This window comes from Syntrophorhabdaceae bacterium (assembly GCA_036504895.1).
GTDB lineage: Bacteria > Desulfobacterota > Syntrophorhabdia > Syntrophorhabdales > Syntrophorhabdaceae > PNOM01.
Window position 1 is genome coordinate 1 of the sequence record DASXUJ010000121.1, and the last position, 57,671, is coordinate 57,671.

Genomic DNA, 57,671 nt, shown 5'->3' on the forward strand with positions numbered 1-57,671 from the left:
CCTCCTGGACCGGCACAAGGAGCGTGCCTATAGATTCGGCGTTAGCCCTATTTTCTTGTGGAAACCTGATCTTCACGGCGAACCTCTTGTCGCCGTCGAACAATTCCGTGGGTTGGCCGCCACGGACCGCCGTTTCTATGATCTCCTGAACATCGGAAATATTGATCCCGAATCTGGCCGTTGCCTTTCTGTCAAAATCGATGTGGAGATAGGGCTGCCCGGAAACCTGCTCCACCCTCAAGTCCATCGTCCCCTGTATGGAGGACATTATCCGGGCCATGTCTTCTGCGTTTTTCTTCAGAACGTCGAGGTCGTCGCCGTATATCTTTATGGCAAGCTGGGATTTAACCCCTGAAATCAGTTCGTCCACCCTGAGGGCAATAGGTTGAGTGAAATTGAAAGTCATCCCGGGCATGGACCCCTCAAGCCTTTCCCTCATTTTCGCGATAAGCCCGTCCTGTGTTTTTGCGGTCTTCCATTGAGAACGGGGTTTAAGCGTGATGATAGGGTCGGATATCTCGGGGCCCTGTGGATCGGTGGCAATGCCTCCCGCCCCTATTCTGGAGACCACGGAATCTACCTCGGGGAAGGAAAACAATACCTTCTGAAACCGTTTCTCTATCTCTACCGATTCCTCGAGAGAGACGCTGGGAAACCTTATGGGCTGGATCACGAGGGAGCCTTCCTGCATGGTGGGCATGAACTCCCTGCCTATGAACGGCAAAAGACAGAGACTCGCTGCAAGCAGACCACAGGAGATGGCCGTGACTTTCTTCCGGTTAAGGAGGGCCCACTCGAGTATGGGCCTGAACCTCCTCTTTATTGTAGCAAGGAACTTCGTGTCCTCCTCTTTGCCCGGTTTCAGTATGAAGAGAGAGAATACGGGTACAAATACGAATGAGACGATGAGGGAACTCACAAGAGCCATTACTACCGTGAGGGCCAGGGGAATGAACATCTTCCCCTCCACGTCGGTGAGGGAGAAGAGGGGCAGGAAGACGATGGTGATAATGAGTATCCCGAAGAAGACGGGACGCACTACTTCTTTCGATGCTTCCGCTACAATGTGTACGCGGGACTCCCCCTTCCTCTCCGAAAGCTGGCGGTAGACGTTTTCTACGATAACCACCGCGCCGTCAACGATCATGCCTATGGCTATGGCCAGTCCGCCCAAGGACATAAGGTTCGCGGTAAGGCCCCATTGCCTCATAAAGACGAAGGTGCAGAGCACGGTAAGAGGTAATGACAAGGTGACCACGAGGGCTGTCCTCACGCTACCCAGGAATATAAAGAGCACTATAACGACGAGAATGGAGCCTTCCGCCAGGGCTTTTGTAATGGTAGAGAGCACGCGTTTTACCAGTTCGGCCCGGTCGTAGTATGGTATGGCCCGGACACCATCGGGCAGTGTTTTATTTATCTCTTTGATCTTTTCTTTAACCTTTGCAACCACGTTCATGGAATTGCCGCCCTTCACGAGGAGAACGATTCCCGTCACTGCATCGTGCCCGTTCTTCACCGCCGCGCCGAGCGTGAGAGCTGGTCCGAGTTTCAACTCGGCAATATCCTTCACGAAAATGGGCGTGCCGCGGGAGGAGGCTACCACTATGTCGCCTATGTCTTCCAGATTTTTAAGAAGCCCCAGGCCCCTGATGATATACCTTTCGCCGCCCATATTCAGGTAGCTGCCGCTTGCATTTGCATTATTGCGCGCCACCGCTTCGAAGATCTGCCGAAGGGAGAGATTGTACTTGATAAGCTTTTCGGGGCTCACAATTACATGATATTCCTTGACGTCCCCGCCGTGGGAATTTACGTCAATCACTCCGGGCACGGTCTTGAGAATCTTCTTCACCACCCAGTCCTGGAGCGTCCTGAGCTCCATCGAACTCTTTCCTCCCCCTTCGAGGGTATACTGATACACTTCGCCGAGGCCAGTCGAGATGGGGCCGAAGGTCGGCTCCACGCCTTTGGGGAGCTTCTCCCTCACTTCGATCAGACGCTCCAAGACAAGTTGTCGGGCGAAATAGATATCGATCTTGTCTTCAAAGACGAGGGTGACCAGGGATAGGCCGTATTTCGATATAGATCTCGTTTCCTTCAACCCCGTGAGACCGCTCATCTGAAGCTCGATGGGGGCGGTCACAAACTTCTCGGTTTCGAGGGGCGACATGCCCGGTGATTGGGAGATGATCTGGACCTGGACATTGGTCACATCGGGAAAGGCGTCAATGGAGATCGTCTTATAGCAGAAAAGGCCCGCCACAACCAAAAAGACGACTCCGAGGAGCACCGGAAGCCTCTGTTTCAATACGAAGTCGACAATACCCTGCATGATGCCCCCTACTCGACCTTGAGCGATTGTTTCTTATACTCGGACTTGACGGGGAAAGTACCCTTTACGACGAGCACATCACCCTCGCGTAAGCCAGTTACGGCCTCTACTTTCTTACCCAGGGAGCGTCCCAGGACCACGTTCTTCCTCTTGAATAGACCCTCGCCGACCTTCACAAAAACATACCGGTCCGACCCATCTACGAGAATGGCCTCCTCGGGTATGGCGATCACCTCACTTGCTGCCGCGCCCGTCTCGGCGTCTATGGACACGGCGGCAAACATGCCGGGCTTCAGCGAGCCTTCAGAATTATCTATGGTCACCCGGGCCTTAACCGTTCGCGTCCGTTCCCCCACCACATCACCAATATACGAAATCTTGCCCCGGAACACCTTATGGGGAAAAGCATTCACCGAGACGTTGACTACGGCGCCCGCCTTGAGCTTTGCCATATCTATTTCATAGATATCCACGAGGACCCAGAGCGTCGAGATGTCCGCTACCACAAAAAGCGGCTTCTCGGGACTCACGACTTCCCCCTGTGTTACGGCCTTCTCTATGACGACTCCTCCGACGGACGAGACGATGGGGATGAGAGGTCGGTTACCTGCGTCACCGTTTTGCGTTGTTCGGAGCGCACCGACGTCAATACCGAGAAGCCTGAACCTTTCTTTTGCGAAGGTCAGGTCCGCTTCAGCCTCGCTCAGGTCCTGGCGGGCCTTCAGCATGTCCTTTTCGGGCGCAACCTTTTGCTCAAAAAGGGCCTCCTCCCGTTTGAGGTTCTTCCGGGCAAGCTCGTACCTCCCTTTGTTCTTTCTGTATTCGGCCCAGATCTGGTCGAGCTCTACTGTGTCAATGAAGGCGAGGGGTTGCCCGGCTTTCACCCGGTCCCCCTGGGACACGGTGGTCCGCATGATGCGCCCCGTGACCCTCGAGCTTACCCTGGATGTTTTGTCTGCATTCAACTCAATGGCAGCGGTTGCCATGAGCGGCGTGTTGTCCGGTTCCCTTAAGACCTTCGCCACTTCTATGCCTGATGCCCCGAGCTTCTCGGGTGGCAGAGAAACAACGTCGGGATCTTTTGCTTCCTGAGCCGTTCCCCTGTTTTTGGTGAGTTCCTCGCGGCCCGGCGAGCCTTTCCATGCAAGGACCGTTATCGCCAATACGGACCCCGTGAGAACGCCCGCAAGAATAAGACCGATCATTTTCTTGCGTCCGAACAAAAACTTCATCATCATATATCTCCTCCTGCGGCCCGCTCCATGGCATAGACCCAAGTCTGAGCCCGTAACACGGTGTCGAGGTAGGCGAACTGCATCTCCAGCGTATCTCTCTGCGCCCCTCGCACCTCGAAAAAACTGATCTTGCCTTCTTTGAAAGCAAAATTGAGAAGGTTCAGGGTTTCCATTGATTTGCCCATGATCTCCTTTTTAAAGACGGTCAGTTCGTTCAGAGAAGAGACAAGGTTGTTGTACGCATCTTCTATCTCGCGGTCGAGTCTGTTTTCGAGTCCCGAACGCCTTATCCTTGCCTGCCGGGCCCGCGTCTCAGCCCCTTTCTTCTCCGCCTGCTTTCTGTCAAAAAGGGGGATCGAGACGGACATGAGGACTCCCCGGTCGTACCTCTCTTCGTCTCTGACCTGAAATCCGCCGAAGGTCACATTGGGTATAGCCTCTCTTCCGACGAGATCAACTATCCGGTCCGACATCTCCACTTCTCGAGAGGAGGCCTTTAAGTCGGGCCGGACCGCCGCCGCCCGCTCCATAAGGAGACGCTTCTCGGGTAGCTGATACGTGTCGGGAGAGAGCGTGCCTTCAACGGAAAATCCGGGGTCGGGTTTCAGCCCCATCGCACCCTGGAGCGAAAGGAGCGCTTCCCTTACCTCCCTTTCCGCAGACACCAGGTCCCTCCTCGCTTTTCCCAGCTCAATTTCCGCAAGGTTCACTTCCAGTCCCGAGACACTACCTGCTCTGTATTTTATGTGGGTAAAGTTCATTAACTCTTCTTGGATGTTCACGACCTTCTTAGTCAACTCCTCTTTTGCCTTTAACGAAAGAGCCTTGGCAAAGCCCTCCCGCACCTCATAGATCAACAGTCTTTCTCTGTCCCTGATCTGATTGACCACCCTTGAGATATTTTTGTGGGCGATATCCACCCTGATCCCCCTCTGGCCCGCCACCTCAAACTCCTGAGAGAGGGTAACGCCATAGTTTGTATATTTTCCCGCCCCAACCTCCGAAGGCTTTTCCTTTTTCGAAAGGGTGCCGCCCACTATGGGGTTGGCGGGAAGGAGGATGCGGGCCTTCTGTAATTGCGCTTTCCCCACTTCCTCCTCATATCTCAGGGCCTGGAGCTCCGAATTGCTCTTGAGCGCCGTCCCGACTGCCTGGTCCAGGGTAAGGGCGTGGGCCATACCTGTACCAAGCATGGTAAACAACATAAATACAATTAAAAACATTGGTAGTGTGCCTCCTTGGCCTTTTTCCTGCGAAGGTCGGGAATAAGCCCATACTATTATTGTGTGGTCAGCCGCGCCTCTGGGCGTTCCGTAAGGCGTACCCGGTTCCGGAGAGGGCGAACAAAGGGATGAATGATTCATGGAGGGGGAGCGGGCGTTTATGGTTCCCCTCCTATTCCTGACTAATTCCCGCTCTCCGTGTAAGACATAGCCTTTCAATCAAAGAAATCGAAGAATGCCTTTCTTCTTTCACCATACCCGAGACAGACTCTCTGGTCCCGACAACAGTCTTTTTCCATACTTCGTGAAAGACTCTTCTCCTGTTCATTACGAGGCAACGATAAGACCGCCTCCATATTCCGTATGATGGCGCCGAGCGCTCCATTCTCGAGCCAGATACCGCCGCATACGGCGCACATGTCGAGGGACTCTCCGTATCTCACACGCTTCGTCAATTCACCGCCACAACCGGGACATACCAAGACAACACCTCCTGGATACGTTTGGACCCATATTCTACCATCCGGAAAATGTCCGGATTATTACAGGCAGATTACAATTGTGTAATCTTTGTAGTGATTGCATTAAACGGAGGGTACGGCGGGGTGCCTGCCAACCTTATGCTGCACCCGAACCGCACCTCACGGAGGTCCACGATGGATAACCCAATTCCGTGCCTTGAGGATTTCCCTAAGTGCCGTTCAGTCATGAAGAACTGATGTTATCTGTAATCACCCTCTTGTGTAATTCCCCCAAGGGCCCAGCTTCGCTCCCCGGTCCTTCTCGTAAAGGTCCAGTATTCGAGAAACTTCACGGGATCCGAGGGGCTGCCGGAGATGACCTGGTTGCTTGTCTCGTCCACCACGTAGTCAAGAAGACTTGCGAGGAATTTCACGGTAATATTCTCCACGCCCTGCTCCTGGACCGCATCGACGATCTCAACCTGCCGGACAGCGATATTTTCAAGGCGGTTGATCTGCTTATTTGTTTGATATCTGCTCACGTCTTCCTGAAAGGTATTGAGCATTTGAGGGGTAAACAGGTATCTCACGCTATCCAAATCCCTTTTTGTCCAAGCGCTCTGGATCTTGAAGAAAGAATCTTCGACCATTTCCTTGAACCTGTATTCATTGAACATGGGGTCTGAGCCGCTGATATAACGGAGTCCTGCGGAGACAGGGTCTTCCTGGTTCGGCTGAGGCACATAATAGGGTTCAGACGCAGGTTCGCTGCTGAAGCCGTAGGAGTTGGCATATGCTGTTCCTCCGACCCCTGCGGTCGTCATCATCTGCTTTCTTGCCCTGTAGCGTTTTACTACAAAATAGATGACGCCACCGATAATAACGAGAAGTATGAGTTCACCAAAACCGAATCCGCCGCCTCCGCCGCCACCAAATCCGGAACCGCCCCCGGCGAAACCGCGGCCGCTAAAAAGCATACTTCCGAGCATGCCGCCCACCAAACCGCCGCCGAGCCCTGAAAGGAAAGTCTTGCCCATGGAAGACTGTGATGCCGGTGGTTGGACGGGAGGTCTTTGAGGAGGGGCCTGTTGCGGGCGTGACTGGCCAGGGGCCGATCTCTGATAGGAGCCGCCGGAGCTGTATCCCTGACTCCCGGATGATCTTCCGCTCCCCGCTCGTGCGTGGGCGAGAGATTCCATTCCTAGGGAGAAAAGAAAAAGAAACCCTACAACAATGACCAACCCTTTAAGGGAATGGTGTAATGACTGTTTCATGAAAACCTCCAGAGGAAGCCATATTTATACAAATTGTCCGGTCACGTTCTTCTGCATGAACCTTTCTGTCCTTCGCAATGGTGTTCCTCTCCTGCCGTTCAAACAATCGCGGGACGCGTGGGAGGATCTTATTTCCGACATCCCTTCCGTCGGCTATCACTTCCGGAGGGCGTCGGGCCTGTGCTGTTCGGAGGTCCGGCCTGTTTACCATTCTACCTGATTAAAGGTTACGAAGTTATTACTGGAACATTACAGTTGTGTAATCGGATTGTTTTGGCCCTACGGTTGTGGGAATCTTAATGTGACAGTCGTACCCATGCCCGGTTCGCTTTGCACTATTACCGCACCTCCGTGGAGATCCATGATCGATTTTACGATAGAAAAGCCGAGTCCCGTGCCTTGAGGATGTTGAGCACGCGCCCGCCCCGTCCTGAAAAATCGATTGAATACCTGAGCGAGGTGTTCGGCTTCGATGCCCATTCCCGTGTCGACTATGTCCACCTGGATTGCTCCGTCATCGCCGGTTTGCACGGTTACCGTAATTTTACCTCCCGACGGCGTGTACTGAAACGCATTTGAGAGGATATTGCTTAAAGCATGTCGAAACAAGGTGGGGTCTACCTCCATTTCTGCATCCCCTGAGGCTGTGACCTCGATGCCCTTCTCTTCCGCAATAGGGTCAAAGAACTCCAGAAGGGCCTCTATCACCTCACCCACGTGTATTCGGGTTTGTCGCAGCATTGTATCTGGACTTTCCGCGTGGGCCAGGAAAAGGAGATTTTCTATCATGCGGGAAAGCCGACCATATTCCTCCAGGCTCGATTCAAGAACCTGGCGATACTCATCCGTCGTCCGGGCCTTAAACAGGGTGACCTCCGCCTCACCCCTGAGATTATTAATGGGCGTTCTCAACTCATGGGCAAGGTCGGCTGAAAATCGTGACAGGGCCGTAAAAGAATTCTCAAGTCTTTCAAGCATCCCGTCGAAGGCGTCTGCGAGGACGGCGATCTCGTCGGGCCATTCCCTCGATCCCATCCGGTGATGGAGCCGCCCGGGACCTATGCTTTTGAATGCCTTTCTCATGGCCTTCAGAGGACGCAGCCCTTCGTGTGCTATGGAAAATCCAATGAGAGTCGACAAAATCATTCCCGCGAAGAGGACGATGGCCACTTTTTCCCTGTAATCGGCGATAATCGCATCTTCGTGCGACACATCGAGCGCTATTTGGATAATCTTTTGTCCCCCGACCGGGGTGTTCAGATCGACCCGTGCGGCCACCAGCAGAAGAGGGCTTTTGTCGAGCCCGACTACCCTCACACCCTCTTCCGGGGGCACGTCGGAGGCGGAAGGGGGCGGGAAAGACGAACACATCACAACGCGGCTCATGCCTGGAGCCTCGACTGCCACCGTATTGTCCGTATCGATGATCCTCGCATAGTGCCTGATGTAGGTTAATGCGGAGGCCTGAGCACCTCTTTCCACTTCCTCTTTCCATATGTTTATGTTGTGGGGATGTTTTGCCATGAGCATGCGCAAGTTATGAACCTCCGCGGCGAGAAATCGGTTGTCCTCACTTGCCATGTCGGTTATCAGTATGCGATCGAGAAAAATGGCCGATGTTGCCAAAAGAGACAGCGTAGCCACGGCATAGAGAATCGTGAGCCTTCTCGTAATGGAGAGGGTTTTGAGCGAAGAAAGACTCGCTTTAGAGGTCAGCTTCTTCAGAACGTTCTTCAAGGACATAGCCCACACCCCGGACCGTATGGATCAGTTTTACTGGAAAGGGGTCGTCCGCCTTTCTTCGCAGCCTCAGGATAGCCACATCCACCACATTGGTATCGCTGTCGAAGTTGATGTCCCAGACCTGCTCTGATATGAAGGTCCTGGTTACCACTTCCCCGGCATGTCGGGCGAGAAGCCACAGGATAAGGAACTCCTTCGGCGAAAGATCCAGACGTTTCCCCGCTCGTGTCACTCTGTGTCTGACAGGGTCGATTTCCATGTCCGCAATGCGTACCGTATCCGACTGTCTGTCGGGACCCCGGCGAAGGATCGTGCGAATGCGGGCGAGCAATTCCGAGAAGGCAAAGGGTTTTACAAGATAGTCGTCTCCGCCCAGCTCAAGGCCATTGATCCGGTCCTGCAAGGAATCGCGCGCGGTCAGGAACAGCACGGGCGTCTGCTTCCCGCTCGCCCGAAGCTCGCGGATGACCGACCAGCCGTCCCGGCCGGGGAGCATGATATCGAGGATAACGATCGCGTAATCACCTGTCACGGCAAGATGGAGGCCATCTTCTCCGTTCTCGGCCACGTCGACCACGAATCCGTGTTCCGAGAGACCCTTCTTCAAGTACTGGCTGGTCTTCTTCTCATCTTCCACGATTAACGCGCGCATAATCCAATGAATCTCCTGTTTGGGGACCAATGTTACACGATAATAATCCCGGGCGCAACAACAATTATGAATTCGTAAACAAGCTGTTCAGTCGATTTTGCTGTTCCACGGCCCTTCCTTGAAGACTTTATTCTCGTGGAAAACCCTCTCGCACGATGCCCCTTTTCCATAAAAATGAGATCCTTGTCCACGGGTATGATTACAGAAATGTAATATTGCGGTAACCGTGAAGAAATCGTCGGTCCGTTATAATTAAACAGTGACGCACGAAATATTTGCCGGTTGGAAGCGCCCCAACCCATATGGGGTGAAAACATGGATTAACGTTTCAGAGACCTCAATCTTCAGGGGGGGTGTGGACAAGGGCAGCCCGGTAGGTCCTCTCACGGGCCAATAAAAGCCTGCCCCCCCTGAGCAAAATAGCGGGGATCAACGAAAAGCCCCATAAGCCAGGAGAGTCACGATGAAGACCAAAATGAACGAACTGCTGTGGACCTTGGAAGCCGGCACCGTTCTACCCGTTTCTACCGGATATGGCAGGAAGGGCGGCCGCACAAGGAAGGCCGAAGAGATGCAATCCCACATGAAACAACAAGGGAGGGAACTTGACGGCCCCAGGGAAAAGTGACCATTCCCGATTCACCTCGCGCCACGTTTCGTAACGAAAACGAAAGGTCCGGAAATAAGGGGTAAAGTCGGCAGGCAAAGGACGGCTGAAGGGCAATTGGTAAAGATGGAGGATTCATGTCCAAGATTGCATCAGACGCTTTGACAGGGGCACTAAAAGCCCAAATGAAGAAGATGGATATTGTGACGAACAACCTGGCAAATATGTCAACGCCGGGCTACAAGGCGATGAGAACGGTATTTCATGGTTTCCTGGCCGATCAAATGCCGCATGCCGGAGGAGACACGGATGAATCCCTTTCTGACTCTGCCGCAAACACCTTTATCGATTTCTCTCAGGCCCCTTTACTGGAGACAGGTGGAATGCTGAACGTAGCGATAGAAGGGCCGGGACTTTTTGTCGTGTCCACGCCCGGCGGCCCCATGTACACACGAAATGGACAATTCTCCCTTGACAAAGAGCAGAGACTTGTCACGGGGAGCGGGCACCCGGTGATGGGCCAAGACGGTGCCATAATTGCGAAAGGCAGCACGATAAGGATCGAGACGGACGGGTCCATCCTCGCGGACCACGTTCCGGTCGGCAGGCTCCAGGTCGTCGACTTCAAGGACAGGACACAACTCTACGCCGTCGGTGCAGGTCTCTTCTCACACGGGACGAAGAAGATCCCGGCGGAGTCGGTGACAAAATACTCGGTAAGACAAGGGTTTATAGAGATTTCGAACGTAATTCTCACCCAGGAGATAATTGAGCTGATAACCTGCGTCCGCACATATCAAGCATACAAGAAGGTGGACAAATTAATGGACGAGGCGGATGACAGGATGTTTACCATAAGCACTATAAAATAATGGTTTTTCTGCTGGAGAAGACAGGTGACGATAGATCAGATAGTATCATGGTTTTTTATTGCACTGGTGCTCGCTATGGGCATGGCCGCCTATTTTGTATTTTGGAAGGGGAAGTGATGCTAGGTGTGGCAACGTAGTAGTTGAGCCTTTCGCCCAGGCAAGGAGACTGAAAGTTCTGCCTCACCAGAGATGAAACCCTATTGGGATTAACTGATAGTGGAACGCTAAAATCCACCGGAAGGATTCATCCCTTGTTTGGGTTACGGTCAAGAACCGCTATGATATCCTTTTTAACGGTATCCATGAGTTTGAATCGGAAACGATGTTTTGCGCTCAAATGAAATAGCATGTCCTTAAAAGTGCTCTGCGTGAATCGGAATTGTTCGTGTTTTTCCCCGCAGCTTGTTGATCTCCTCGCCAGATATCCTACCAGGTCGCTCCTGTTCGATAAATTATGGATCGGCTCGGAGATAATTATCCTTTGTGCCGAATGCATCATTTTGAGAATCAGCGATTCAATGTTCTCCGCAAAATGATACAGGGAACCGGCGATAATGCACAGGTCCGCTGTGGGTAATTCGCTGATCCTCTTCACATCTGCTAATCGAGCGTCAAAACCTTTTTTTTTCGCATGCCTTACAAATTTTGTATTCATGTCAAAGCCGGTCCAGCGGATCCCCCTCTGCCTGCAGTGCTCGGCTATGATTATATCTCCGAAGCACAACTCGACGACGTTCCTGCCTTCTATCATGCCGTAAATCTTCTCAAATCGTTGATTGTAGGACCCTTTGTAGAGAAGGTCCATAATGAGACGGTAAAGGTAGATATTCCTATAGATTATGCTCGTGTGTGGCATAAGGGTCTCCTCCTGAACATGGACGCTGCCGACAGCAGTTCATATATAAGATTCGCGCTTCGAAAGCTATGAGAGGGGCCGGCAACTGCGGATATGTTACATAATCTCCCCTTACCGGAAAATTAAACCGCTATGACATTTCTGTAATCTCAAGAGGTCATTTTACCCATACACGCCGAGCAGGCGTATCCTTCAAGCAAGTTATGACAAAGAACCTCCGGGAAATGTTTTAAAGGCTACGGTTATGACGGTCTTAGCATCCTGGAGAGAACCAATCCGGCCCCATTGACGGTAAGCTTGAACTGTGTCCAGGATCCTATTCTAGCAAGCAGGTTGAGAATCTTTTTCGGGCGTAGATAGAAGCTCCTGTAGGCCTTTTTCTGCCATTTTATCAATTCATGGGCGGAAACATCCGGGAGGTGATGAACCGGATTAGTATAGAGTCCGTATCTTGAATAATCCAGCGAATCAATTAAACCTTCGTTACGAAGCTGTTCAAATATTTCACTACCAGGGTATGGTTTCAATATGAAATACTTCGCAAAGTCGGGGTCCAGCTCAAGTGAAAAATCAAGTGTTCTTTGAATGGTTTTTGGAGTATCCCCGTAGAATCCGATCACAAAAAAGCCCCATGTGGTGAATTCAAGATCTTTTGCAAGCTTCATCGCCCTGCGAACCTGATCCTTCGTTATCCCTTTCTTAATTATTTTGAGAATGTCATCATCTCCCGACTCCACCCCAAACCCTATGTTATTGATGCTGATTCCTCTAAGGGCGTTCAATATTTCCTCGTCAACCGAATCAGCTCGTATTCCATTCGATGTCTCAAAGTTGAGAGGATAGTTGCGCTTTTTCAGCGCGTTGCATAATTCGAGAAACCGTTTTTTGTTACTGGAAAGATTGTCGTCTAAGAAATGGGCTTCTCTCGCGCCATATCGGTCCACAAATACATCCAACTCCTCCAGAACATTCTTGATCGAGCGCATCCTAAAACGCTGTCCGAGTATTTGTTTCGTGCAACAATACGTACATCGTCCATAGCATCCTCTCGATGTTATGATGGGAAGGGCGGGAAGCTTTTGAGCGTCCGGCGGAGAGTACTTCTTGGGATCCTTAACCAAATGAAAGGCTGGAAAGGGGAGGTTGTCTAAATCTTGTTCAACTTTTCGAGGGGGATTCTTAAATACTATGCCGGCCTTCTTAAAGTATATGCCGTGGACACCCTTCAGGTCACCATTTCGCTGAAGGGTGTCCACAAGGTCACGCATGGTGTGTTCTCCTTCTCCTATGCATACCGCGTCGATACCCGGCACGGCAACTGAATTGTCCGGATCGATCGTCGCGTGTACCCCGCCCATCACCGTAAAAATGCCTTTAAATCTGTCTTTTATTGCATTGGCAATCTTGAAGCCTTCCGGGGCTATCGGCGTGACACACGAAAGACCGACGACCTGGGGCCCGGATTCTGAGACATGATCGAGCAGAGATGCAATATTCATCCCATCTATATCCATGTCAATATATTCAACATCGTGATGGTCTCTTTCCAGCATGGCGCATACGTACAGCGCCCCATAGTGGGGATAGGCAGGCCGCATTTTGGTACCGTAAACGGATGCCTGAGAGGGGATGACAATTAGGATTTTCATTGCGTACGATCTTCCTCCCCTATATGGGTGTGGCGTAGCGGCTCGTGCATTAATTTGAATTTGGATTGTAGGTCCGCCAAGAGCTTGAGCTATGTTACTTAACTTCCCCTTACGGGAAGATTAAGCCGACATGACATTTCTGTAATACGATAACGATCCTTTTCCGGCGCTGTGAAAGCAATACGCGCATCTGCGCATTCATTACAAACCTGTCATACCCCTGTAACCCTCCTGTAATTATCTTCGCTGTATACTCTGATTCGCGAAATATGGCCGATCGAACCATTAGAGGAAGCAATTGTGAGGGGGTTGAGGCAGGTGTTCAGGAGAGGAATCGGCGCACCGTGAAAGATGGGTCTTTCGAGTTATCTGATAAATTTAGAGACTTACGCGCAGTCAGGGGTACATCGCTTAAAATATTGATGCTCATCCTTCTCTCTTACGTTCTGCTCGTTCATAATCTGGGCGGAGTTGCGCTCTGGGACCCCGATGAACCGCGCCAGGCTATCGTTGCCCGGGAGATGGTGGAGAGGAACGATTACATACACACCTATCTCAACGGTGAACCCAATCGTTGGAAACCTCCTTTCTATTCCTGGATGATTATCCTGGCCTCGAAAGTAACGGGTAATATAGACGAACTTGCATCTAAAGCACCATCGGCAATTGCCGCGGGATTGCTGGTCCTCATAACCTTCTTTCTCGGCAGCCATCTGGTTGATACAAGTACAGGATTTCTTTCAGCCATGGTGCTCCTGACAAACTATCAGTTCCTCGGAAACGCGAGAGAATCCGTCATGGACATGACCTTCGCTTTTTTTATCGGTCTTACCGTATTTCTTAATTATCTCGCCATTAAGAAGGACAACAGATGGCAACTGGTGCTGTCCTTCATTCCCGCATCCTTGGCTATTCTCACGAAAGGCCCTGCAGGTTTGTTGATTCCCGCGTGCGTCATTTTCATCTACCTAATGGTCACAAAGAAGGTCAAGAGATTTACCCTGACTTTTGCATGCGGTTGTTTCTTCTCTCTCAGCCTTGCCATGATCTGGTTTCTCCTGGCAGGGAGAGAATATATAAATGAAATCATTCTGACCCAGAGCTTTACCCGATACGTGAACGCCTTCGACCATCAGGAAAACCTCTTCTATTATTTCCACAAGCTCTTTTTCAACTTCCTTCCCTGGAGCATACTCCTGCCTTTTTCTATTTACCATGCCTTCAGACAAAAGTATTGGCTTCCCCTCATATGGTTCCTCTTCACCTTTCTCTTTTTTGAGATATCCACGAGCAAGAGGGCTATATATCTTCTTTCCGTCTATCCTGCCTCCGCCCTCTTGTGCGGGTTCTATATCAGGGACAGTTGGTCGCGGCTTGTGAAGGCATCAAAGACAAATATGTTTCTAAGAGTGTTCGCATTCCTTCTCGTGACCCTCCCTCTCGGAGCCGTTGTCGCGCTTTTCAATTTGCAGAATGAGACAGTTACGGAATTCAGGACAAATCCTTCGGTATACGTCTATATAGCTTTGATATTCATGGCAGGAGCGATATTCCTCTATACCCTCGTGAAGAATTGCGAGAAGGGAAGCCTTTTCCTTCTGTTTGCCTATCTCATCCTCATTGCGATTTCTCATAACTTCTGTTATCTCCCAATTATGGATAAAGCCTTTAAATCTCCGCGGCTCATAACAGACAGTATGAAAGACTTTTCAAAGGGCAAAGATGTCTTCCTGTATGGAGATAACTCGGCAGGCCTGATCTTCTATATTGGCAAACCAACCAAACTACTTCACCGCGCCGAAGATATCAAAAAATATGCAAAAACCGAGTCGGTCCTCGTCATAACGGAAGATGATGCAAAGTACGTTGCCCCATACTTGGACAAGTTCTACTACCCGATAAAGAAAGTCAACTATGAGAGAGAAGCTTATATCTTGTACGTAGGGAAAAGTGGAATATAGTGCAGCCTTTGAAGCCAAGCGAAGAATCCTTTGTTTGGACGAAAAGACATAAGTTTGCTCAATAACATGGGCACGGGTTGAATGATCTGCCCCAAATAGCCCACAGCGAACCAGGAGCGCAATGAGCACACGCAAAAATCCTTTTTATGTACGATACAGAAAAGACATTCTTCACCTTCTCGTCATCGTCTTTCTTTCCTCTGTCTTCCTCTTTTGTGCCCTGGGTGATTACTCGTTGAAGGAGCCGGATGAAGGCAGGTATGCGGAAATACCGAGGGAGATGGTTGAAACGGGCGATTACATCGTTCCTCATCTCAATTATGTGAGGTATTTTGAAAAACCTCCCCTCCTTTATTGGGCAGTGGCCATTTCGTATAAACTGTTCGGTATCAATGAATGGTCGTTCAGGTCCGTTAATGCCGCTTTTGCGTTCTTCATGGTCCTTTTCCTCTATGTCTTTGGCCGAAAGTGGTTCGGCGGAAGGGCTGCTTTGCTGTCATGCCTGATCCTTGTGTCTTCTTTCGGTTTTTTTTCCATGGCACGTATTGTGACGACAGATATGTGTTTCAGCTTCCTGCTTTTCGCATCTCTCCTTTGTTTTTACGATTTTTACCGTGACAAAAAAGCGTTCTCCCTTTATCTGTTCTACGGGCTGGCGGGATTGGCTACTCTGGCAAAAGGGCCGGCAGCCGTCGTCCTTCTCGGCGGAGCCATCCTGGTCTTCCTCTTTACTGAAAAAAGGCTCAGCTTTCTGAAAGAACTTAAATGGTTGAGAGGCTCAGCAATTTACGCGTGCATCGTCCTGCCCTGGATAATAGCCATCTCTTTGAGGGATCGAGAATTTCTTCATTTCTTCTTTATTGACCAGCATATTCTCAGATTTGCCACCACCCAGCATAAGAGGTCGGGGCCCCTTTATTATTTCTTGCCCGTGCTCTTCGGGGGCATGTTCCCCTGGTCCTTCTTCCTCCCCAGGGGAATAGTCACCCTCTGGCGCAAGAAAGAACTGAGGCTGTTTATCATCTGGAGCGCTCTCGTATTTGGTCTCTTCAGCATTTCCGGGTCAAAACTGCCCCCCTACATACTACCTATCTTCCCCGCACTGTCACTAGTGCTGGGCGTTTTCTTTGATGAAAACCGCCACAGGTATGCGCGCTGGGCCGGGGAGATTGCGCTCTACATGGTGGTCTTCGCGGTATTCTCCCTTCTGGGTTTCCTACGACTCTATCCGCCGTTTCTTGCGTGGGTCGCCTCTCTCGCACCGAATGCACCGGCCCTGGCGCAAGAGCTGAAATGCTTCTGTCTGGGCGTTTCCTTTGTGTCGTGCGTGGTTTTGTGCATGTCCTTCTTTAGGACCTTTCGTCGCTACGGTGCAATCTTCCTGATCCTTCTCAGTTTTTCCTTTTCTTTCTTCTCGGTGCTTATGGGATTCGGTCTCCATACGCTGGACAAATTGAAAACGGCAAAGGAGTTGGCCCTGGCCGTCAATCAGAGTAAGGGAACCTTTGATCATCTCGTCGGTTATGACGTCTATGAACAGACCCTTCCCTTTTATACCAAGTCGAGGTTAATCCTTGCCAACTTTACGGGAGAGCTTAAAATGGGCTCCATGCGTGATGGCGCGAAAGAGTATTTCATTACGGAGGAGGAGTTTTTCCGACTCCTTTCGTCGGACAAAAAAGTGCTTTTTGTTACAAAGGAAAATAAAATAGATCGACTGCGAGAAATGGTTCCCCGTAAGATTGAAGCAATACGGTGTCAGAACGACCGATGCCTGTATGGAAATTGGGCCACCGCTGAAAATGACTTTCAGTGAGCTTGAGCGATCAATGTGAGCCTAGCGGTGCAACACCGCCGCCATTTCTTTTTCTTGCGCGGGTAGGTGAAACCATCGCCGGGCACCAACCGAAAGGGGCCAAATTCCATCTTGATAGGGTAAACACGAAGGGTTTATAGACAAGTGCCAAAGAGCCATAGTACAAGGGAGGGCTCTTCGAGAAATGGTTTCCGTTTCATTGTGGGAACGGCCGAGTTCTGTAGGTAACGGCAGCCGTGAGTGCCACCGACTCCGTGAGTTGCAACGCGCCCTGGCCATCCTTGAATCCGACAGCTAACCCCGCAGTCATGGCCCCTCCCTTTTTGTTCGGGTCCGCCAGGATATTGATAGACAGATTATTGGTTACTGCCGGCTTTGTGAGGCACGAAACACGTTTCGTCGGTAAGGTCGCATTCGCTTTCACATGGCTCGATGTGAATGATCACGTCGAGATTGCTGATTTCCCGGGTCATTGTTATTTCAAGTTGGTCCGCCAGTTTATGTGCTTCATCGATGCTCTCTTTCCTGCAGATAAGGAGATGGAAATCGGTGTATTTCCTGCTCCCTGCGATGCGGCCTCTCATTTTATGATAACCCGCGTAAGGGAACGGCAGTGCATCGATGATCTCCTGCAATTTCTTCTCTGTCTCCCGAGGTATACTCGCGTCCATAAGACCGCCGATACCGTCACGAAAGATCTTTAGGGCAGAGAAAATAATAAGAAAGGCTATGATCACGGAGAAGAGCAGATCGAAATAGGTTCTGCCCGTATAGTAGGTGACAATGATTGCCACAATGGCTGCGGAGTTGGAATAGAGGTCGCTGGCATAGTGAAGCGCATCTGCCTTCAGGGCGCTTGAGTCGGTCCTTTCGCCCACCTTGCGGAGCACCGTCGAGATCAGTGCGCTGAAGAGAAGGGAAAGGATCATTACCCCGAGGTCGAAATTCGAATAGACAATGGCGGTCTTGTGGAGAAACTTGTGGATAGCCGTATAGAGGATCAGGCCTCCAGTGAAGATGATCACCAGCGATTGTATGGTGGCCGCTATGTTCTCGGTCTTTGCATGCCCGTACTGATGCCCGTAATCAGGTGGTTCTGCCGCTTTCCGTATGGCAAAGAGATTCATTCCCGACATGAAAATATCCAGCAAACTGTCGAGACTTGAGGATACGACCGCCAAGGACCCGGAAGCCAGCCCTGCCGCAAACTTGCTCGATGCGAGAACAAAAGCGGATACTATTGCAAACAAGGACGCTTTGTATTTAATGTCCATGGTTATTTTCTGCATTAGCTACGGGGATACGCTATATGGCGTTCATCCTGTATGAAATACGATAGTATGTAATGATGGCAAAAGCAAGAGCCCACGGCGACCCGAGAGATCCATTTTGCTCCCTTTAGGGGAACACCGGTGTTGTTGCTTAGGTTGCTTTTCCTTCAATGGCGCTTCGGATCGACTTGATTCACATGATGGTTTTGGCAAGGAAGAACGCGTGCAGCAACTTTCCGACGTCTCTACTCAAATCTTTGACAAATGAATTTACAGATGTGTTACAATGTATCACTGTATATAAACGGCTCTCAAATGACTAAGACGATCACCATATGCTTCCGGACCAGCGATCATTTACGCGAAGCGCTGAAGAAGATTTCAAGGGAAGAAAAAAGAACTCTCTCGTCGACCATTGAGAACATCCTCTACACTTACATAGAAGGGAAGAAAGATTTTAAACGGGTGGAAGGGGAAAAACGCCGGTATCCCAGAAAGAGCGTTTCAGTCCCCGCCCTCTTGAGCTTTAACAAAGAAACATCTGCCGGCATAATACTCGATATTTCTCTCGGCGGGTTACAGGTTTTGATTCCCGCGGATTATCAATTTGAAATGAAGGTAGACGAAGAAAACGCGGGGATCTCCATTGTCTTCACCTTGCCCGAGATCAAAAAACCCCTGGACGTGCGCTGCGCCCCTGAACATATCGTTCGTTCCAGTGGCGAGACGATAATGGGCATGTCATTTGTAGATGCCAACTTTGACAGCTACCGGACCATACAGAATTACCTGATCAATTAACCGCTATGAGAATAGCCCAATAATCTCGATTTATTGAAAAAAAATATTTGACAATTAAGTTATTGTATTACATAATAAGACAAGAAATATTTTTTGTAATACAGACATTCTATATTCTAAACACTTGAAAAGGCCAAACCACCGGTGACGGTGGGACGGAAAGCCAACGGGTCTCAAAGAAGATAGCCGAGCCGCCAGGGATGATTGGGAGGTCACAATTGGCGGCTGTTGTTTTAACGTCAGGGCAATCAAGACAAGCCAATCAAAGTATGGTCCCTTTGAATTCAGCTATTCGACCATACCGGAAAGAAAATATACTCCTTAAAGATGGAATAAAGCAGTCCGGCTTCAAACTTGATCTTATAGAGAGACGCCTCCCTGACGAAAGACTTCAAAACAGTCTCACAATTGACAGAAAAGATGTTCATTTTGATGAGGACCGACAGCTTGTCGGACAATCGGGCCCGACAAAGGATGACATTGAACACATCAAAGGCGTTTTCATAAATAAATACGAGCAGACACAAGTCGCGTGTCGGACCTACCGAAACAGAACGATCTTCACCGTGACAATTTAATGTTTCCCGCAGAGGGATAAGTAATCGGGATATCATTCTCATTCTCCCGGGACCGACCGGTTCTCGTGGCGAATAGGCTAAACACCCAATACTCGCCATATTCATCACCTATCTATCCTGCAAAAGGTATATGCCCGATCTGCCGAATCATTCGGAAGGGAATGGGGGAATTTCGTCTCTTCCGCGCATAAAGATGCCCCCCATCCGAGGCAGGTGGACGAGGGGCAGCCCGAAAAGTTACAACTACATGGGGGTTTCGCCGGGCAACCACAATATAATGCTTCTTTCAAAATATGCAACTAAAGCGGACAACTATTGCAGGGACAATCTCCATAAATGAGGACCGAAAGCGATTATATTGAAATTGATCTATATTTTCGAATCATCGAATGATATGATCGAAATATCAGGATAATCTCTACAGTCTAATGCAGGAGGTCCATGGCTGATCGACGCTCGAAACCTAAAAGTAAAACCCTCCGCACCCATTCCAAGAATGGCCGAAGATTGCGAAATAGAGCTGTGGGTCAGCCACCGGCACATAATGATCTTCGAACTCTAATTTACTCCATGTCCCTTGCAGTTCAGATTTGTGAACTTGAGTGCGATGAGGAGGGGCAGCCTCTCGATGTGGTCATACTCGAGACCAATCCTGCGTACGAAATACATTCCGGTATATCTCCGGATCAAATAATCGGCCGGCGAATAAAAGAGTTACTCCCCATTGTTGAGCATGCGTGGCTTGACCGATACGCGGAACTCGTCCGCACGAAGGCGCCCGTTACCTTCGAGGAATATAATGCCTCTCTTGGGCGGTGGTTCGAAGTACACGCAAGTTCAATGGGCGGCAACCGGTTTGCGGCCATATTCAGAGATATCACCGAGCATAAAAAAATGAAAGCCATTATTCAGGAGGAGAAGGACCGGCTGTCTGCCCTGATCGGCAGCATTCAGGATGAAGTCTGGTTCGCGGATATTGAAAAAAAGTTTACTTTAGCCAATCCATCGGCCCTACGTGAATTTGGCCTTGACGGAAGCAACAAGATAGATATAGCAAAGTTTGCCGAGAGCCTGGAGGTCTATCGCCCCGACGGCACCCCACGCCCTGTGAATGAAGCTCCGCCTCTTCGCGCACTTCAGGGTGAAGTAGTGAGGAACCAGGAGGAGTTGGTCCGAACGCCCGGAAGCGGGGAGCTCCGCCGTCGCGAGGTGAGCTCCTTTCCAATGAGAGATTCCAGGGACGCCATTATCGGATCGGTATCGGTGGTGCGCGATATAACCGACCGCAAGCACGCAGAGGATGTACTGCGTGCCAACGAGCAAAAGCTACGGATGTTTTACGAGTCCGGAATAATGGGGATGTTTTCGTGGGACATGGACGGAAGAATTATCGATGTAAATGACCGTTACCTTGAGATAATCGGCTACACCAGAGAAGATTTTATTGCAGAACCGTTTAAAGGGGCGGAAATGACCCCGCCGGAATATCGGCCGCTGGACCAGCGGGCCTTGGAGGAGCTCAAGTCGATCGGGATCGGTACCCCTTATGAGAAGGAATTCATCCGCAAGGACGGGAGCAGAGTTTCGGTTCTGATAGGGGCTGCGGCCGTAAATCTGGATCGGACCCAAGGAGTGGCGTTCGTTCTGGACATCACCACACGCAAACAGGCCGAGGAGGCCCTTCAAAAAGCACACGATTCCCTCGAGCTTCGTGTACAGGAACGGACTGCAGAGTTGAGTCATGCCTATGAGACACTTCAGAATGAGATTATGGAACACAAGAAGGCGGAAGAACATCTCCGGCAGGCTCAGAAGATGGAGGCGATCGGCACATTTGCCGGGGGCATCGCCCATGATTTTAATAACATTCTCGCCGCAATCCTGGGTTTTACGGAGATGGCGGCAGAAGATTCTTCCGACCGCCCGGAGGTACAAAGAAGCCTTCAGCATGTTCTCAGATCTACACTGAGAGCGAGAGAGCTCGTAAAGCAGATCCTCTCTTTCAGTCGAAAAGCCGAACACGAAAGGAGCCATATGTCAGTCTCTCCCGTGGTCAAAGAGACGCTGAGGCTTCTGAGGGCATTTATTCCGACCAGCATCAAGATCATTCCGAACATCAGGGTCACCTCCGACACGGTGCTTGCCTCCCCGGTGGAGGTGCAGCAGATACTTATGAACCTCGGCGCCAACGCGGCCCTCGCCATGGAGAAGAGCGGAGATATACTGGAGATTGGCCTGTCCGAGACTGTATTCCGGCCGGACTGCCCGGACATGCCGCAGGACCTGGTCCCGGGAGAGTATCTCGAATTGAGCGTGAGAGACGAGGGGAGTGGCATGAGCCCCAATGTGAGGGAAAGGGTTTTCGAGCCCTTCTTCACCACGAGGGAGGCGGGCAAAGGCACAGGCATGGGCCTGTCCGTAGTATACGGGATTGTGAAGGGACTCAATGGCGCGATCACCATTGAAAGCGAGCTTGGGGTCGGTTCGACATTCCGGGTATTCCTCCCTAAGATTAAGGCCGAAATCAAGGATGAAGGCGTGGTCGCGGACGGAATCCTAAGGGGAAAAGAAAGAATCCTCTTTGTCGACGATGAAGAGATGCTCGTGGAGTGGGGTAAGGCATTGCTCGAAAGACTCGGCTACACGGTAGCCGCCGCGACTGACAGCAGGGAGGCCCTTAAGACCTTTGCCTCCATTCCATTCCAAATCGATCTCGTCATCACCGATCACACTATGCCGGGAATGACCGGTATAGAGCTATCCAAAATGCTCCTGGAGGTAAGGCCGGACATCCCCATTATCCTCTGCACCGGCCACAATAACGGGAGTTCCCCGGATATCGCAAGGGAGACGGGTATCAAAGAATACCTCCTGAAGCCCCTTTCGAGACAGGAACTGGCGCAGGCGGTCCGGCGCGTTCTGGATGGAAACAAAGGCTGATGGTTGAGAAGGGGGGTCAAAATTTGACCCCCCTTCCTAATTCGTCCGCACCCAGCCTTTCTTCGCGAGACAACGACCTGTCTCCTCCCCGAGGGTCGCCGGTCAGGTGCCGGGAATACCCTTTGCGGCAAGCATCTTCCTCGCCGTGGCCTCGCATGTCTGTCTGTCCTTCTCGAACGCGTCCCCACCCTTGGCGGGGTGCCTGTACGTGGCTGCGCAGCCTCCAGATAAAACCAGAAGAAGGATTAAGAGTATTGTCGGTTTCATCCCACCCGCCGATCTAGTGGATCTTTATGGGAAACACGAGGTTGATGCCCGCGGATGGAGGAGGCACGTAGACGACAGGCGGTGGAGCGTAGACAACGGGTGGTGGAGGGTAATAGACCGCGCCCGGGCGGTAATACCCGTGTCCGTGGGGATAACGCCCGTAATGGTGCCCGTGGCTATAACCTTTCTGGTACGGCCCATGCCCACCACCGTGGGAACCTTTGCTCAGTACCGGCGTGGTGGACATAATTAAGGCTACAAAGCCAAATATGAGTGCTGCCGCAATTTTGCCCATTGCCGAACACCGTCCGGCGCGCCCGTTCATGATCTTCATCTCATCCTCCTGTATCCTGTAAGCGTTTTCAAAGAATAGAGTGGCTCACGCTGTTCCATGCTCCGTCATTTCTTCTTTGCCTTCGGTTGACCGGGAGCCTTGAACAGATTGTCGGCACTCTTCTTCTGCTCTTCAGCCAGACTCGCGTAGAGGGCTTCGAAGACGGAGATGAACTTCTTGAGACCCGCCGCCTGTGCGTCGGTGACTTCACTGTACGATTTGAGGTCTTCCACCGCATTCATGGTCTTTAACTTCTCGACCCTCGCTTTCATGAGGGTGTCCATGGTTTTCGCGTTCTCCCGCATCACCTGGGAGACCTTGCTCCACAGCCCTTCCTGCGCTTCCGTGATTTTCAGCTTGGAATGGAGGTCTTTGATCGCTGCCTCCGCCCGGTCGACTTCGGAGAGCTTCGCTGCCTCCCCGGCGGGGTTCTTGGCGGCCGAGATCGAAGGGCTTGCGATCAGAAGTGCGGCGGCGATACAAAACACCGCTGCCGCATAACAAATTATAGGGGAATGGGTAACGGGAAAAGCAATACGTTTCATGGTCCGGCTCCTTGTTATTTTCGTCTGTGCCGCCCGAAATCGAGGGGGCGGCGCTATCTCAACTCCACGGGACGGTGGTTCGCCATTCGGCAGATAAGATCTCTCTCCCTCCTGCTTAAAAGCAACTTTGATGCCAGGAGTAAAGATAAGGCAGGGATTCGCGGTCCCTGAAGCATCGGGGAGCGGTAAAGTGCGCCATGGGTGCCTATCTCTTTGATTCTTAAGGGTTTTAGTGCCGAGATATGCTCGCGGCAAGGCAAAAGCGCAGCCCCGGTGATAGTCTATTCTCCCCGACAGTTGCGGGTGGTGAAGGACTTTCCCTACATCGGCACAGGCGATGCCTGTATGTTATTTCCTTCAATGCAGATTGGGACGCTGAATTTTCTCGCCCTGCTCTCTATGCCGCGCCCGTCACGGTCGGAAGATATGCTCATGCACGAAAGAATCGATGAAACCTCAAAACCTCTCATTCCCGGGGAGGGAAAGGTGTGGAGGAACACGGGTCGTGTGTATGGTTTTTCCTACACACAACGCCCGCTCGTCGCTATGGGGAGGTTCCCGGTCCGGGGGAACAGTTATTTTCGTCGGGTCGTGCCGGCGGCGGGCGGGGCGTTGGGCGTGAGGCAGACTTTCCCCGACGGACTCCGCGACGCTACGGGCAGGGCTCATGGCGCCCTCCGCCCCTGTTCGGGCTTGTAAGTTGAGGAATGCCTGTCTTCAAAGGCACTTGCCGGTCCTGAGGACTGCCCGTTGCGACGGGACTGGACCTCCTTTCCCGCCCATCATAACCTGTGCGACGGGACACCGGATTATCCGAACCGGCTTACCCGGCCGGGATCCAAATCGCCCGGGACAGTCCGGATCGAACTGCAGCGACCGTCCGGCATCATAAATGCAATGTCTTCACCGGAAGGTTTTGCGCCCCAATGACGGAAATGACCGTTAAAACAGTCCGGGACCGTTTCGGAAACAAGCCGATCAGTAAAGCGCACATTCATCGCGGCAGGAGCATCGGGAGGCGCCGTGCAATAACACCCGGGAGCAGGCGCACGGGCGCATGGAAAGGTGAAGCACGGCTCGATCGCGGAAGCGGAATAAACGTAGAGACACTGAATGACCGACCGGATTCATTCCGGCGGGCAGCGAGAGGGAGAGGTAATAAAGATGGAGCAGAAGCCGGAGGAAGGCTCAACCAAAAACTTGCTGATCTCCGGCAATGATGAGCCAAAGAGACCACCACCCATATGTCCACAATGTGGGACCTGGAACCCTCCCGGCGCCGAATTCTGCAAGAAAGACGGGGTCAAGCTGCCGGAACGGGGGAGGCACGCGAAGGTCTCCCATTCTTCTCAGCCCCACCCTCAACCGGCGAAGAACGCAATCAGTACGGCAAGACCGGGGTCAAGGGCAGACGGGATCATTACGCCGCGTGTATATGAGCCGCCGGGAGGCACGGAAAACCTTACAGACCCGATGGATATTGAGAAAGACCGGGCAAAAGACGGCAAAGAATATACCGCGCAAGGGAAAGCGGCGAACTCCCAAGTCCCGAAGAGCCGCCGGTTCCTCATTGCCGTCTGTATTCTCCTCGTTGCCGTCGCGGGCGGCGGTTTTTACTGGTACCTGTTCGTCAGGGAGCGCGCCGCGATGCAGCATAACCTTGAGAGGAGGACATATTTCGACAATGAAATCGCCACGACCGCTCCGCCCCCCGGCCCATCGCAACAGATGACGCCCTCCGCCACGCAACCCGTCAGTCCGCCGGACGTTTCCCTGGGGCCCGAAACAGGGAACACCATGGGTCCCGGGAAGGCAATTGACAGAGAGATGAAATCCGAAGGCGCCCCGGCCGTTTCACGGAAGGCACGCAGGAGCAGGGAGCGTAGAACGGGCGAAGGGGTCAGGGACGAAGCCGTAAAGAAGCGGGCTTTCACGGCAGCACCGGCCTATAGCCGGCCAAAAAACACGGGTAACGACATACAGGCAAGACCGAAAGAACAGGCGCCCGACAGGGCGAAGATCGAAAGGGATATCAATCGGTTGCTGCGCGACTCGGGAGTCGGCGGCATAACCGCGGAGGTAAGTGAAAGCATGACCGCAACCCTCAAGGGAAAGGTGCTGCGGAACGAAGACAGGCGCAAGGCCCTTTCGGTGGCAAAAGGCTTCAATGAAGTGAAGAGCGTCAAAGACGTGATCTTTGTCATCGGGCCGTGACAGAGCGGGGCAAAGGGGGCTGATTGAAGACAAAACTTTTAAGAAGCACGATGTGGCTTGCAGCGGTCTTCGCGGCTGCAGCCATCTTCGGTTGTGCGGAAGTCCAGACCGAGTGGGATAAGTTTCAGAGAGGGACACCTGTAAGAAAAACGGGATATTTGGGGCAAAAAGATAGGATCACGTTCTCCCCGCCCCTTATTCAGCCCGGCACCGTCGCCCGGGGGGAAAAGCTCTCATATCAGATATCCTATACCCTTCACTCGCCGGACGAAAGCAAAGAGTTTCTCGTAGTCGAAGAGATTACCCTTTCGGGTTCGCACCTGCACATGGAGTTGTCCCGGAAGATCGTGAAGAAGCGCCAGGGGAATCATGTCATGAAGATTGAATTTAACCTGCCCCCGGACCTCTGGCCCGGCCCCTACGAGATCATGAGCACTGTGAGGATCGGGGAGCTGGAGAAACAGCAGTCGGGCCGTTTTACATTGGAACAGAGAGAAATGCCTTTAAGAGAACAGTAGGAGGGGGTTGTGCCCTGCGCAGAGTGTGGCGGCGAAAACGGACAGGACTACCAATTCTGCATTCATTGCGGAATCCCGCTGCGGGCAGCGTCTCCGGACCCAAGGGTTCAGCGAAAGCCGCTCACCCCTGTTCCAGGGTCCGTGGAACGGGAGCACGTAATCGCTCTAATCTCGGTTGCGGCGACCGCTGCATTCTTTGCCGTGGTCTTTCTTATAACCGGTAGAGATGTCCGGACTATTCCCGGGTTACTACTTTTTTTCCTCCCCCTCATTCTGGGAGAGCTTGTATTTTTGCTCAAAGCCGGGAAGCCCGTGTCACGGATAAAGAAATTCCATGCCTGGCTTACAGGGAAGAAGAAGGCGACCCACGCCTGTAGAAGACGCCTTCTCCACAGGTGGTTCTTGAGGCCCCTTCTCTTCTGCCCGGCAAAGATCATGCAGTGGACGGAAGGCATAGAAGACCCCTTCCTTCGCGCCGGCGTGACGATCAGTGCTTCGCTCTACGCCATCGGCTCTCTGACCCACTTCACCGTAAGCATCATCATCGCCATTGCATTCCGTTAATGAAGATGGCGATGCCCGGAGTGTCCGGAGCCTCCGATCGCCGCCAGCGGTATCTGCAGCGAGTCGACTTGACAACCTGGAGATCGGTACAATAGAATGACCTGCAATGTGCTCAATCCTTCCAGATACTTCACGCTTTCCTGACCGCTTTCGCGTGAAATGCGGCAGAGCCCCATGAGACCGACCATTCTTGCGCGCATGGTCATCGGGTATCTCGCCGTCTTCATTCCGGTTGCGGCGTTGAGCCTGTACGCTTTTTCGCACCTTACCCTTTTCCGCAGCGCCACTGACGAAATCCTCCGAATAGACCATCGGATCAGGGACCTTGGCGAGATTCTGTCGGATTCCGTACTTGCCCAGACACGGTATGAAAAGAAGTACGTCATTACCCGGGACAAAGAGCTTCATGACCGGTTTGTGCTCCTCGAAAAGGAAGTGAGCACGTGGATCGATGAGGGGATATCCATAGCGGATACACCACGGAAGAAGGAAGCCCTGATCAGGATAAAAGATTACTACCACGGGTACAAGACCGCATTCTACGAAGAAGCGGCGAGCGCCGGGAAGAGAGGGCCTTATCCTCGGGCGACGGGCAAAGAGAAGAAAGGATTGGCGATTGACGGGATCTTGGGGGAGCTCAGAAACCTGAAACGCTTCACGGAGCAGGATACCAGGGAGAGAATGAAACTGCTCGGCGAGTCCGGGGCGAGAGTCAACAAAATCGCCCTGGTGATGGGTGGGCTGTGTATCCTCTCCGGGATCGCGATCTCCGTGCTGATTACCCGGAGCATCACCAGACCCCTTTCCTGCATGAGAGAAAAAACGAGACAGGTTGCCGGAGGGGATTTCGGTCCCCCTCTCAACCTGTCGTCTCCCCCTGAGATGAGAGAGCTGGCGGAGGATTTTAACCTTATGTGCAACAAGCTATACGAAACGGACAAGATTAAGAACGACTTCTTCTCCCTCATGGCTCACGAGCTGCGTATGCCGCTCGCTTCCATTAAGGAGGGGACCAGCCTTCTGCTTAAGGGCATAGGGGAGGAATTTCGGGAGAAAAGAAGGGAAGTGCTCACCATCATCGCGGAGGAGAGCAACCATCTGATCGATCTGGTCAATTCCCTGCTGGACCTGTCGAGAATGGAGGCCGGGATGATGACCCTGGACCTGCAGCCGGCGGAAATGGAACCCTTGGTCCGCAAAGCTGCGTCAGCCCTGGAGCCTCTGGCCATGGGGAAGAACGTGGACATTCACATAGGGATGCCCGCGGATTTGCCCCGTATTACGGTGGACATCAAGAGAATCGGGCAGGTCCTTCGAAACCTCATCGGCAATGCGGTGAAATTTACGCCGGTGGGAGGGAATATCACGGTCTCGGCTCAATCCGTAGAAGGAGGCCTGATGGTCTCGGTGGCCGACACGGGTCCCGGCATAGCCGAAGAAGACTTGAGCACCATATTCGATAAATTTCAACAGGCTGCCGTGACGAAGTATAATAAGATCAAGGGGACAGGGATGGGCTTAGCCATTGTCAAACATATCATAAACGCTCATGGAGGTAAGGTTTGGGCAGAGAGCGAATCAGGGCGCGGGAGTACCTTTATTTTCTTGTTGCCTGCATAATCTTCTTATCTCCCGCCGGTTGCACCACCCTGAAAGAGATCGGGGCCAGGAGGACGGCAGATCATTATCTTGCCGCGGCAGAGAGGCTCCTGGAGCAGGGAGATTATGAGGGAGCGATAAAAGAAGACCAGAAGGCTTTGTCCTTGTCTCCCACTGCCCCTCCCGGAGATCAGGCAATGTTTCATGAGGGGCTCGTGTATGCCCATTACGGGTATCGCAGGAAAGACAACCAGAAATCGATCGACTGCTTCAGAAGGCTGACGAAGGTTTTTCCCGAGAGTCCCCTTGCCGGACAGGCCAGGATATGGATAGGAATACTCCAGGAGAACGAGAGAGTGAAGAGGGATAATCAGGAGCTGGCGAGGGCCATCCGGAAATCGAAGCAGGTGGACATAGAAGTGGACGAAAAGAAGAGGGAGTTTTCAAGGTGACCGCCCGGTCCTTCAAAAGAATATTGGTGGTCGATGATGACGGCAATTTCCTCAAGCTCATCAGGATGAGGCTCGAGCTGGCAGGCTATGAGGTGGCCTGCGCGCTCGACGAAGACGAAGGGGTACGCCTGGCGAGGGTTGAGACCTTCGATGTCTCCATAGTTGACCTCAAGCTCGTCCATAGTGACGGCATCTCTCTGATGGAGAAGCTGCACGCGATCAATCCTTACGTTCCCATTATCATTCTTACCGCCCACGGCAGCGTAGAAAGCGCGGTAGAGGCTATAAAGAAGGGGGCCTTCAACTTCCTCAACAAGCCTTTCGACCCCGAGGAGCTGCTCCTGCAGATAGAAAAGGCAATGGAAAACCGGAGGCTCATCTCAGACGTGAGGAGGCTCGAAGGGCTTCTGAAAGAGAAATATGATTTCAAGAACCTCGTCGCACGAAGCGAAAAGATGCAGAGGGTCCTGGACCTGGTATCCCGTATCGCGGGAACCGACTCGACCGTCTATATCTCGGGAGAGAGCGGCACCGGCAAGGAAGTGATCGCAAAGGCGATCCACCTTGCCAGCGAAAGAAGAGACAAGCCCTTCGTGGCGGTGAATTGCGCCGCCATCCCGGAAGCGCTCATGGAAAGCGAGCTTTTCGGTTATGAAAAAGGGGCGTTCACGGACGCCAGGAAGAGCTATGATGGGCTATTCGCCCGGTCCCATGAGGGAACCTTCTTTCTCGACGAGATCGGGGACATGCCCCTCTCTTTGCAGGCAAAGCTCCTGAGGGCACTCCAGGAGAAGCAATTCTATCCCCTGGGCAGCGCCAAATCGGTGGAAGTCGATGTGCGGGTGATCGTGGCTACCAACAAGGACCTGGAGGTGGAAATAAAAAACGGCTTCTTCCGTGAGGACCTTTTCTACAGGATTCACGTCGTGCCTATCGAGCTTCCTCCCTTGAGGGAAAGAAAAGAAGACGTGCCCCTTCTGGCGGAGCATTTTTTGAAAGAAACAAGTCGGAGGATGAAAAAGGACATAAAAGGCATCTCCATTACGGCCATGCAGAGGCTCATGCTCTATGACTGGCCGGGAAACGTGCGGGAGCTGGAGAACACCATCGAGTGCGCGGTAGCTCTGACGCGAGACGACGTTATCGGTGAAGAGATAGTCCTCCCCGCAAAAGTTCTGGGCCGGGAGCCGCTGAAACCTCTCAAAGAGGCGGTGGATGAATTCAAGAAAGGATACGTCGTGCGGCTCCTTCAATTGACTAAAGGCAATGTGACCAAGGCAGCGGACCTGGCAGGCAAATACAGGGCCGATTTTCACAATCTTATCAAGAAACACAAGCTCAAGCCGAAAGATTTCATGGAATCCGATAAAAAGAAATAAAACCGCTCCCCTCTTAAGCTTCCCGGATGGGCCACCGAGGTTCCGCAAAGAAATTATCTCCTGTATGAAAAGCCATATAGAAGGACCTCTTTAGCGGAGCGGGGCTCCATTCGATTGATCTTTCCCTTCCTTTAATATCAGATCATTAGCGCGAGAGATGCGCTTCTGGCACATGATTTGCGTCCTCACTTCGAGAGATTACGCAAGGAGGAAATTATGGATCGTCTTAACAGCAGAACACCCCTGAATGAACAAATTGAAGGGCTCCGGCGAATCGTAGCGGATTTAAACATCTATTTCGAAAGAGTCATGAAAGGGTTGGAGGAATTCAAGAAGGCAGGTCCCGGTGAAACGACGGACCAGGACTACATCGCGGAGTATGTGCGGAGGATGCTCACCGACGCCGGGACGGAGGGACGCTCGGAAAACCCCCCTCACGGGAGTGGCCGGACGGAGGCCGTGCATCTCGAACCCCTCAATGCCAACCGCCTGATCGAGGATGTGGTGCCGGTCCTGCAGAGGATCGTAAGAAGAAGGGCAAGGCTCCGGGTCGAATCGGCGGACCGGGAATTGCGGATCATGGTAAACCGGGAGAAGATGAGTCAGGTCATCGCAAGTATCGTGGCATACGGGACGGAGATCATAAAGAAGGGGGGCACCATAACGATTCTGGCCAAATTGTTGCCTCTGAAAAGCGATGTTCCGGGTAAAGGCGGATGCGCCCTTCTCTCCGTCACGTCGAACGATGTTGCGGCCGGCGGACCGAGCCCGGAATCGAAACGCAGGACCATATCCAAAGAGAGCGCCCGCCGCGCGTTTGCCGCCATTCGCTCGATTATAGTAGCCCATAATGGCTCGATTTCAGTGACGAGACTGCCGGGTAAGGCACAATTCAATATCTATTTGCCTATCCTCCGCGGGGTGTAGGCCGTGGGTATTGAGCCGGTTCAAGGAGAATAGGAAGATACGGAGGATTTCGAAAGGGGACGGCCGACCACGATTCTCCGACTGGAGACAGTGTGAGCAGGGCAGCCGGGACCCGCAGGAAAGAAACGGGCCCACTTGCACGGGCTCCTCAAGAAGGTTGGCTTTCGACCGAGCGCGCCCCAACAAGAAAGGGTGTATGGCTTTTCATACGACGTTAATTCGATGTGCCTTCAAAGACATACCTTCCCGGCTGCTTCGTTCGAAACACCAGATGTAGGTAAATCCATACACCTTGGAGAGGGTCTCTTTCCTGTAACCTTATCATTACGGTAAGTTAGGATGTCGGCACGGTTTTTGTACCTACCCGGACAAGTCTGCCGGGAAGGAGGTGTGAGTCGACAGGGTTTAAAGTTTCATGGCACTGATGGTGCAGTCCTGATGGAGACCGGGTGTGCCCATATGTCCAACTCTCAGCAGCGTGCGCTAAGCGGTGGGGCTATCGGGGCAGACTTCGGGGCGGTGTTGACCGGCCTCGCGGGCGGGCCCCGTCTCCTCGGGACTGCACTCGGGGCCGGACTCGGAACCTTGGGCTTACTTGATCTACGATGACGCGAAGGAAAGGCGTGAACGACCGGCTGACCTTAGAGAAATGAACTGTGTGTGAAAAACTGAAAGGAGGTATGCAATGAAAACAATCAGAAGAACACTTATCGTCGCAGTTGCACTCGTTATTATCAGCGGGAGCTTCGCATGTGCGTCCGCCCGGGAATGGGTGTGGGACGACCCCTATTTGGTCGCCACAAATGTTACGCGTATCGTCGCGGGAGATGAATTGTACGGAATCGATCAGGCGGGAAATATTTCCCCTCTCCCTTTATCACTCGCTGAACCGGGTGTAGCCGCTACCGCCGGACCGGTGTCGCAAGTCCTCGACATCGGCGTCGGGCCGGGGGATACCGTGTTTGCAGTCATGGGTGGCCTGGTCGCGACCTGGAGCGCGCCATCGGTCTTCACTGCCCTCGTCCAGCAGCCGAAGGTCCCCGAATCTCCGGGCTCCTATAAACAGATCGCCGTAGGAAGCAACGGATATATCTACGTCCTGTTCCAGAAACAGACGGGCGCACAGTGCATTCTTAGAGGGCGGGAGTTGAGCGAGGAGTTGACGGTCCGTTTTGAGCCGAGAACCCTTGACCTCAATAGCAGAGGGAATTGGATACTCTGCAAGCTGAGACTCCCGGACGGCTATTCGGAAAAGGATATCGACCCCGATTCCGTTGAGATCACGAGGATCCAGGCGCCGGTCCCCGGGGGCGCTCCCATAGATATCAGCGTGAGTATACTCCGTGCACCGGATTCCCGAGCGCGCGCGAGCACCAGGCAACTTGACCTGCGATTCCTGCGCTACGACAAGGGAAACCCCGACAATCCCCAGTCGCTCAATGCGGTGCTTACAGGCATTCTTCCCGCCCCCGCCTTAAAAAAGATCACCTATCCGGTGACGGCAACCGTCCTTCTCCAACTGAAGACAACAGGCGAGTGGTTTGAGGGGACCGGCACTCTCAATGTGACGGTCCATAAAGCAAAATAACCGGGCACCACAAGAAGAAGGACGGGACCGTATACCCCGTACGGCCCCGTCCTTCTTCAAATGTTCCCGTAGCCGTACCGTTCGCCTTCGTGCACTTATCGGAAAACATTGGGACCTATATAGGGGGCGTTGGTTCGAAGTGAACTTTTTAGAACCGGCTGGCGTATTGCGAGTGGCTGATCTTCCCATTATGTGGTATGTTCACTTTGGACCGAAGTCCCCTATGGCGTCTTTCTTTTGGATAAGGAAGCATCGGCAATATGCACTCTGCCCGTACTTTGCTGGGATGCATCAAGGTATGAATAGGTTATGTTTATGATAGAAGGGAAGGAACTGTTTTACGAGATCGGGCCCATCAGGCCGCCCAGTGAAGCCTACAGCCTCCTGGTGCGATTTACCCGGAACTGCCCCTGGAACAAGTGTACATTCTGTAACCTTTACAAGAAGACGAGATTTCAAAAGAGAACAATTGACGAAATCAAGCAGGACATCGACACAATAAAGAGCATCCATGACCACATCAAGGAAATGTCGGGCGGGAATGGCTGCACTACCCGATCTCTCGCGGAAGAGATATGCATGAACCCCTCCTTCAATGAATGCTACAAAAGCGTTGCCGTCTGGATGTATTTCGGCGGAAAGAACGTCTTTATTCAGGACGCCCATTCCCTTGCCATGAATCCGGAGGCCTTTCTGGAATGTCTCACATACCTGAAGGAGACATTTCCCGGCATCGAGCGGATAACCTGCTACGCCCGGGCACGGACCATCGCGGAGAGGTTGTCCGTTGAAGACCTCATAAAAATGAGGAGTGACGGGCTTACAAGGCTGCACGTCGGCTTTGAATCAGGAAGCGACAGGGTGCTCGCCTTCATGAAGAAGGGCGTCACAAAGGCCCAGCAGATCGAATGCGGACAGAAGGTGAAGGCGTCGGGAATTGAACTCTCCGAGTATATCGTTCTCGGATTGGGCGGAAAAACATGGTCGGAGGAACACGCGAAGGAGAGCGCCGATGCCATCAATCGCATCGATCCCGACTATATCCGCATGAGAACCCTGACAATCAACAGACGGATGCCCCTCTATGAAAAGATTCAAAGCGGTGATTTTCCGGTCCCCGACCCGGAGGACCTGCTCCACGAGGAACGTCTCTTCATAGAAAACCTGAACAATATTTCGAGCACCGTAAAGAGCGACCATATGCTGAACCTTCTTGAAGAAGTGGACGGCCGCCTGCCCGGGGACAAGGAGAAGATCCTCTCCGTGATCGATCGTTACTTCGAGCTGAGTGATGAAGAAAGACTGGTTTTTCAGTTCGGCAGGAGATCAGGGACCTTTCGGAGCACTGATGACCTTCGCGATATCGCTGTCTTCGATCGCATAAAGAAGAGGATGAAGGAGATGAATTCAAGGACGCCGGGTAAGGTCGAGAAGATTCTCTCCATCCTCCATGAAGACACATAGACTAAAGGCATGACGCGCTGCCGGTCTGCCGAACTCCCGGTTAAACCGGCCGATGAGGGTTCGCCCTAGGCGGTGATCCTATTGTTTCACCATCTGCATCAGGTTCCCGGCCGCCTTTCCGAATGATGGAGGTCCATAAATTCCGTTGCAGCTGCCTGGACATCGGCAGGGAACTCCGTGATTTCCTGTAGCTGACGGATCTCGATAATCTCGTTGTCCGAAGCAGGGCATCGGATGGCCCATTCGATCGCTTCTTCTCTTGAATTCACCTCGATGATCCAGTAGCCTCCGAGAGTCTCTTTCGCGTCTGCAAAAGGACCCATGGCCACCGTTGGTTTACCGTGAGAGAATGTGACACGGGCGCCCGTTGAAGGGGGATGGAGACCGTCGAGCGACACGAGTATTCCGGCATCATGGAGTAATTTATTATATTCCATCATCGCTTCAACGGCCCCGGCGTCAGGCATGAAACCAGGAGCGGCGCTCTCATACCCCTTCGGGATCATCAACATCATAAATCTCATCGAAGAACCTCCCAAAGTTCTATTATGGGGGCTCACGTCGCCCCCTCGGCGAACAAAGTCCGCCGAGCCTCCCCTCGCTTAAGGCGCCTACTGTTGGTCTCGCCCGCTGTGCGGGCTATACCACGCGGGGTGGTCTTGGCACCCCGCGACTCACATGGCCTCTTTCGCCTGCCAGAGCCCGAAGGCCGCACCGGTCAGATCTACCACCACACTGAACCACCCCATGTCCGGTATCTCCGTGACATCGTGGGCAATAGTCGCTCCCAGAGAGACCGCTTTCTTTGTGGATTCTTTGACATCATCGACCAGGATGTAGGGAAACCAGATATCAGGAGCCCCCGGCATGGGGTTCACCATCATTCCTCCACCCGTGCCTTCACCGACATCGACCATTATATAGCCTTCCATCTCCGGAAATTCCTGCAACTTCCAGTCGAACATGGAGGCGTAGAACTTCTTTGACTTATCCACGTCCTTCGTATGCAGTTCGATGTGCACAAACGGGTTTCCCATGCCGCGCCTCCTCAGGATATTCTGTTTCCGCTCCAGTCTCTTCACCGGATTCTGATCGGAAGCTAAGACTGTCGATCCCCAATGTCAATTGTGCCCGGAGCTGCGTTTCGAGCGCCCTACGCCGTATTGTACAGGCCTCTCCCGGGCAGCAAAGGCGAAAGAGGCACACGGGCCGGTCGGGTCGGGCCGGACCAAAGGCAAGATAGTACTGAAAGCGAGGGATCAAAAGACCTTCTATCCGGATGTTCCCGGTCCCTGCCCGCCTACAGTTTCTGCCATTGATAATCTCTCGTGACAGGTTTCTTCTTCTTTACGAGGGTCCCCCAGTTATCATGAATTTGGACTACGGCGGTCTTCATTGCAGTGATGAAGCTATTCCAATATGCCTCGTAGGTGGTATTGTGCACGAGGTAGGGGGTGAGAATGCAGGAGCGAAGGACAAAGACGCTTCCCGTTCTGTTCCATTCATCTCTTCCCATGCCCAGCTTGTCGAGAAAAGAAACGGGGGTATCGCCATATTCCTCCCTTGTCAGGTCGGTTTTGGAGGTGATGAATTCGTTCGTGTACACGGGACCCGATTTATAGGAGCACTTCTCATAAATCGCCTGGTTCAGGTTATTCATCTCTTCGAGACTCGGATTTCCTTTTTCATGGACTGCATAGTCGACGATGTTGATGTCCGGAGCGGCGAGGGCTATGATCTCAAATTCCCTGTGGTCGACCGTAAAGGCGCCATGGGATTCGAGGGAGCGATAAAACCGATAGGCGCCTTCGATACTGTGCCCGATAATGCGTCCGTAGCCCTTGATATTGAGAGGGACGACCCGGTGGGCCATCCAGACGGCAGCCACCGCCGCACCCGCTTTCGAGCCCTCCATGATATAGCTTCCCAGGAGCATAGGGTTGGCGTCATCTTTTTCGAAGACGTAGGCGGCGAAATAGGAGATGATCTCTATCACGCGGCGGTCCCTGGCCACGATTGCACCCGCTGCATAGGGGACATACCCGAGCTTATGGGGATCGACCGTTATGGAGTCCGCCTCGCTCATCGCCTTGAAGGCTTCATAGACACTCACATTGAGCCATTCGGTATCGTGGTGCAGCACGCCCTGCCGGGCCTGTTGCCTGCCGACCTCCGCATACTCCATGAACCGCATTTCCTCATCGAGGAAAAGGGAACGGGCATAGCCCCCATAGGCCGCATCGATGTGGAGATAGAACGATACCCCCTGGTTCTCATACCTGTCCCTCAACCTCACGATTTCATGGACCTCATCCACCGCGCCCTCTTCCGTGGTGCCTACCACGGCGACCACCGCGAGAATTGGTATTTTTTGCGCGATAAGGGAATCGATCTGACTCTTCAGGGCTTTTATGTCCATACGGTAGGTCGGTCCCACGGGAATAGAGATAAGGTTCTCCTGCCCTATGCCCAGGATGTCGGCAGCCTTTGTCCAGGAGTAGTGTTTTGATTGGGGAACGAGTATCTTGCCCGGCGCCTTTCCTTTCATGCCCACGCCGCGCACGCATCGTTGCCGCACTTCCTCAAATAGACCCGATGCCTTGACCACATCGATCAAATCGAGGACCCGGGCGGTGGGAAGGTTGGATAGCTGCCAGTCATCGAGACCCGCCACAAGCTCGGGTTTCACCGCCTTGACCGCGGCAGGTATCGATTTCAGATTGCGTGCCATCCAAAGCCCCTCGTAATTCGCCACGGTCCCGCCTGACGTGATGTGGCCCCAGGATTTTTGAGGATCGAAGCCCATGAGCCCCGCCAGCTGCCGTCCCACCTCTATCTCCAGGGCAGTCGTCGCCGGGGAGGCTTCAAAGGCACAGTTATTCGGATTATAAAGAAGGGTCAGCATAAAACCGAGGTTGGCCGCCATGAGGGTATCGCTTGCCATGTGGCCCAGGTAGCGGGGAGAAAACCATGGCACGGATGAGAGCTGCAGGTTTCCCGCCAGTTCGATGAGGGCTTCCCGGGTCCTCTGCCGGGTGGCGAGGAAATCGTCTCCCTCTTGTTCCTGGGCAGTCACGATGAGCAAATCTTCCGGGTGGAAATAACGGCGCCACTCCGCATAATCGTCCATGAGGAAATTGAGCATTTCCTTGAAAAAGACATAATTTTCCGATTTCGGCCCCAGAAACAGGGCATTCACGTTTATCCGCTCATCATCCATAATGTGTCACCCCTCAAGCATTCGATTCCTGTTCTTCTATCATATCTCGGTGTCTGCTTTCACTAAAGAAAGGGGTCGGTCCTTTGCCGCGGCAATGGAACACCGGGAAACAACCCTTTCGAAAATTGATGAAGTTTTTCCGTCCATGGCATAGACTAATGAATGATTTTAGTCGGAATTTAATTTATGGAAAAACAAAACCCCCACGACCCCCTTCACGGCATTACCCTTGAGGCGATGCTTACCACGCTGGTGGAATATTACGGGTGGAGCGAAATGGGCAGGATCATCAATATCCGGTGCTTCACCCATGATCCAAGTATCAAATCGAGCCTCACCTTTCTGAGGAGAACGCCTTGGGCCAGAAAGAAAGTCGAAGATTTATATCTGAGGCATAAGAAGAAAACTTCCTCTTAGGCCGCCCGCCTTGTTGCCCCCCGTAATCGCCGTATACTACCTGGAAACAATCCGGCATACCCCAAAGGATGGATTTTGTTTCCTGCACTCAGCGACCAGTTCCGAATCCGCGACAGGCAAAGGCTTTTTGGCGCCCGGCACCGGTCTTGTGTCGCGGTGATCCCCCTGTCCCCTTGACAGTACCGGTGCCTCTGCTTTACGTAACAGTAGCGTTACAGGTTCTTGATACTCTCGCAACACCGTGGGTTCTTCACCCTTCAAAAGAGGGGACATTTAATGAATGAAGATCCACATTCTCTTGGAGGGCCAATCCGGGGCAGCGGTCATGAGATGAAGCAGGTAAAAAAAGAAGGAGGTTCATATGGGCGAATGGATGGCGAGTTTTGACAAGTTTGCCACCTTTTATCTTATACCGGTCGGATGGAAGGTCCTTGGCGCAATTGTCCTGTGGATCATCGGCAGTTGGGCGATCAAGCTGATCGGAAATCTGTCGGGAAGAGGAATGAGGGCCCAGAAGCTGGACCCGACCCTTATTAAGTACTTCGAGGCCACGATCCGGGTCATATTACGGATCGTTCTCGTTATCGCCATCCTCGCCATATTCGGCATCCAGACTACTTCCTTCGTAGCCCTCCTCGCTGCGGCGGGTGTTGCCATCGGCATGGCGTGGGGCGGTCTCCTGGCCAACTTTGCAGCCGGAGCATTTTTGATCATTCTCAGGCCCTTTAAGGTCGGCGACATGATCACCGGTGCGGGGGTTACGGGTGATGTGAAGGAGATAGGCCTATTTGCCACAACCATAGACACCGTGGATAACCTGCGCATTATCATCGGCAACAACAAACTCCTTGGCGACAACATCGTCAACTATACGACCAATCCTTATCGACGGGTGGATCTCAAAGCCCAGCTTGCACACGGGGTAGACCCTTTCGAGGCAGCGGCAACTTTGCGGGAGCGGCTAAAACAGATCCCCAACGTAATTGCCGACCCTGCGCCCCACGTCGAAATCGTGGAGTTCAACCTCGCCGGCACGGTCCTCTCGGTCAGGCCCTTCTGTCATAACGCCAATTATTGGCAGGTCTTTTTCGATACCAACAAAGCGATCGCAGAAGTGGGCGCGGCCGCGGGGTATCCTCCTCCATGGACAAAACAGGTGATCTTTCACAAGCCCCTTGATCCGCAACCTGATCCGCAATAGGAGGGCAAGAAGGGCGGGCGGATATGCCCCATCCATGGGGAGTGCGCCCGTCTGCTGCCTTGAGAACGGAGAGGAGGGGCGTGGATTGGATAGTCTCCCCGTCCCATAGATAATGTCGCCCAAAAGAATCTCTCTGCACCTACAGGACTACCGATAAAATTGAAGTAAAGCTATAAATGAAAAGACCCCCGCCCGCAACTCCGTACTGGAATAGGAACAGGCTTTATGGTAGGTTAAGCAGGTTTATCGTGTCATTCAGTATTGGGGAAAGTCTATAGATCCCCGGGGGAGTTAGTGGTGCATTACGCGTGGGTCGTGGCTTTTACCGGTACCCTCGTTCTTATTCTGTCCCACGGTTTCGGAAGGATGTCTTATTCCGTCATACTCGGGAATATGAAGGAGGGGCTTGGCCTGTCCTATACTCAGATAGGGCTCATAGGGACCGGCAACTTCATCGGCTATCTCTGCCTTGCAGTGATAGGCGGCTTTCTTGCGCCGCGGTTTGGTGCGAGGCGGGTCCTCTTCCTCTCTCTTCTCATTCTCGGAATAAGTCTTTTTCTTACCGGCCTCTCCGATTCTTTCGCCTTTGCTTTTTTCACGAGACTGATCGCCGGGATGGGCAACGCCGGAAGCTATATTCCCATGATGGCTCTGCCTGCAGCCTGGTTTGCCGCAAAAAAACGGGGTCTTGCCACGGGAATCGTCACCCTTGGGACCGGAACGGGCCTCTTCATCACGGGCCTGATCCTCCCTCAATTCATCGTGCGGTACGGAAGCGACGGGTGGAGATATGCGTGGTGCCTTCTGGGGGCTTTTGTATTTGCAGGATCTTTTGTCTGTTACGGACTGCTCAGAGATAAGCCCGAAGAGAAAGGGCTCACCCTGTGCGGCGGGGGCGAGGAGGCGAAGATCGCCGCCGGGTCTACCCTCTTTTCGGTATGGAACGACGTGGTGAGGGAAAGGGAGATATGGAAACTGGGACTGGTCTATTTTATGTACGGTTTTTCTTACATCATCTATCTCACCTTTATTATCGCCTTTCTCACCGGGGAAGCAGGTCTGAGCGCGCAGGCGGCGGGAGGGATATTTGCAGTACTCGGCCTCTGTTCCATATTCTGCGGGATCGGCTGGGGCGGTTTATCCGACCTGATCGGACGGCGTCTCGCAGCGCTCTTCGCCTATCTCGTCCTTGCCTCGTCGAGTATTATACTTCTTTTATCCACTACCTTTTACGGTTATTATCTCTCCGCCATCCTCTTCGGGCTTACCGCCTTTTCAATTCCTGTCATTATGGCGGCGGCAGTCGGCGATGTCCTCGGGGGAAGGCTCGCACCGGCGGGCCTCGGTCTCATCACACTTTTTTTCGGACTGGGTCAGGCCCTGGGCCCGGCAGTTGCCGGCTGGCTTAAGGATACGACCGGCGCCTTCACCTACGCCTTCATCTTCTCGGCATCGGTCGCAACTTTCGGAGCCTTTTCCTCTCTCATGCTCAAAAAAAGGGAGCCGAAGATCTCCGGCGCGATGAGCAGGGAGGAAGAGGAAGACCTTCGGGCTGCTTCCGGGGGAAGAAGGTGAAGGGCAGAAGGCAACCCGGCGCCTGCCGTCAAGTGACCCGCTACCCAGCAGGGCTTATGGTCGCCGGCTGCGAGAGAATCCCGGACACACTGAACAAGATCGGGGCGGCTCATAATGAATCTCCCCATTCGGGAAAAGAAGCATCCATTGAAAGCGCGGGCGGCCGCAATCCTTGACATGCCGGTGTCGGTCTGAAATAATAGCGACAGACCGCAAATTTTACGCGATTATGGGCCGGACGGCTATAATTCGCCCGGATCATGGTATATTATAATTAAAAACGGGAAATGGCATCCATGCGTCCTACAAATCCACTGGTAGATTCAACCCTCACGGACCTTTATCAGCTTACCATGGCATACAGCTACTGGAAGGCAGGCAAAATGGACGACGAGGCGGTCTTTGACCTCTTTTTCAGACAAAACCCCTTCGGAGGCGAGTTTACCGTCTTTGCAGGTCTTGAAGAGGTAATCAATTTCGTCGCTTCCTTCGGATTTAATGATCAGCAGATCGACTATTTAAAAAACGGTCCTCTAAGGGGATGCGATGAGGAATTTTTCGAATGGCTGAGGGCTCTCGACTGCTCGAAGGTCCGGATATATTCGCTGCAGGAGGGGACTCTCTGTTTTCCCGCCGAACCGCTCATAAGGGTCGAGGGACCGCTGGCAGTGGCCCAACTGCTCGAAACGACGATCCTCAACCTCATCAACTACCCGAGCCTCGAAACTACCCAGGCCGCACGGTTCAGATTGCTGGCGGGGTTCGACAAAAAACTGATAGAATTCGGGCTGAGGCGGGCCCAGGGTCCCGACGGGGGTGTATCGGCGTCACGATACAGTTACATCGGCGGCTTCGATGCCACAAGTAATGTAAAAGCAGGGGAGCTTTTCGGCATCCCTGTCATGGGCACCCATGCCCATTCCTTCGTTCAGGCTTTTCAGGGCATTCATGAGCTCGCATTGACCACCATAGTGGATAAAGACGGCAAGGAAAGAGAGTTCGTGGGCCGCGTGCGGGAGATCAGAAATAGTCTCGGATATAATGATACGAACGAAGGGGAGTTGGCGGCGTTCATCTCCTATGCCCAGGCTTTTCCCGCAAGATTTCTCGCTCTCGTCGACACTTATGACACCCGCAGGTCAGGCGTGCCTAATTTCATCTGTGTGGCCTCCGCTCTCAAGGAATTCGGGTATGAGCCTATTGGAGTGAGGATCGACTCCGAGGACCTCGCCTATGTATCAAAAGAGACGCGGAAGATGTTCCTTCAGGCAGCGCTCCGTCGAAATCAGGATTTTTCGGGGCTTACCATCACTGCGAGCAATGATATCAATGAATCGGCCATGACCCAGATGCAAAGACAGGGCCACGAGATCGATACCTTCGGGATCGGCACGAATCAGGTTACCTGCGAGGCGCAGCCTGCGTTGGGATGTGTCTATAAGCTCGTGATGATCGGTGAAAATCCGAGGATAAAGCTTTCGAAAGGCAAGGTCACCATTCCCGGGCGGAAGGAGGTCTATCGCCTTATCGGCGCGGACAATACACCTCTGCTCGACGTAATCATCAAAGTGGGAGATGAGGAGCCGGCCCCGGGAAAGAAATTTTTCTGCCGCCATCCCTTCGAGGAATCGAAAAGGGCCTATGTGGTGCCGACCGAGGTCCGCCCCCTGCACGATCTCTACTGGGACGGCGCCGTCGCACGGGAGCCCTCGAATATTCACGATACCCGTAATTACGTGATCACCCAGTTAAAAGAGTTCAGACCGGACCATCTGAGGCCGGTCAACCCCACGCCCTTCAAGATCTCGGTCTCCGACGAGCTTTACAGTTTTATCCACGGGCTCTGGATGCAGGAAGCCCCGATCGCGACATTGAGCTGATCTCCTTATCTAACTTGCCGGTATTTAATGCTTTTATTGCATACTGTGACGGAAAACACTTGACATCCATGCCCGATGGCGATTAATTAAAAGTCTACGTATGAAGAGCTCGATCCTCATAGCGGCCGTGTGCGCCTTCGTCCTTACAGGAACAGTGAGCTACGCCAACATTTATGGGTATCAGGATGAGCGGGGCATCTTTCACTTTACCAATGTGGCCCCCGTGAACAAGAAATACCGCACCGTCGTCTATACGGGAACGCAGTACAAGGGCTCCCTCATGGCCCCCCGCCCCGCTCAGCTTATGAGCGGGGACCGGAAAGAGCTGATCGGGGTCGCGAAGACGTACCTGGGGACGCCTTATAAGCTGGGAGGCAACTTTTCGACAGGCATCGATTGCTCCGGTTTCGTGAAGCAGGTCTTTTCCGCTTTCTCCGTCTCTTTGCCGAGGACCGCGCGGCAGCAATACCACGAAGGGACCAGGGTCGATAAGGATGACCTTCTCGCCGGGGACCTGGTTTTCTTCCGCAGCGAGAAGAGCGCCGACCCGGCGCATGTGGGAATATTCATCGATCAGGACCGGTTCATTCACGCCACCACCCGTAACGGAGGCGGCGTGAGAATAGATTCCCTCGCCGATAATTACTACCGGCGCACCTTCATGGGCGCGTCGCGACTCCTGCAATAAGGGTCCGCCATGATCCGTCCTGTCGACGGAGCTTTCGGAAGTCCCGGAGGACGAACGATGAAAATTGATTTTTTTCAGGTAGATGCCTTTACACGACAAGTTTTTGGAGGCAACCCCGCAGCGGTCTGTATTCTGGACTCATGGTGTGAGGATGGCCTCCTCCAGCACATCGCATCGGAGCATAACCTTTCAGAAACTGCCTTTCTCGTGCCCATCTCTAAGGGGCGATACGGTCTCAGGTGGTTTACCCCGGCCATGGAAGTCGATCTGTGCGGCCACGCCACCCTTGCGAGTGCGTTCGTAGTTTTTTCTTTTCTCGAAAGCGCCCTCTCTTCCGTCTATTTTGAAACCGCGAGCGGTAGTCTTACAGTAGTCAGGGCGGGGGATTTGTTCTCCATGGACTTCCCCTCGCGGCCGCCTGCTTCGGCAAAAGGGGTCCCCCTTTTATGCGAAGCCCTGGGAGCAGCCCCTGACGAAGTGTGGAAGGCGCGCGACTTTATGGCCGTCTTCAGCGAGGAATCGATAATAAGGAAGATGAAGCCTGATTTCAGCCGTCTTGGCGAGATTACCGATACCCTCGGCATTATCGTGACCGCACCGGGAGAAAGGTGTGATTTCGTCTCCCGGTTCTTCGCTCCGAAGGTAGGAGTGAATGAAGACCCCGTTACGGGCTCCGCCCACAGCACCCTGATTCCTTATTGGGGGCAACGTTTTAATAAGAAGGACCTCCATGCCCTGCAGCTCTCCGCCAGGGGAGGAGAGCTTTTCTGCGAGAACCGGGGCGAACGGGTGGGCATAGCGGGTCATGCGGTGCTGTACGCGAAGGGGCATATTTTTCTGTAATCGGTTTGATCTTGCCCCATGGTTTGCCCCGCCTGAGCCTACATAAATTTCGGTACACCAAGCCGCAAGGGCGGCAGGCCTCACGATCAGAGAAGGCCTGCCGGGGTGAGGGCAATTTCGTATATTCTAAGACAATCAGGCGCGATTGGAACAGTTCCGTCAGCTTAAATCCCCTCTGTCTCAATTTTATGTTGACATATTCGGGCGCCATGGGATATCACTTCAAAAAGATGTACTGAACCGGACTTCTCATCATCAACTAAGCCATGCATCGAAGGGGCCGTTCCGCCGGTCCTGAGGAGAGAATAACTATGAACGATTATAGGCCGCGGGATATGTCTGCTCATCTTTTACCTGTCCACGAAGAAAAAGGTATTACCTCGAAACGGTGGAGAGGGTTTCTCCTGCCCTGCTGCCTCGTTATGCTTTTTCTCACTGCCCAGGTCTTTCTTTTCCCGGACACCTGCCGGTCGGCCTCTTCCCTTAGGGCATTAAATCATCTCGTGGTCGATGCGGAATACAGCAAAGCCCTCGACAAAATTATCACAGTCTCGAGCACGCCCTCCAACCAACTCCATGTAATAGACCCTGTATCGGGAGAAGATAGGGCCGTCAACCTTTCCTATATCCCGACATGTGTAAGCGTGGGGCCTGACGGGATCTATGCGGCAGTAGGGCATAACGGCAAATTATCATATGTTGACCTGAATAACCTTATCGTGATCACAACATATGAAGTCTCAACAGATGTCTTTGATGTGGTGCTCGCGGGCAACGGGTATGCGTACGCCTTTCCACGGTCCGAATCGTTGGGGCGGATTCGCTGCATCAACCTCCAGACAAGGCAGGAAACGTTGCACACCAGTTCATATGTTTATGATAACATGTCGGCGAGACTCCACCCCGATGGCACAAGTATATACGGGGCCGAGTCGAGTTATTATCTACGAAAATTTGACATTTCGGCGGGAACTGCGGCTTATCTCTATATGTTGTACTCCACCGATAATCCTATAAATGGGAACCTTTGGATCTCGGAAGATGGCTTAAGAATATTTGCGGCAAGTGGAGCTGTGTTTCGGTCATCCCTTTCCAGAAGCGAAGATATGATCCCCAACGGAAAACTTTTCAGTGGTGCGGTCTCCCTTGGCCATCTTGCCCACTCCGCGGCTGCCAACAAGGTCGCCTCTATTCTCAAAAACGTCTCTTATCCGGCCGCCGTATATGACACATCCGTCTGGATTCATCAATATAACCCCCTTGAATATTCCGCCACCATAAGTCTTCCATCATTCCCCTCGGGCAGTGCCTCATATGCTTCCCACGGAAGATTCATTTTTTTTAATTCCACTGGAAGCCGCCTGTTTGCCATTGTTCAGGCGGATGCCGCATCGGGACTCCTCTATGATAATGGAGTAGCCACGATTGACCTTGACGGGGGAAGCAAGCTTTCCTACACTATAACCGCCTCGGCGGCGGCGGGCGGCAGCATAAAGCCCGAGCGGTGCGGTACCGGTGTCTGCCTTTGGCTCAGCCACTTTCACCATCACCGCGCCGCCGAATTACCGGACGGAGATTCGGGTCGACGGCTCATACGTGGCAACCGGGTACAACTCCACTTCCACCTATACGTTTCAGACCGTGACGGCGAACCACACGATCGCGGCTACCTTCGTGCCCAATTTTCTCAATGTCACCGCCTCGGCGGGGACGGGGGGCAGCATAAGTCCCTCCGGGGTGACTCCGGTAAGCTCCCGCCAATCGCTTACGTTTGCCATCACCCCTGATCCCGGCTATGGCGTAAAGGACGTGCTGGTGGATCGGGCATCGGTGGGCAAAATAACGTCCTACACATTCAGCGATATATCATTTAGCCACACCATCTCGGTTACTTTCGGACCCACGGTGGCCGTGGGCCCCTATTACCCCCTCACCCCCGGCGCCTCATGGGCCTACCAGACGGATGACGGACATACGACCACGATGACCATCCTGAAAAACGCTATTTCTGTAAATGGGATACGGGCAGCTCAGGCGCAGTATCCGGGCGGTTATAAGGAGTATTATACGAATGACGCCTCGGGTATTCGCCTTCACGGTCAGTTTTCGCCCAGGGCCTATCAGAATCATCCCGGTACCTTTACCATGTCTCCGCCCATAGTCCTCGCGCCGGGTACGGCTATTGTGGGTGAGGCTACCCATTCTCAGGGCATTATCACGCTCACCGTTCCGGGCGTTGGCCGTGGGTATGCAAATTACAGCGCCGACTATACAGTTGAAGGATTTGAATCCATCACGGTCCCTGCCGGTACCTTCGATGCCCTCAAGCTCTCCTTTAGCTTCACCATATCCGGCTCAGGATCGAGTTCGACGCAAACGGGAACCCTTCATCTTGTCGATGGCATCGGTCAGGTAAGGCAATCGGTCACCGATTCAGGCGGGACCGGCACCAAATTCCCATTGACGATCGCCCCCAAAGGCTCGCTGACCCTCACGTACAACGTCACCTTCAATTGCGTCAACGATCCTGCGAGAAGCACGGCGAGGGACCCGAACCACTATGATTACAGGTTTACCGCCGCAGTCGACCGAACCGCGATAGACGGGGATATCGACAGCCACACCTTCGACGACGTCTGCCCCAGGACGGTGTCCCCTCCCTCCGTCACCGATCCTTACCCTGATGGGACCATTAACGACCGGGGGTGCGGTAAGGTGAAAGCTGATGGCACCTTTGGGGGCGACGTGCTCACCGACATCGTGGCTCCAAGATAGAATAGTCCTCCCGACCCCGCTGCCATGCGGGCCTTTCGGCTTGGATTGAAAGCTTTGTGCGAAGACCGGGACGAAGGAGTGCGTATAGCGGGCAGTAGGGTTCTTCAGGCGAAGGGGGGAATCCGTTTATAAGTTCGGATTCTTCCTGTTGCGCGGCACGGTCTCTATTTTCGCCTGAGCCTCTTGTAGACCTCACGTGCGCCGAAGCCTACCAGTGCCGCTGTTCCCACCACAAGAGGGATGGCGAAGACGGTAACCGCGGTGGCCACACGGAATACTTTCGCTGCCGTCGCGAGTCCGGGCGGGGCTTTGCCGAACAAGGTGCTGTCTGAGGGGCGTTCGGAGGCCGGACGATCAGGATCTTCGTGATTGTTAAGCTCTGTCATATCTATAGTGTAATACCTGATGTGCCTGCCGGCAATCAGAAGGGACTGAAACAATTTTTTGAGTATCCATTCTCTTGTGTTGTTGACATTTTTCGGCCTCTCCTGACCGTTGCTTCACTCTCAAGGGGGTACCTTTCGGCGCCCTCCTGTCTTATGGTATACTTGTCGGATGAAAACATTTACACGAATCTTGTTTCTTATGGTATGCATGGTCTCCATCCTCATGCCTCTGTCCGGCCATAGCGCCGGAAAAGAGCAAAGGGTGGCTATGTTCCGGGCGGACCCCCAAAGGATCGGCGCCCATGTCTCGGGGAGCGCTCCTCATCTCACGGAACTGCAATGGAAGTTCAAGACCGAAGGAAAGATCGTCTCGTCCCCGGTCGTGAGTGAAGGGTTTACCTATTTCGGCAGCTTCGATGGCAATCTCTATGCGGTCGACTCAAAGACGGGCCATGAGAAATGGCGTTTTAAAACCGGCAACCGCGTCGCATCTTCAGGGGCGGTGTCGGGAGGCGTCCTCTATTTCGGAAGCCTCGACGGGAACCTCTATGCCGTCGATGCCCTCACGGGCCGTGAAAGATGGCGGTTTGCCACGGGTGACTGGGTAGGCTCCTCTCCTCTGGTTGCGGACGAGACCGCCTATTTCGGCAGCCGGAACGGCCACCTCTATGCGGTCGATGCCCTGACAGGACAGGAGAAGTGGAGGTTCAAGGCCTCGGGTGAAGTCTATTCCTCGCCCTCAACGGTGAAAGGAACCATCTTTTTCGGGAGCAGAGGCGGCTATTTCTACGCCCTCGATGCCCGTTCAGGAAAAGAGAAATGGCGCTTCAAGACGGAGTGGAAGGTCTATTCCTCCCCTGCGATCGTGAACGGCATCGTCTATTTCGGGAGCACCGATTGCCATCTTTATGCCCTTGACATGGAGACCGGCAGACAGATCTGGAGGTTCAAGACAGGGAGCAAGGTCTACTCATCTCCTGCAGTAGCGGGAGGTACGGTCTATGTGAGCAGCACGGACGGAAATCTCTACGCCCTGGATCAGAGGAGCGGACAACAGAAGTGGGCTTTCGCCACAAAAAAGAAGATCTATTCCTCCCCCGCAGTATCACATGGAATGGTCTACGTGGGAAGTCAGGATGGAAACCTTTACGGCCTCGACACGGAAACAGGGGGAGAAAAATGGAGATTTGCCCCCGGCGCGTCGATCGCTTCGTCACCCTTTATCCAGGATGGCACGGTTTATTTCGGATGTTTTGACGGGAATCTTTACGCATTGAAATAACGCTTCCGGCCTTTTACTTCTTTCCTGAATTCAGAAAACTGTTGACGACCCGGCCGGAATTCCGGTATTATTTTGAGAGTTCAAAAAAGGATATTATTTTGAGAAGACACATCAGCGCAAGCCTGAATATGATCGCGGAACAGACGGTTCGTCTCGCCGTCGTTGTAGAAACCATATCCCGGTGTGCGCCGATGGGTGTCCGATGACATTCATCTGAAAAGGGTCTTAAAGCCCCTGTCGGCGCAAGTCGGCAGGGGCTTTTTATTTCGCCGGAAAGGAGAGGGAGATGAGAATGAAGGGAGCTGAGATTATCGTGAAATCTTTGGAGAGGCACGGAATAGATATTGTGGCGGGCATACCGGGCGGATCGAACCTTCCCGTCTACGACGCTTTGCATGGGAGCGGCATCCGTCATATCTTGGCTCGCCACGAGCAGGGCGCCGGGTTTATCGCACAGGGGATCGCGCGCTCCACGGGGCGCGCCGCGGTCTGCCTCGCCACCTCGGGTCCGGGAGTCATGAACCTGCTTACCGCAATAGCCGATGCAAAGCTCGATTCAGTCCCCCTTGTGGCGATAACGGGACAGGTGCCGAGCACCATGATCGGTACCGACGCATTCCAGGAGGTGGACACCTATGGGATGACCCTCAACATTACAAAACATAATTTCATGGTGAAGAGCGCCCGGGAATTGCTCCACGTGATACCCAGGGCATTTAAAATAGCGGAAAGCGGAAGAAAAGGCCCCGTGGTGGTGGACGTGCCCAAAGACGTGCAGACTGGAGAGGTCCAATTCAGCGAATGGCCCATGGCGGCGGAAGGCCGGGAAGAGGCCGCACCCGCTGACCCGGAGAAGATAGAGAAGATAGCCCGCATGATCCAGGCCGCCAAAAGACCGCTCATTTATGCGGGTGGGGGCATCATACACGGAGATGCGGGACCGGCGCTGCTCGCCCTGGCGAGAAAGAGCTCCATTCCGGTGACCCTGACCCTTATGGGGCTCGGCGCCTTTCCTCCTCATGATCCCCTTTATATCGGCATGCTCGGGATGCACGGCGCCCCTTACACGAATTACGTCCTCGATGAGGCGGACCTGATCCTCGCCTTCGGGGTCCGTTTCGACGACAGGGCCATTGGGAGGGTCGCGGAGTTCTGCCCCCGGGCAACCATCGTCCATGTGGATATCGATAATTCGGAGATCGACAAAATCAAAAGGTCCAATCTTTCCCTCGCCGCCGACGTGAGGGAGGTAATAGAACAGCTCCTGCCGCTGGTCGAGCCCGCCCAAAGGACGTCGTGGATTGCACGGGTCCATCAATTAAAGAAGAGCCATCCCTTCGTCTCCCCCCGGTCTTCCGATCCCCTCCACCCGGTCAATCTCCTGCGCCGGTTGAGCGCCATGGCCGAGTCGAACGCGATTATCGCGACCGACGTGGGACAACATCAGATGTGGGTCGCCCAGGTCTATCCGTTTCATCAGCCGAGGACGCTCCTCACTTCAGGGGGCCTTGGCACCATGGGTTTCGGACTTCCCGCGGCAATAGGGGCGGCCCTCGCCCACCCCGACCGGCAGGTGATCTGCGTGAGCGGCGACGGCTCGATTCAAATGAACATACAGGAGCTTGCGACGCTGGCGGACCTGGGACTCAATGTCACGGTACTCATCATGAATAACCAGCACCTAGGCCTCGTGCGGCAGCAGCAGGAATTGTTCTTTGAGGGAAACTATATCGCGTCCAGATTTGAGCGGAAACTCGATTTTGCGGCCATAGGAAGAGAATTCGGCATAGAGAGCGTGAATCTCTCCGGCCTTGAAGACCCCATGAGCGCCTTGGAGCGGATGCTTTCAATGCGGGGGCCGTGCCTTATCGACGCGCCCACCCATTTCGCGGAAAACGTCTTTCCCATGGTGCCGCCGGGGGCAGCCAACAGGGATATGATAGGCCCGGGTACGAGGTCACCGGCGAAAGACGCTCCGGCTCGTAAAGAGAGGGAAAAGAGAAACATGACGAAGGGGCGGTAATCCGCCCCCTCACGAAGGTCTTTATTTTGCGATCTCTCCGATAGGCAACACCGTGCGGCCATGGGTCTCGTTGAGCACTTCGGCCATGGCGAGATAAAATGCGGAAAAGCCGCAGATTATGCCCTCCCATCCTGCGATTACGCCCACCGTGGCGTTGCCGGTCCAGTCCCTGATCGCCAGGAGCCAGAAGAGCACCGTGAGACTCAGGAAGACGAACTGGATTACCCGGTTCTTGCCGAATGTTCCGAACCACATGAAGAATGTGAAAAGGCCCCACACGAAAAGATACCAGCCCATGAAGGCCTCGGAAGTCCCGGGAAGGCCCTTGAATACGATGATAAAGACGAGGGTTAGCCAGAAAAGGCCGTAAGAGGTAAACGCGGTAGTTCCGAAAGTATTTCCTTTCTTATATTCCAGGATGCCGGCGATAATCTGGGCGAGGCCCCCGTAAAAGATCCCCATGGCGAGGATCATGGTGCCGATAGGGAAAAATCCGGCGTTATGAATGTTAAGGAGCATGGTGGTCATCCCGAACCCTGCCAGTCCGAGGGGTGCGGGGTTTGCAAGTTTCTCTTCCATTACACGATACCTCCCTTAAAATTGAGTGATTGTACCCCTTAGGCGGATCATCCCGCACCGGCTCGATGGAGGCCCCATGCCGTCATTTGCGCCGGGTGACCGGTCTGTCCATGTTAAATTGTGTAGAGGGGTCGTGGATGGATTATACTACGCTTGTGCAAAATAGTACATAGATTAATACGATGAAAGTATGGGGGGGATGACGGTGGCATACCGTCATCCCCCCCATAGTAGATGAAAATGTTCAGACTGATCCTAGCAGCTGCAGGACCCGCAAGACTTGTTTTCTTCTGTAAGTTTTGAGCTGATCTTGAATCCACCACCCTCGGGGGTGCTGACGAAATCGACCGTGACCGGATTTACTTCTTCAAAGAGCTGTTTATTGATGATGAATGTATTTCCGTCTTCCTTGAATACTTCGTCGTCTTCTTTAGGCCCGTCCAGGGCCATTCCCAATGAGGGGCCCGATCACCCACCTCCAGCCATCAGAATCCTGATGGCGCTGTCAAGGTTCCTTTCCTTCAGGAAAGCCTTGATCATTTCACTCGCCTTCTCGGTTACCTGAAACATATCCCGCTCCTTTTCGTAAATTTACCACCCCTTCAAAAGAATGGCAGTCATATAATAATAACCATTAATTGGCCGTTGTCAATCGTTTCTCTCTGTCGGAGGAGGCAGAAAGGGCCGGAGCGTCTCCGGACGAGCATCTGCGCTTCTCCGGGCGAGAGTGGTCGATTAAAGGGTCTGGATGAAGATTACTCTTTCTCAATTGGGCAAAAATAGCTTATAATGATGTAGAGAGGGGCGGAACCGCTCCATTTTGCGTTATAGGGGAAGTGAAAGGCAAGGGGCCGAAAAAGCCCGACCTTCTTCCCACGGGAGAACAAGATCAGTCAGGACAACAAAAACACCGTCACACCGCCTCGCAGGGGGTCATGTGAGACCAATCCCAGGGAGACCGAAATCGCCCTGAGGGAATCGGAGGAGAACTTCGCGGCCCTCCTCAATGCGACCACGGACATGGCCTTCCTTATCGATACGAATGGGACCATTCTCGCTGCCAATGAAAATACCGCCAAGGTCTACGGGACTACCATGGAGCGCCTCCTCGGCTCCTGTGTCTACGATTTCATACCCGCCAAGCCCGCCCGGCGGAGCATGGACCAGGCCTATAAGGCAGCCCATTCAATGTCCGCGGTGAGGTTTCAGGGGATGTTGAGGGGCAGGGTCTTCGATAATACCATCTATCCCGTCTTCGACGAGAAAGGAGCCGTCAAGAGACTTGCCATATACGGCAGGGATATCACGGAAGCCAAGAAAACCGAGGATGCCCTGCGGATAACGGAGGAGAAATACCGCAATATATTTGAGAATGCGACGGAGGGTATTTTTCAGATATCCCTCGGGGGACGCTTTATAAGCGCCAATCCGTCTCTTTCACGCATCCACGGGTACAGCTCCCCGGAAGAGCTGATCACTTCCGTAAAAAGCGTGGCGAGGCTTTTCCTCCATCAGGAGGAGCTCCGGCTGCTGACCCAATTCGTCAACAGGGAAGGACGGATCTCCAATTTCGAGACCCGGACCTTTCACAAGGATGGGAGCATTCAATGGATATCGATCAATGCGAGGGTCGTTCGAGGTCCGGGCGGAAAAAGGCTCTACTACGAAGGCACCATGCAGGATATCACCGAGCGTAAGCAGGCTGAGGAGAATCTCGCCGAGAGCGAGGAGAGGTACCGCACGGCGATCGAATCCTCCAATGACGGAGTGGCCATCATACGGGCAGATACGCACCTTTATGTGAACAGAAGGTTCGTGGAGATGTTCGGCTATGACCGCGCTGACGAGGTGATCGGAAAGTCTATCACCATCGTCGTCCATCCGGAGGATGCGGCCATGGTGGCAGAGGTAAATATGCGCAGGCAGAGGGGCATAGCCCCCCTTTCCCGTTATGAATTCCGGGGGATCACCCGGAGCGGAAAGGTGATATATATCGAAGTGTCGGCAACCGACACCACCTACCGCGGCACGCCGGTGAACCTCGTCTATCTCAGGGATATTACGGAAAGGAAATTGACCGAACAGGCGCTCCGCCAGTCCCACCTCGAGCTGGAAAGACTGAACCGGGCGAAGACAAAGGCCGTGAACCATATCTCTCACGAGCTCAAGACCCCGCTGGCCGTAGTCCAGGGCAATATCAGGATCCTCAAGAAGAAATTTTCGGGCACTCCCATGGGCGACGCAGTGCGGGCAAATATCGAGATCCTGGAGCGGAACCTCGAGAGACTATTCAGTATCTCCAAACAGACGGACGCGATTTTCCGGGTTTCTCAGGAGCTCGAAGCAGGAGTCCTGTTGGGCGATCTCGACCGATTATGGCAGCGCATGGAAGATTTCAGGGATATTCCCCCCGATGTCCTGGGTCACTGGGGGCAGGTCAAAAAATGGATGAGCCAGTACATGTCGGGAAGCACCCTCGCATTCCAGTCGATAGACGTCTATCCTTTCATCAGCTCCCTGGTCGAAAAAATAAAAATTAAAGCGAGTCACAGGAATATCAGGTATGTGGTGGAGGGAGAAAACGACCTCTATGTCTTTATGCCCCCCGATGTCATGAGTAACGTGCTCGAGGGCCTGCTCAAGAACGCCATAGAGAACACCCCTGACGGGGGACTCATAAGGGTGGGCGCGGAGCAGAAGGATGAGGCCATTGCCATCCATGTGACCGACTACGGCATCGGCATCGCGAAAGAGAACATGCAGTATCTCTTCGACGGTCTTTTCGATACCCGGGAGTCCGACCTCTACACCTCGAAGCAACCTTACGATTTCGGCGCGGGCGGCAAAGGGTTCGACCTCCTTCGCATCAAGATGTACGGCAAACGGTTCGGCTTTGACGTGTCGGTTCAAAGTTACAAGTGCGAGCATATTCCCCGCGACGGGGACCTCTGCCCCGGCGATGTCTCGCGCTGCAGTTTCTGCGAAACCGCCGAAGACTGCACGGAGAGTGGGGGCACGATCTTTACCGTCACCTTTCCCCTTGAGGCCAAGAGGGCGAACGAGGTGTGGACCGGCTGACACGCCTCATCCTTAAGGGAAACCCCGAATTTTTTTATTTCCCTTACTGTTGAAAAGGTGGTACAATCTCATTCTATGAGGACAGGAGAGGCTGACGCAGCCGCGGATGTGAAATTAAGGGTTTCCGTGGGTCGACAGCACGGAATGCAGCTCGTGGACTTGTTTGTCGACCACACGCCCGGGGTCGGAGATATTCGCATCGTGCCGAGCGGTAACGGACCCATCACCATGTCCGACCATCTGAAGCTGATCCTCACGCCCTTCGACTGTATCTCGTGCCAATCCCCGCATGTCACCAGCAGCACAGGCTGGACATTACGCCAATGGTTTTTGAAATTTGCGGGAAGGAAGGTATTTGTCTGCAGCGACTGCGGCTCCACCCAGGTGGTCAAGGTCCGAAGGTGTGAATGGGAGACCATCATCACCACGATTACAATCGGACTCCTTCTTTTCGCTGTTTCCATCCATTGGGCCCTCCGTTAGCCGTTCCCTTACCTTTTTCGCCACAATAATCAGGAGGTCCGAGTACGTATGAGTTATCTGATTTCCACGGCTCTTCTTACATGTTGCGCCCTTGTCGCCTTTATGGCGTCTGCAGCCGTTTCCTATGGCGGGGATAAGGCTCCTGTGATAATCGGGGCGTTCTATAATGTCACGGGAGGCATGGGTTCGATCGACGGTCCCGGGATGGAAGGCGCGAAACTGGCCGCCAAGATCGCAAATGCACGGGGAGGCATTCTCGGAGGCCGCAAAGTGGAGATTATGGCCTTCGACACAAAGACCGATCTCAAACTTGCCTCCTCTTCAGCGGCAACTGCCTCCAGGGCCGCCATGACCGCTGCCGTGGGTTACGGCGACTCCGACTTCGTACTGGCCGCCGCGCCTCATTTTCAGGCAAGGGGCATACCCTTCGTCACATCCGGTGCGACCGATCCGACCCTGCCCGGCCGGATCGGGAGCAGGCTTTTTCTTGCTGCCTTCGGGGATGACGACCAGGCTTCCGCTGTTGCAGAATATGGATACCAACGACTGAAGGCGCGGCGGATCGTGCTCTGGACGGACAGGAGCACCGATTTTACCAGGACCCTCTCCCGCTTCTTTAAAGAGCGCTTTATCCTGCTGGGCGGGAAAATCGTGGAAGAAATCTCTTTCACGTCGGGGGACGGTAAATTCAAGGACCTCGCATTAAAACTCAAAAGTCTGCATCCCAAGGCGGACGGACTCTTCGCGGCAAGCTTACCCGGAGACGCCGGAACGATTATCAGGCAGGTAAGGGAAGCAGGCCTCAGCCTTCCCATCCTGAGTGGAGACGGATTCGACACGGAGTTCGCCGTCTCGGTTCCGGGCCCGAAGCTCGCCAATCAGGTTTTCTTCTCAACCCACATGTACCGCGGAGACAGAAGCCGACGAACGCAGGATTTCATACAGTCCTACCGGAGTGAATACAATAAGGAGCCCGAAAGTGCCTTTGCCGCTCTTGGGTTCGATGCAGTAGGCCTGGTTATAGATGCAATAAGCCGGGCGGATTCGACTGAAACCCGCCTCGTGGCGGAAGCCCTCGCCAACACCTATGGATATGAAGGCGTTACCGGCACCATCTCTTACGTACGCAGGCCGGGGATACCGGCGAAAGACGTCTCGATCCTCGAGATAAAAAATGGGGTGTACGAGCTTGCGGATGTGTGGAAACCTCTCTACCGCTCGACCTCTTTGCCGTAAACACGCCGATCCCGCCGCGGGGCCGTAAAAACTTTATCGGGAGGGACTTATGGGAATGAACGAAGTCGAAGGAAAGGATAAAGAGCGGATCACCCTCTACACCCTGACCACATGCGTATGGTGCAAGAAGACTAAACAATTTTTTCAGGACCTCGGCATCGGCTACCGTTATACGGACGTTGATCTTCTCGAAGGAGAGGAGCGCGATGCCGTCATGGAGGAGGTGAAACGTTGGAACCCCGACTGCTCCTTTCCCTCGATTGTAATCGATAAATCAACATGCATCGTCGGATTCAACGAGGCCAGGATCAGGGAAGCTTTAGGACGGTAGGTGTGGCCGAGTGCATTGATCCGAAAGAAATCGATATCCTTTACCGGGAATTGGCTGCCGACGCGGCAGCATCGGGTTCCCACCTGAACCCGGACAAGGAGTTCGCCCGGGAACTTCTCCGGGGACTGATCGCGAATGAGAAAAGATACGGCTACCGGTCCTGCCCCTGCAGGCTTGCCTCGGGGAATAAAGAGGAAGACCTCGATATTATCTGCCCCTGCGACTACAGGGACGCGGATGTGGGAGAGTGCGGCACGTGCTTCTGCGCCCTTTATGTCTCGGAGGCGGTAAGCAACGGAACAGGCGCCCCCTGCTCGATTCCCGAGAGGAGGCCGGCGCAAAGGAAGGGGCCGGCGCATGGCAAAGGACCTTCCGGTTATGAGATGTGCGGGTCTCGCGCCTATCCCGTGTGGAGATGCAGGGTGTGTGGCTACTTATGCGCCCGTGAAGCGCCCCCGGAGAGATGTCCCATCTGCAAAGCTCGGGAAGACCGTTTCGAGAAGTTCCTTCAGTTCCCATGAATCTGAAGTACGATTTGGATGATGTCCCGCCCCGGCTTCACCTCCTGCTCTTCGGGCTGCAGTGGCTCGCGGTATCGATACCGGGGATCGTAATCCTCGGGAAGATCGTAGCCGGTCTCCATTTCCTCAATATGGCGGATCAGGTCATTTACCTTCAAAAGCTCTGTTTTGTCACGGGCCTCGCCCTCTTCTCTCAGCTTTTGTGGGGCCACAGGCTCCCTTTGATCGCCGGTCCCTCGACGGTGCTGGTGATCGGGGTAATCGCGAGCGCCGCCTCGGGTCTCGACGCGGTATACGGCTCTCTGGCTGCGGGAGGGACCCTCCTTTTTCTGGTAAGCCTCGCCGGTGTCTTCGGCCGCATCCGCAAGCTTTTCACCACCAGGGTGGTGGCCTGTCTCCTCCTCCTCATTGCCCTCACCCTCACTCCCACAATAATCCGCCTTCTCACCGCACCGGTTGAGGGCGCTTCGATCCCGGCAAATCTTTCTTTCGCCGCCGGTGTGGTGCTCCTCATGCTCGTTCTGTACCGCCGCCTCACCGGAGTATGGAAAGCTACCCTCGTGGTCTGGGCAATGGCGGGGGCAAGCGTCGCCCACTTTGTTCTCTTCCCCCATAGCGGCAGAGCGGTTGAGACAAGCTCTGCCCCCCTGCTCTCTCTGTTCTTTCACCGTCTTACCGCCACGATTTCCTTTGAGCCTGGCGTCCTCGTCTCCTTCCTCTTCTGTTTTTTTGCCCTATCGGTCAATGACGTCAGCTCGATTGAGTCAGTCTCGGCCATTCTCAAAATAAAGGACCCGCGAAAGAGGCTCGACCGCGGACTCGCCGTCACGGGCGCCGCAAATATCGCTTCCGGTGTTCTGGGCGTGGTGGGACCGGTCAACTTTTCGCTCAGTCCCGGGGTAATAATGGCGAGCGGCTGCGCCTCCAGGTTCGCCCTCATTCCCGCCGCCGCCGGGCTGGTTCTCCTTTCTTTCTCGCCCTATGTGGTAGCCTTGATGGGCTCGATTTCCCCGGTGGTGATTGGCGCC

48 protein-coding genes and 1 riboswitch (1 of these 49 running past the window's edge) are annotated in these 57,671 nt (G+C 53.4%); of the genes, 30 read left to right on the top strand and 18 right to left on the bottom strand.

Annotated features, from left to right (window positions below; genetic code table 11):
* The 6 genes from VGJ94_17180 to VGJ94_17205 all read right to left on the bottom strand — a co-directional run.
* The coding region (locus tag VGJ94_17180) for a CusA/CzcA family heavy metal efflux RND transporter (GenBank protein HEY3278351.1) at positions 1-2,335 on the bottom strand (2,335 nt) is incomplete at its 3' end.
* An 8-nt stretch (positions 2,336-2,343) separates the two neighbouring features.
* A complete protein-coding gene (locus VGJ94_17185; GenBank protein ID HEY3278352.1) occupies positions 2,344-3,573 on the bottom strand; it encodes an efflux RND transporter periplasmic adaptor subunit in 1,230 nt (409 codons plus the stop codon).
* Positions 3,570-4,793, bottom strand: a complete 1,224-nt coding sequence (locus VGJ94_17190) for a TolC family protein (GenBank protein HEY3278353.1) — start codon at positions 4,791-4,793, stop codon at positions 3,570-3,572. Before VGJ94_17190 ends, VGJ94_17185 begins: the two co-directional genes overlap by 4 nt.
* A 721-nt stretch (positions 4,794-5,514) precedes the next feature.
* Positions 5,515-6,243, bottom strand: coding sequence for a Tim44 domain-containing protein (locus tag VGJ94_17195; protein ID HEY3278354.1), 729 nt, complete (start codon positions 6,241-6,243; stop codon positions 5,515-5,517).
* A gap of 564 nt (positions 6,244-6,807) precedes the next feature.
* Positions 6,808-8,271 carry a heavy metal sensor histidine kinase gene (locus VGJ94_17200; protein ID HEY3278355.1) on the bottom strand — a complete coding sequence of 488 codons (1,464 nt, stop codon included), beginning with the start codon at positions 8,269-8,271 and terminating at the stop codon, positions 6,808-6,810.
* Positions 8,234-8,923 carry a heavy metal response regulator transcription factor gene (locus VGJ94_17205; GenBank protein ID HEY3278356.1) on the bottom strand — a complete coding sequence of 230 codons (690 nt, stop codon included), beginning with the start codon at positions 8,921-8,923 and terminating at the stop codon, positions 8,234-8,236. Before VGJ94_17205 ends, VGJ94_17200 begins: the two co-directional genes overlap by 38 nt.
* A 463-nt stretch (positions 8,924-9,386) precedes the next feature.
* Here VGJ94_17205 and VGJ94_17210 point away from each other — a divergent pair, with 463 nt between their 5' ends.
* The gene (locus VGJ94_17210) at positions 9,387-9,551 is read left to right on the top strand and encodes a hypothetical protein (protein ID HEY3278357.1); all 165 of its coding nucleotides are present in this window, start codon (positions 9,387-9,389) and stop codon (positions 9,549-9,551) included.
* 116 nt (positions 9,552-9,667) lie between these two features.
* A complete protein-coding gene (locus VGJ94_17215) occupies positions 9,668-10,402 on the top strand; it encodes a flagellar hook basal-body protein (protein HEY3278358.1) in 735 nt (244 codons plus the stop codon).
* Between the two features lie 244 nt (positions 10,403-10,646).
* On the opposite strand, the gene VGJ94_17220 is transcribed toward VGJ94_17215, so the two are convergent.
* Both VGJ94_17220 and VGJ94_17225 read right to left on the bottom strand, forming a co-directional pair.
* On the bottom strand, positions 10,647-11,153 hold the full coding sequence (locus VGJ94_17220) for a hypothetical protein (protein HEY3278359.1): 507 nt from the start codon (positions 11,151-11,153) through the stop codon (positions 10,647-10,649).
* 347 nt (positions 11,154-11,500) lie between these two features.
* Positions 11,501-12,907, bottom strand: coding sequence for a radical SAM protein (locus VGJ94_17225; protein ID HEY3278360.1), 1,407 nt, complete (start codon positions 12,905-12,907; stop codon positions 11,501-11,503).
* A 344-nt stretch (positions 12,908-13,251) separates the two neighbouring features.
* On the opposite strand from VGJ94_17225, the gene VGJ94_17230 reads away from it, so the two are divergent.
* Together VGJ94_17230 and VGJ94_17235 are read left to right on the top strand one after the other, a co-directional pair.
* A complete protein-coding gene (locus VGJ94_17230; protein HEY3278361.1) occupies positions 13,252-14,868 on the top strand; it encodes a glycosyltransferase family 39 protein in 1,617 nt (538 codons plus the stop codon).
* 121 nt (positions 14,869-14,989) lie between these two features.
* Positions 14,990-16,684, top strand: a complete 1,695-nt coding sequence (locus VGJ94_17235) for a glycosyltransferase family 39 protein (protein HEY3278362.1) — start codon at positions 14,990-14,992, stop codon at positions 16,682-16,684.
* 356 nt (positions 16,685-17,040) lie between these two features.
* Here the strand turns inward: VGJ94_17235 and VGJ94_17240 are convergent, their stop codons facing one another.
* Positions 17,041-17,973: a cation diffusion facilitator family transporter gene (locus VGJ94_17240; protein HEY3278363.1), complete on the bottom strand. Its 933-nt coding sequence runs from the start codon at positions 17,971-17,973 to the stop codon at positions 17,041-17,043.
* 297 nt (positions 17,974-18,270) lie between these two features.
* Here VGJ94_17240 and VGJ94_17245 point away from each other — a divergent pair, with 297 nt between their 5' ends.
* Both VGJ94_17245 and VGJ94_17250 read left to right on the top strand, forming a co-directional pair.
* Entirely contained in the window at positions 18,271-18,756 is a 486-nt protein-coding gene (locus VGJ94_17245; protein HEY3278364.1) for a PilZ domain-containing protein, read from the top strand.
* Positions 18,757-18,878: 122 nt separating this feature from the next.
* A riboswitch (cyclic di-GMP riboswitch) is annotated at positions 18,879-18,955 on the top strand.
* Positions 18,956-19,964: 1,009 nt separating this feature from the next.
* Complete coding sequence (locus tag VGJ94_17250) at positions 19,965-22,274, top strand: PAS domain S-box protein (GenBank protein HEY3278365.1); 2,310 nt, start codon at positions 19,965-19,967, stop codon at positions 22,272-22,274.
* 102 nt (positions 22,275-22,376) lie between these two features.
* Here VGJ94_17250 and VGJ94_17255 read toward each other — a convergent pair whose 3' ends face one another.
* The 3 genes from VGJ94_17255 to VGJ94_17265 all read right to left on the bottom strand — a co-directional run bounded on the left by VGJ94_17255 (position 22,377) and on the right by VGJ94_17265 (position 23,420).
* Positions 22,377-22,541, bottom strand: coding sequence for a hypothetical protein (locus tag VGJ94_17255; protein ID HEY3278366.1), 165 nt, complete (start codon positions 22,539-22,541; stop codon positions 22,377-22,379).
* A gap of 13 nt (positions 22,542-22,554) precedes the next feature.
* Positions 22,555-22,875, bottom strand: coding sequence for a hypothetical protein (locus VGJ94_17260; protein ID HEY3278367.1), 321 nt, complete (start codon positions 22,873-22,875; stop codon positions 22,555-22,557).
* Between the two features lie 65 nt (positions 22,876-22,940).
* Positions 22,941-23,420 (bottom strand): Spy/CpxP family protein refolding chaperone, encoded by a 480-nt coding sequence (locus tag VGJ94_17265; protein ID HEY3278368.1) that lies wholly within the window; start codon positions 23,418-23,420, stop codon positions 22,941-22,943.
* Positions 23,421-24,533: 1,113 nt separating this feature from the next.
* Here VGJ94_17265 and VGJ94_17270 point away from each other — a divergent pair.
* The 9 genes from VGJ94_17270 (at position 24,534) to VGJ94_17310 (ending at position 34,125) form a co-directional block, all read left to right on the top strand.
* On the top strand, positions 24,534-25,634 hold the full coding sequence (locus VGJ94_17270; protein HEY3278369.1) for a hypothetical protein: 1,101 nt from the start codon (positions 24,534-24,536) through the stop codon (positions 25,632-25,634).
* Between the two features lie 23 nt (positions 25,635-25,657).
* The gene (locus VGJ94_17275; GenBank protein HEY3278370.1) at positions 25,658-26,152 is read left to right on the top strand and encodes a hypothetical protein; all 495 of its coding nucleotides are present in this window, start codon (positions 25,658-25,660) and stop codon (positions 26,150-26,152) included.
* A gap of 9 nt (positions 26,153-26,161) precedes the next feature.
* A complete protein-coding gene (locus VGJ94_17280; GenBank protein HEY3278371.1) occupies positions 26,162-26,716 on the top strand; it encodes a hypothetical protein in 555 nt (184 codons plus the stop codon).
* 174 nt (positions 26,717-26,890) lie between these two features.
* Positions 26,891-28,336: a HAMP domain-containing sensor histidine kinase gene (locus VGJ94_17285; protein ID HEY3278372.1), complete on the top strand. Its 1,446-nt coding sequence runs from the start codon at positions 26,891-26,893 to the stop codon at positions 28,334-28,336.
* On the top strand, positions 28,279-28,767 hold the full coding sequence (locus VGJ94_17290; protein ID HEY3278373.1) for a tetratricopeptide repeat protein: 489 nt from the start codon (positions 28,279-28,281) through the stop codon (positions 28,765-28,767). Before VGJ94_17285 ends, VGJ94_17290 begins: the two co-directional genes overlap by 58 nt.
* Positions 28,764-30,146, top strand: a complete 1,383-nt coding sequence (locus VGJ94_17295; protein ID HEY3278374.1) for a sigma-54 dependent transcriptional regulator — start codon at positions 28,764-28,766, stop codon at positions 30,144-30,146. Before VGJ94_17290 ends, VGJ94_17295 begins: the two co-directional genes overlap by 4 nt.
* 216 nt (positions 30,147-30,362) lie before the next feature.
* A complete protein-coding gene (locus tag VGJ94_17300; GenBank protein HEY3278375.1) occupies positions 30,363-31,073 on the top strand; it encodes a hypothetical protein in 711 nt (236 codons plus the stop codon).
* A gap of 685 nt (positions 31,074-31,758) precedes the next feature.
* A complete protein-coding gene (locus VGJ94_17305) occupies positions 31,759-32,661 on the top strand; it encodes a hypothetical protein (GenBank protein ID HEY3278376.1) in 903 nt (300 codons plus the stop codon).
* A 315-nt stretch (positions 32,662-32,976) separates the two neighbouring features.
* Positions 32,977-34,125: a radical SAM protein gene (locus tag VGJ94_17310; protein ID HEY3278377.1), complete on the top strand. Its 1,149-nt coding sequence runs from the start codon at positions 32,977-32,979 to the stop codon at positions 34,123-34,125.
* A 98-nt stretch (positions 34,126-34,223) separates the two neighbouring features.
* On the opposite strand, the gene VGJ94_17315 is transcribed toward VGJ94_17310, so the two are convergent.
* From VGJ94_17315 to VGJ94_17325, 3 genes are all read right to left on the bottom strand, one after another.
* Positions 34,224-34,649, bottom strand: coding sequence for a YciI family protein (locus VGJ94_17315; GenBank protein HEY3278378.1), 426 nt, complete (start codon positions 34,647-34,649; stop codon positions 34,224-34,226).
* Between the two features lie 150 nt (positions 34,650-34,799).
* Positions 34,800-35,162, bottom strand: a complete 363-nt coding sequence (locus VGJ94_17320) for a VOC family protein (protein HEY3278379.1) — start codon at positions 35,160-35,162, stop codon at positions 34,800-34,802.
* 263 nt (positions 35,163-35,425) lie between these two features.
* The gene (locus VGJ94_17325; protein ID HEY3278380.1) at positions 35,426-37,345 is read right to left on the bottom strand and encodes a pyridoxal-dependent decarboxylase; all 1,920 of its coding nucleotides are present in this window, start codon (positions 37,343-37,345) and stop codon (positions 35,426-35,428) included.
* 186 nt (positions 37,346-37,531) lie between these two features.
* Between VGJ94_17325 and VGJ94_17330 the strand changes: the two genes are divergently transcribed.
* From VGJ94_17330 to VGJ94_17360, 7 genes are all read left to right on the top strand, one after another.
* Positions 37,532-37,762, top strand: coding sequence for a VF530 family protein (locus VGJ94_17330; GenBank protein HEY3278381.1), 231 nt, complete (start codon positions 37,532-37,534; stop codon positions 37,760-37,762).
* A 361-nt stretch (positions 37,763-38,123) separates the two neighbouring features.
* Positions 38,124-38,963, top strand: coding sequence for a mechanosensitive ion channel family protein (locus tag VGJ94_17335; GenBank protein ID HEY3278382.1), 840 nt, complete (start codon positions 38,124-38,126; stop codon positions 38,961-38,963).
* A 294-nt stretch (positions 38,964-39,257) separates the two neighbouring features.
* Complete coding sequence (locus VGJ94_17340; protein HEY3278383.1) at positions 39,258-40,538, top strand: MFS transporter; 1,281 nt, start codon at positions 39,258-39,260, stop codon at positions 40,536-40,538.
* 296 nt (positions 40,539-40,834) lie between these two features.
* On the top strand, positions 40,835-42,418 hold the full coding sequence (gene pncB, locus VGJ94_17345; protein HEY3278384.1) for a nicotinate phosphoribosyltransferase: 1,584 nt from the start codon (positions 40,835-40,837) through the stop codon (positions 42,416-42,418).
* A gap of 100 nt (positions 42,419-42,518) precedes the next feature.
* The gene (locus VGJ94_17350; GenBank protein ID HEY3278385.1) at positions 42,519-43,106 is read left to right on the top strand and encodes a C40 family peptidase; all 588 of its coding nucleotides are present in this window, start codon (positions 42,519-42,521) and stop codon (positions 43,104-43,106) included.
* Between the two features lie 57 nt (positions 43,107-43,163).
* On the top strand, positions 43,164-43,949 hold the full coding sequence (locus tag VGJ94_17355; GenBank protein HEY3278386.1) for a PhzF family phenazine biosynthesis protein: 786 nt from the start codon (positions 43,164-43,166) through the stop codon (positions 43,947-43,949).
* 1,515 nt (positions 43,950-45,464) lie between these two features.
* The gene (locus VGJ94_17360; GenBank protein HEY3278387.1) at positions 45,465-46,724 is read left to right on the top strand and encodes a hypothetical protein; all 1,260 of its coding nucleotides are present in this window, start codon (positions 45,465-45,467) and stop codon (positions 46,722-46,724) included.
* A gap of 164 nt (positions 46,725-46,888) precedes the next feature.
* On the opposite strand, the gene VGJ94_17365 is transcribed toward VGJ94_17360, so the two are convergent.
* Complete coding sequence (locus tag VGJ94_17365) at positions 46,889-47,164, bottom strand: hypothetical protein (protein HEY3278388.1); 276 nt, start codon at positions 47,162-47,164, stop codon at positions 46,889-46,891.
* A gap of 115 nt (positions 47,165-47,279) precedes the next feature.
* Between VGJ94_17365 and VGJ94_17370 the strand changes: the two genes are divergently transcribed.
* Positions 47,280-48,392 (top strand): PQQ-binding-like beta-propeller repeat protein, encoded by a 1,113-nt coding sequence (locus VGJ94_17370; protein ID HEY3278389.1) that lies wholly within the window; start codon positions 47,280-47,282, stop codon positions 48,390-48,392.
* Between the two features lie 286 nt (positions 48,393-48,678).
* Complete coding sequence (gene ilvB / locus VGJ94_17375; GenBank protein ID HEY3278390.1) at positions 48,679-50,415, top strand: biosynthetic-type acetolactate synthase large subunit; 1,737 nt, start codon at positions 48,679-48,681, stop codon at positions 50,413-50,415.
* A gap of 21 nt (positions 50,416-50,436) precedes the next feature.
* On the opposite strand, the gene VGJ94_17380 is transcribed toward ilvB, so the two are convergent.
* Both VGJ94_17380 and VGJ94_17385 read right to left on the bottom strand, forming a co-directional pair.
* Positions 50,437-50,994 (bottom strand): acetate uptake transporter, encoded by a 558-nt coding sequence (locus tag VGJ94_17380; GenBank protein ID HEY3278391.1) that lies wholly within the window; start codon positions 50,992-50,994, stop codon positions 50,437-50,439.
* A 255-nt stretch (positions 50,995-51,249) separates the two neighbouring features.
* Complete coding sequence (locus VGJ94_17385) at positions 51,250-51,450, bottom strand: hypothetical protein (protein HEY3278392.1); 201 nt, start codon at positions 51,448-51,450, stop codon at positions 51,250-51,252.
* A 513-nt stretch (positions 51,451-51,963) separates the two neighbouring features.
* Between VGJ94_17385 and VGJ94_17390 the strand changes: the two genes are divergently transcribed.
* The 6 genes from VGJ94_17390 to VGJ94_17415 form a co-directional block, all read left to right on the top strand.
* Positions 51,964-54,072 carry a PAS domain S-box protein gene (locus VGJ94_17390; GenBank protein ID HEY3278393.1) on the top strand — a complete coding sequence of 703 codons (2,109 nt, stop codon included), beginning with the start codon at positions 51,964-51,966 and terminating at the stop codon, positions 54,070-54,072.
* Between the two features lie 75 nt (positions 54,073-54,147).
* Positions 54,148-54,555: a hypothetical protein gene (locus VGJ94_17395; GenBank protein HEY3278394.1), complete on the top strand. Its 408-nt coding sequence runs from the start codon at positions 54,148-54,150 to the stop codon at positions 54,553-54,555.
* A gap of 48 nt (positions 54,556-54,603) precedes the next feature.
* On the top strand, positions 54,604-55,791 hold the full coding sequence (locus VGJ94_17400; protein HEY3278395.1) for an ABC transporter substrate-binding protein: 1,188 nt from the start codon (positions 54,604-54,606) through the stop codon (positions 55,789-55,791).
* A 49-nt stretch (positions 55,792-55,840) separates the two neighbouring features.
* Positions 55,841-56,122, top strand: a complete 282-nt coding sequence (locus VGJ94_17405; protein HEY3278396.1) for a glutaredoxin family protein — start codon at positions 55,841-55,843, stop codon at positions 56,120-56,122.
* Between the two features lie 2 nt (positions 56,123-56,124).
* Positions 56,125-56,643 (top strand): ferredoxin-thioredoxin reductase catalytic domain-containing protein, encoded by a 519-nt coding sequence (locus VGJ94_17410; GenBank protein HEY3278397.1) that lies wholly within the window; start codon positions 56,125-56,127, stop codon positions 56,641-56,643.
* Positions 56,640-57,671: the 5' portion of a purine/pyrimidine permease gene (locus tag VGJ94_17415; GenBank protein HEY3278398.1), read on the top strand. 264 nt of this gene lie beyond the right edge of the window; 1,032 of the gene's 1,296 nt are visible here — the first part of the coding sequence; its start codon is at positions 56,640-56,642; its stop codon lies beyond the right edge, outside the window. Before VGJ94_17410 ends, VGJ94_17415 begins: the two co-directional genes overlap by 4 nt.

What these genes read in the sequence shown, in the direction of transcription:
- VGJ94_17190 (HEY3278353.1), bottom strand. Translation starts at nt 4,793, where the DNA reads ATGTTTTTAATTGTATTTATGTTGTTTACCATGCTTGGTACAGGTATG.
- VGJ94_17400 (HEY3278395.1), top strand. Translation starts at nt 54,604, where the DNA reads ATGAGTTATCTGATTTCCACGGCTCTTCTTACATGTTGCGCCCTTGTC.
- VGJ94_17240 (HEY3278363.1), bottom strand. Translation starts at nt 17,973, where the DNA reads ATGCAGAAAATAACCATGGACATTAAATACAAAGCGTCCTTGTTTGCA.
- VGJ94_17245 (HEY3278364.1), top strand. Translation starts at nt 18,271, where the DNA reads ATGACTAAGACGATCACCATATGCTTCCGGACCAGCGATCATTTACGC.
- VGJ94_17405 (HEY3278396.1), top strand. Translation starts at nt 55,841, where the DNA reads ATGGGAATGAACGAAGTCGAAGGAAAGGATAAAGAGCGGATCACCCTC.
- VGJ94_17220 (HEY3278359.1), bottom strand. Translation starts at nt 11,153, where the DNA reads ATGATAGAAGGCAGGAACGTCGTCGAGTTGTGCTTCGGAGATATAATC.
- VGJ94_17195 (HEY3278354.1), bottom strand. Translation starts at nt 6,243, where the DNA reads ATGCTCGGAAGTATGCTTTTTAGCGGCCGCGGTTTCGCCGGGGGCGGT.
- VGJ94_17215 (HEY3278358.1), top strand. Translation starts at nt 9,668, where the DNA reads ATGTCCAAGATTGCATCAGACGCTTTGACAGGGGCACTAAAAGCCCAA.
- VGJ94_17380 (HEY3278391.1), bottom strand. Translation starts at nt 50,994, where the DNA reads ATGGAAGAGAAACTTGCAAACCCCGCACCCCTCGGACTGGCAGGGTTC.
- VGJ94_17355 (HEY3278386.1), top strand. Translation starts at nt 43,164, where the DNA reads ATGAAAATTGATTTTTTTCAGGTAGATGCCTTTACACGACAAGTTTTT.
- VGJ94_17260 (HEY3278367.1), bottom strand. Translation starts at nt 22,875, where the DNA reads ATGAAGATCATGAACGGGCGCGCCGGACGGTGTTCGGCAATGGGCAAA.
- VGJ94_17310 (HEY3278377.1), top strand. Translation starts at nt 32,977, where the DNA reads ATGATAGAAGGGAAGGAACTGTTTTACGAGATCGGGCCCATCAGGCCG.
- VGJ94_17320 (HEY3278379.1), bottom strand. Translation starts at nt 35,162, where the DNA reads ATGGGAAACCCGTTTGTGCACATCGAACTGCATACGAAGGACGTGGAT.
- VGJ94_17205 (HEY3278356.1), bottom strand. Translation starts at nt 8,923, where the DNA reads ATGCGCGCGTTAATCGTGGAAGATGAGAAGAAGACCAGCCAGTACTTG.
- VGJ94_17200 (HEY3278355.1), bottom strand. Translation starts at nt 8,271, where the DNA reads ATGTCCTTGAAGAACGTTCTGAAGAAGCTGACCTCTAAAGCGAGTCTT.
- VGJ94_17325 (HEY3278380.1), bottom strand. Translation starts at nt 37,345, where the DNA reads ATGGATGATGAGCGGATAAACGTGAATGCCCTGTTTCTGGGGCCGAAA.
- ilvB (HEY3278390.1), top strand. Translation starts at nt 48,679, where the DNA reads ATGAGAATGAAGGGAGCTGAGATTATCGTGAAATCTTTGGAGAGGCAC.
- VGJ94_17370 (HEY3278389.1), top strand. Translation starts at nt 47,280, where the DNA reads ATGAAAACATTTACACGAATCTTGTTTCTTATGGTATGCATGGTCTCC.
- VGJ94_17270 (HEY3278369.1), top strand. Translation starts at nt 24,534, where the DNA reads ATGACCGACCGGATTCATTCCGGCGGGCAGCGAGAGGGAGAGGTAATA.
- VGJ94_17300 (HEY3278375.1), top strand. Translation starts at nt 30,363, where the DNA reads ATGGATCGTCTTAACAGCAGAACACCCCTGAATGAACAAATTGAAGGG.
- VGJ94_17235 (HEY3278362.1), top strand. Translation starts at nt 14,990, where the DNA reads ATGAGCACACGCAAAAATCCTTTTTATGTACGATACAGAAAAGACATT.
- VGJ94_17315 (HEY3278378.1), bottom strand. Translation starts at nt 34,649, where the DNA reads ATGAGATTTATGATGTTGATGATCCCGAAGGGGTATGAGAGCGCCGCT.
- VGJ94_17285 (HEY3278372.1), top strand. Translation starts at nt 26,891, where the DNA reads ATGAGACCGACCATTCTTGCGCGCATGGTCATCGGGTATCTCGCCGTC.
- VGJ94_17265 (HEY3278368.1), bottom strand. Translation starts at nt 23,420, where the DNA reads ATGAAACGTATTGCTTTTCCCGTTACCCATTCCCCTATAATTTGTTAT.
- VGJ94_17330 (HEY3278381.1), top strand. Translation starts at nt 37,532, where the DNA reads ATGGAAAAACAAAACCCCCACGACCCCCTTCACGGCATTACCCTTGAG.
- VGJ94_17305 (HEY3278376.1), top strand. Translation starts at nt 31,759, where the DNA reads ATGAAAACAATCAGAAGAACACTTATCGTCGCAGTTGCACTCGTTATT.
- VGJ94_17335 (HEY3278382.1), top strand. Translation starts at nt 38,124, where the DNA reads ATGGGCGAATGGATGGCGAGTTTTGACAAGTTTGCCACCTTTTATCTT.
- VGJ94_17210 (HEY3278357.1), top strand. Translation starts at nt 9,387, where the DNA reads ATGAAGACCAAAATGAACGAACTGCTGTGGACCTTGGAAGCCGGCACC.
- VGJ94_17225 (HEY3278360.1), bottom strand. Translation starts at nt 12,907, where the DNA reads ATGAAAATCCTAATTGTCATCCCCTCTCAGGCATCCGTTTACGGTACC.
- VGJ94_17185 (HEY3278352.1), bottom strand. Translation starts at nt 3,573, where the DNA reads ATGATGATGAAGTTTTTGTTCGGACGCAAGAAAATGATCGGTCTTATT.
- pncB (HEY3278384.1), top strand. Translation starts at nt 40,835, where the DNA reads ATGCGTCCTACAAATCCACTGGTAGATTCAACCCTCACGGACCTTTAT.
- VGJ94_17395 (HEY3278394.1), top strand. Translation starts at nt 54,148, where the DNA reads ATGAGGACAGGAGAGGCTGACGCAGCCGCGGATGTGAAATTAAGGGTT.
- VGJ94_17350 (HEY3278385.1), top strand. Translation starts at nt 42,519, where the DNA reads ATGAAGAGCTCGATCCTCATAGCGGCCGTGTGCGCCTTCGTCCTTACA.
- VGJ94_17255 (HEY3278366.1), bottom strand. Translation starts at nt 22,541, where the DNA reads ATGAAACCGACAATACTCTTAATCCTTCTTCTGGTTTTATCTGGAGGC.